The 57,671-nt window shown below is 64.5% G+C and carries 46 protein-coding genes and 6 pseudogenes (2 of these 52 running past the window's edge); 33 read left to right on the top strand and 19 right to left on the bottom strand.

What is annotated here, in order from left to right:
• A protein-coding gene (pgi, locus tag QM806_RS13630; RefSeq protein WP_005561312.1) for a glucose-6-phosphate isomerase crosses the window boundary here: on the bottom strand, positions 1-353 show its start. The gene continues 1,294 nt to the left of window position 1, outside the view; 353 of the gene's 1,647 nt are visible here — the first part of the coding sequence; its start codon is at positions 351-353; its stop codon lies beyond the left edge, outside the window.
• A gap of 4 nt (positions 354-357) precedes the next feature.
• Positions 358-1,635, bottom strand: coding sequence for a transaldolase (tal, locus tag QM806_RS13625; RefSeq protein ID WP_005561310.1), 1,278 nt, complete (start codon positions 1,633-1,635; stop codon positions 358-360).
• Between the two features lie 283 nt (positions 1,636-1,918).
• Between tal and QM806_RS13620 the strand changes: the two genes are divergently transcribed.
• The 8 genes and pseudogenes from QM806_RS13620 (at position 1,919) to QM806_RS13585 (ending at position 13,468) form a co-directional block, all read left to right on the top strand.
• Positions 1,919-3,385 (top strand): aldehyde dehydrogenase family protein, encoded by a 1,467-nt coding sequence (locus QM806_RS13620; RefSeq protein ID WP_122975577.1) that lies wholly within the window; start codon positions 1,919-1,921, stop codon positions 3,383-3,385.
• 82 nt (positions 3,386-3,467) lie between these two features.
• Complete coding sequence (locus tag QM806_RS13615) at positions 3,468-4,898, top strand: aldehyde dehydrogenase family protein (RefSeq protein WP_005561305.1); 1,431 nt, start codon at positions 3,468-3,470, stop codon at positions 4,896-4,898.
• Between the two features lie 55 nt (positions 4,899-4,953).
• A complete protein-coding gene (gene gnd / locus QM806_RS13610; protein WP_257237456.1) occupies positions 4,954-5,904 on the top strand; it encodes a phosphogluconate dehydrogenase (NAD(+)-dependent, decarboxylating) in 951 nt (316 codons plus the stop codon).
• The gene (gene glpX, locus QM806_RS13605; protein ID WP_283291729.1) at positions 5,901-6,902 is read left to right on the top strand and encodes a class II fructose-bisphosphatase; all 1,002 of its coding nucleotides are present in this window, start codon (positions 5,901-5,903) and stop codon (positions 6,900-6,902) included. Before gnd ends, glpX begins: the two co-directional genes overlap by 4 nt.
• 39 nt (positions 6,903-6,941) lie before the next feature.
• Positions 6,942-7,955, top strand: a complete 1,014-nt coding sequence (gene fgd, locus QM806_RS13600) for a glucose-6-phosphate dehydrogenase (coenzyme-F420) (protein ID WP_005561299.1) — start codon at positions 6,942-6,944, stop codon at positions 7,953-7,955.
• A gap of 446 nt (positions 7,956-8,401) precedes the next feature.
• Positions 8,402-8,488 (top strand): annotated as a pseudogene (locus QM806_RS13595) (3-hydroxyacyl-CoA dehydrogenase family protein); the annotation flags it as partial.
• A gap of 100 nt (positions 8,489-8,588) precedes the next feature.
• A complete protein-coding gene (tkt, locus tag QM806_RS13590; RefSeq protein ID WP_283291727.1) occupies positions 8,589-10,754 on the top strand; it encodes a transketolase in 2,166 nt (721 codons plus the stop codon).
• A 341-nt stretch (positions 10,755-11,095) separates the two neighbouring features.
• Positions 11,096-13,468, top strand: a complete 2,373-nt coding sequence (locus tag QM806_RS13585) for a serine/threonine-protein kinase (RefSeq protein WP_283291725.1) — start codon at positions 11,096-11,098, stop codon at positions 13,466-13,468.
• Between the two features lie 26 nt (positions 13,469-13,494).
• Here QM806_RS13585 and QM806_RS13580 read toward each other — a convergent pair whose 3' ends face one another.
• Positions 13,495-14,121, bottom strand: coding sequence for a TetR/AcrR family transcriptional regulator (locus QM806_RS13580; protein ID WP_037206876.1), 627 nt, complete (start codon positions 14,119-14,121; stop codon positions 13,495-13,497).
• A gap of 139 nt (positions 14,122-14,260) precedes the next feature.
• On the opposite strand from QM806_RS13580, the gene QM806_RS13575 reads away from it, so the two are divergent.
• The gene (locus tag QM806_RS13575; protein WP_283291722.1) at positions 14,261-15,493 is read left to right on the top strand and encodes an oxygenase MpaB family protein; all 1,233 of its coding nucleotides are present in this window, start codon (positions 14,261-14,263) and stop codon (positions 15,491-15,493) included.
• On the opposite strand, the gene QM806_RS13570 is transcribed toward QM806_RS13575, so the two are convergent.
• The 3 genes from QM806_RS13570 to QM806_RS13560 all read right to left on the bottom strand — a co-directional run bounded on the left by QM806_RS13570 (position 15,478) and on the right by QM806_RS13560 (position 18,803).
• Positions 15,478-15,984 (bottom strand): mycothiol transferase, encoded by a 507-nt coding sequence (locus QM806_RS13570; protein WP_005564483.1) that lies wholly within the window; start codon positions 15,982-15,984, stop codon positions 15,478-15,480. The two genes, QM806_RS13575 and QM806_RS13570, sit on opposite strands and share 16 nt — an antisense overlap.
• Before the next feature lie 552 nt (positions 15,985-16,536).
• Positions 16,537-17,625, bottom strand: coding sequence for an acyl-CoA dehydrogenase family protein (locus tag QM806_RS13565; RefSeq protein WP_005264737.1), 1,089 nt, complete (start codon positions 17,623-17,625; stop codon positions 16,537-16,539).
• A complete protein-coding gene (locus tag QM806_RS13560; RefSeq protein ID WP_054248006.1) occupies positions 17,625-18,803 on the bottom strand; it encodes an acyl-CoA dehydrogenase family protein in 1,179 nt (392 codons plus the stop codon). Before QM806_RS13560 ends, QM806_RS13565 begins: the two co-directional genes overlap by 1 nt.
• A 240-nt stretch (positions 18,804-19,043) precedes the next feature.
• Here QM806_RS13560 and QM806_RS13555 point away from each other — a divergent pair, with 240 nt between their 5' ends.
• The 7 genes and pseudogenes from QM806_RS13555 to QM806_RS13530 all read left to right on the top strand — a co-directional run bounded on the left by QM806_RS13555 (position 19,044) and on the right by QM806_RS13530 (position 27,109).
• Positions 19,044-19,811, top strand: coding sequence for an IclR family transcriptional regulator (locus QM806_RS13555; protein WP_043788657.1), 768 nt, complete (start codon positions 19,044-19,046; stop codon positions 19,809-19,811).
• A gap of 610 nt (positions 19,812-20,421) precedes the next feature.
• Positions 20,422-20,966 (top strand): annotated as a pseudogene (locus QM806_RS41675) (IS1634 family transposase); the annotation flags it as partial.
• Between the two features lie 257 nt (positions 20,967-21,223).
• Positions 21,224-22,873 (top strand): flavin-containing monooxygenase, encoded by a 1,650-nt coding sequence (locus QM806_RS13550; protein WP_054248005.1) that lies wholly within the window; start codon positions 21,224-21,226, stop codon positions 22,871-22,873.
• Positions 22,870-23,166 carry a Dabb family protein gene (locus QM806_RS13545; RefSeq protein ID WP_054248004.1) on the top strand — a complete coding sequence of 99 codons (297 nt, stop codon included), beginning with the start codon at positions 22,870-22,872 and terminating at the stop codon, positions 23,164-23,166. The genes QM806_RS13550 and QM806_RS13545 overlap by 4 nt, the downstream gene beginning before the upstream one ends.
• A 34-nt stretch (positions 23,167-23,200) precedes the next feature.
• Positions 23,201-24,070, top strand: a complete 870-nt coding sequence (locus QM806_RS13540; protein WP_037207674.1) for an SMP-30/gluconolactonase/LRE family protein — start codon at positions 23,201-23,203, stop codon at positions 24,068-24,070.
• A gap of 222 nt (positions 24,071-24,292) precedes the next feature.
• Complete coding sequence (locus tag QM806_RS13535) at positions 24,293-25,741, top strand: aldehyde dehydrogenase (RefSeq protein WP_037207671.1); 1,449 nt, start codon at positions 24,293-24,295, stop codon at positions 25,739-25,741.
• 114 nt (positions 25,742-25,855) lie between these two features.
• A complete protein-coding gene (locus QM806_RS13530) occupies positions 25,856-27,109 on the top strand; it encodes a CaiB/BaiF CoA transferase family protein (protein ID WP_133985598.1) in 1,254 nt (417 codons plus the stop codon).
• Between the two features lie 136 nt (positions 27,110-27,245).
• Here QM806_RS13530 and QM806_RS41670 read toward each other — a convergent pair.
• Positions 27,246-27,362 (bottom strand): annotated as a pseudogene (locus tag QM806_RS41670) (integrase core domain-containing protein); the annotation flags it as partial.
• 230 nt (positions 27,363-27,592) lie between these two features.
• On the opposite strand from QM806_RS41670, the gene QM806_RS13525 reads away from it, so the two are divergent.
• On the top strand, positions 27,593-27,766 hold the full coding sequence (locus tag QM806_RS13525; protein WP_283291716.1) for a hypothetical protein: 174 nt from the start codon (positions 27,593-27,595) through the stop codon (positions 27,764-27,766).
• Between the two features lie 362 nt (positions 27,767-28,128).
• Positions 28,129-28,329, top strand: a complete 201-nt coding sequence (locus tag QM806_RS13520; RefSeq protein WP_005264727.1) for a tautomerase family protein — start codon at positions 28,129-28,131, stop codon at positions 28,327-28,329.
• A gap of 182 nt (positions 28,330-28,511) precedes the next feature.
• Here QM806_RS13520 and QM806_RS13515 read toward each other — a convergent pair whose 3' ends face one another.
• Positions 28,512-28,673: a Dabb family protein gene (locus tag QM806_RS13515; RefSeq protein ID WP_240482972.1), complete on the bottom strand. Its 162-nt coding sequence runs from the start codon at positions 28,671-28,673 to the stop codon at positions 28,512-28,514.
• 116 nt (positions 28,674-28,789) lie between these two features.
• On the opposite strand from QM806_RS13515, the gene QM806_RS13510 reads away from it, so the two are divergent.
• Positions 28,790-29,590 carry a crotonase/enoyl-CoA hydratase family protein gene (locus QM806_RS13510; protein ID WP_133986767.1) on the top strand — a complete coding sequence of 267 codons (801 nt, stop codon included), beginning with the start codon at positions 28,790-28,792 and terminating at the stop codon, positions 29,588-29,590.
• A gap of 604 nt (positions 29,591-30,194) precedes the next feature.
• On the opposite strand, the gene QM806_RS13505 is transcribed toward QM806_RS13510, so the two are convergent.
• Both QM806_RS13505 and QM806_RS13500 read right to left on the bottom strand, forming a co-directional pair.
• On the bottom strand, positions 30,195-30,380 hold the full coding sequence (locus QM806_RS13505; RefSeq protein WP_283291712.1) for a transposase: 186 nt from the start codon (positions 30,378-30,380) through the stop codon (positions 30,195-30,197).
• 54 nt (positions 30,381-30,434) lie between these two features.
• A complete protein-coding gene (locus tag QM806_RS13500; RefSeq protein WP_005564470.1) occupies positions 30,435-31,796 on the bottom strand; it encodes a cytochrome P450 in 1,362 nt (453 codons plus the stop codon).
• Positions 31,797-31,887: 91 nt separating this feature from the next.
• Between QM806_RS13500 and QM806_RS13495 the strand changes: the two genes are divergently transcribed.
• Complete coding sequence (locus QM806_RS13495; protein ID WP_043788646.1) at positions 31,888-32,508, top strand: TetR/AcrR family transcriptional regulator; 621 nt, start codon at positions 31,888-31,890, stop codon at positions 32,506-32,508.
• Positions 32,509-32,920: 412 nt separating this feature from the next.
• Here the strand turns inward: QM806_RS13495 and QM806_RS13490 are convergent, their stop codons facing one another.
• On the bottom strand, positions 32,921-34,165 hold the full coding sequence (locus QM806_RS13490) for a PucR family transcriptional regulator (RefSeq protein ID WP_283291709.1): 1,245 nt from the start codon (positions 34,163-34,165) through the stop codon (positions 32,921-32,923).
• Between the two features lie 133 nt (positions 34,166-34,298).
• Here QM806_RS13490 and QM806_RS13485 point away from each other — a divergent pair, with 133 nt between their 5' ends.
• The 3 genes and pseudogenes from QM806_RS13485 to QM806_RS13475 all read left to right on the top strand — a co-directional run.
• Positions 34,299-35,879 (top strand): aldehyde dehydrogenase family protein, encoded by a 1,581-nt coding sequence (locus tag QM806_RS13485; RefSeq protein WP_120660210.1) that lies wholly within the window; start codon positions 34,299-34,301, stop codon positions 35,877-35,879.
• The gene (locus QM806_RS13480; RefSeq protein ID WP_005264721.1) at positions 35,876-36,703 is read left to right on the top strand and encodes an SDR family oxidoreductase; all 828 of its coding nucleotides are present in this window, start codon (positions 35,876-35,878) and stop codon (positions 36,701-36,703) included. The genes QM806_RS13485 and QM806_RS13480 overlap by 4 nt, the downstream gene beginning before the upstream one ends.
• Before the next feature lie 952 nt (positions 36,704-37,655).
• Positions 37,656-38,084: pseudogene (locus QM806_RS13475) on the top strand (leucine zipper domain-containing protein); the annotation flags it as partial.
• A gap of 62 nt (positions 38,085-38,146) precedes the next feature.
• Here the strand turns inward: QM806_RS13475 and istB are convergent.
• Positions 38,147-38,989, bottom strand: coding sequence for an IS21-like element helper ATPase IstB (gene istB, locus QM806_RS13470; protein ID WP_283291705.1), 843 nt, complete (start codon positions 38,987-38,989; stop codon positions 38,147-38,149).
• A complete protein-coding gene (locus QM806_RS13465) occupies positions 38,986-40,365 on the bottom strand; it encodes a Mu transposase domain-containing protein (protein ID WP_283291703.1) in 1,380 nt (459 codons plus the stop codon). The genes istB and QM806_RS13465 overlap by 4 nt, the downstream gene beginning before the upstream one ends.
• A 139-nt stretch (positions 40,366-40,504) precedes the next feature.
• Here QM806_RS13465 and QM806_RS13460 point away from each other — a divergent pair.
• Positions 40,505-41,071, top strand: a pseudogene (locus tag QM806_RS13460) (integrase core domain-containing protein); the annotation flags it as partial.
• A 68-nt stretch (positions 41,072-41,139) separates the two neighbouring features.
• Here QM806_RS13460 and QM806_RS13455 read toward each other — a convergent pair.
• The 5 genes and pseudogenes from QM806_RS13455 to QM806_RS13435 all read right to left on the bottom strand — a co-directional run bounded on the left by QM806_RS13455 (position 41,140) and on the right by QM806_RS13435 (position 44,256).
• Entirely contained in the window at positions 41,140-41,445 is a 306-nt protein-coding gene (locus QM806_RS13455) for a hypothetical protein (RefSeq protein ID WP_005565974.1), read from the bottom strand.
• A 206-nt stretch (positions 41,446-41,651) separates the two neighbouring features.
• Positions 41,652-42,032: pseudogene (locus QM806_RS13450) on the bottom strand (catalase/peroxidase HPI); the annotation flags it as partial.
• A 9-nt stretch (positions 42,033-42,041) separates the two neighbouring features.
• Positions 42,042-42,314 carry an MFS transporter gene (locus QM806_RS13445; protein ID WP_005565970.1) on the bottom strand — a complete coding sequence of 91 codons (273 nt, stop codon included), beginning with the start codon at positions 42,312-42,314 and terminating at the stop codon, positions 42,042-42,044.
• 263 nt (positions 42,315-42,577) lie between these two features.
• Complete coding sequence (locus QM806_RS13440; protein ID WP_120661396.1) at positions 42,578-42,841, bottom strand: LysR family transcription regulator; 264 nt, start codon at positions 42,839-42,841, stop codon at positions 42,578-42,580.
• A gap of 164 nt (positions 42,842-43,005) precedes the next feature.
• Positions 43,006-44,256 (bottom strand): TetR/AcrR family transcriptional regulator, encoded by a 1,251-nt coding sequence (locus QM806_RS13435; protein WP_169695632.1) that lies wholly within the window; start codon positions 44,254-44,256, stop codon positions 43,006-43,008.
• 669 nt (positions 44,257-44,925) lie between these two features.
• On the opposite strand from QM806_RS13435, the gene QM806_RS13430 reads away from it, so the two are divergent.
• The 8 genes from QM806_RS13430 to QM806_RS13395 all read left to right on the top strand — a co-directional run bounded on the left by QM806_RS13430 (position 44,926) and on the right by QM806_RS13395 (position 54,608).
• A complete protein-coding gene (locus tag QM806_RS13430) occupies positions 44,926-45,699 on the top strand; it encodes an enoyl-CoA hydratase-related protein (protein WP_005264718.1) in 774 nt (257 codons plus the stop codon).
• A gap of 19 nt (positions 45,700-45,718) precedes the next feature.
• Positions 45,719-46,885 carry an acyl-CoA dehydrogenase family protein gene (locus tag QM806_RS13425; RefSeq protein ID WP_005264717.1) on the top strand — a complete coding sequence of 389 codons (1,167 nt, stop codon included), beginning with the start codon at positions 45,719-45,721 and terminating at the stop codon, positions 46,883-46,885.
• 2 nt (positions 46,886-46,887) lie between these two features.
• Positions 46,888-47,961: an acyl-CoA dehydrogenase family protein gene (locus QM806_RS13420; protein ID WP_231137737.1), complete on the top strand. Its 1,074-nt coding sequence runs from the start codon at positions 46,888-46,890 to the stop codon at positions 47,959-47,961.
• Entirely contained in the window at positions 47,958-49,574 is a 1,617-nt protein-coding gene (locus tag QM806_RS13415; RefSeq protein ID WP_005264715.1) for an AMP-binding protein, read from the top strand. Before QM806_RS13420 ends, QM806_RS13415 begins: the two co-directional genes overlap by 4 nt.
• 45 nt (positions 49,575-49,619) lie before the next feature.
• Positions 49,620-51,251: a flavin-containing monooxygenase gene (locus QM806_RS13410; protein WP_054248414.1), complete on the top strand. Its 1,632-nt coding sequence runs from the start codon at positions 49,620-49,622 to the stop codon at positions 51,249-51,251.
• A 328-nt stretch (positions 51,252-51,579) separates the two neighbouring features.
• Entirely contained in the window at positions 51,580-52,446 is an 867-nt protein-coding gene (locus QM806_RS13405) for an SMP-30/gluconolactonase/LRE family protein (protein WP_054248415.1), read from the top strand.
• 859 nt (positions 52,447-53,305) lie between these two features.
• Positions 53,306-53,644 (top strand): WhiB family transcriptional regulator, encoded by a 339-nt coding sequence (locus QM806_RS13400; RefSeq protein ID WP_054248272.1) that lies wholly within the window; start codon positions 53,306-53,308, stop codon positions 53,642-53,644.
• A gap of 139 nt (positions 53,645-53,783) precedes the next feature.
• Positions 53,784-54,608, top strand: coding sequence for a TspO-related membrane protein (locus QM806_RS13395; RefSeq protein WP_054248782.1), 825 nt, complete (start codon positions 53,784-53,786; stop codon positions 54,606-54,608).
• A gap of 474 nt (positions 54,609-55,082) precedes the next feature.
• On the opposite strand, the gene QM806_RS13390 is transcribed toward QM806_RS13395, so the two are convergent.
• On the bottom strand, positions 55,083-57,224 hold the full coding sequence (locus tag QM806_RS13390; protein ID WP_122975659.1) for an MMPL family transporter: 2,142 nt from the start codon (positions 57,222-57,224) through the stop codon (positions 55,083-55,085).
• 99 nt (positions 57,225-57,323) lie between these two features.
• On the opposite strand from QM806_RS13390, the gene QM806_RS13385 reads away from it, so the two are divergent.
• Positions 57,324-57,671, top strand: the 5' portion of a protein-coding gene (locus QM806_RS13385) for a MarR family winged helix-turn-helix transcriptional regulator (RefSeq protein WP_054248779.1). 87 nt of this gene lie beyond the right edge of the window; only the first 348 of its 435 coding nucleotides appear in the window; it begins with the start codon at positions 57,324-57,326; its stop codon lies off the right edge, out of view.

Genomic DNA, 57,671 nt, shown 5'->3' with positions numbered 1-57,671 from the left:
ACGTCACCTCCGTCGATCACCATTCGCTCACCGCGTGCGGCGCGCAATGCCACGTGTGCCACGGCGCGATCTTCGGTCGTATTGATTCGTTCCCCCGCGAACATCGCCTCGATCCGCCGGTCCACCCCGGCGGCGTAGGCGAGGTCGACCAACTCGCCGATCACCTCGGCGTCGACGAGGTTCTTCGAGTAATCCAATAGCAGTCCGTCGACACCGAGGGTGAACTCGGCAGCGCGACCGGGATTTTCAGTGAAGAGTCGGCGAAGCGATACTCCGTCGAGGCGTGCTCGGTGTTTCGCGAGCGCGGCCCACTGCGGCCGCTGATCGACCGGGGTTTGAAGGAATTCCATCATCGCCTCACACTTCTCGAGTCTGGACCGCCGTGACAGGGAACGACGGTGGCATCTGTACTGGGATACGGGACCGGTCGATCTGCGCGCGGGCGTCGTCGAGAAGCAGCGCGACGGTCGAGGTGAGTTCGTTCCAGGCGACCTCGAACTTCCGCAGTCCCTCCGCTTCGAGCCCACGGACGACGTCGTCGTAATCGACTCCGGCGAGCGTGAGCTTGTCGAGCACCGTGCGCGAGGTGTCGTATGTACCGGAAATACTGTCGCCGTCCACGACGCCGTGATCGGCCACGGCGCGTAGCGTCTCCTCTGGCATCGTGTTCACCGTTCGGGCGGCGATCAACTCGGTGACGTACCGGGTGTCGAAGTACGCGGGGTCCTTCACACCGGTCGATGCCCACAGGAGGCGCTGCGGGTGGGCGCCGTCGGCCTCGAGCGCGCGCCATCGAGGACTCAGCAGCATCGTCTCGAACTTCTCGTAGGCGAGCCTGGCGTTTGCTATCGCTGCCGCCCCGCGCAAGTAGTCGCGAGGGTCCTCGCCGAGGCGCCGGTCTACTTCCGTGTCTACTCGGGAGATGAAAAATGATGCCACCGACTGGATTCCGGCCAGGTCGTGGCCGTTCGCGCGGGCCTGCTCGAGACCGGCGAGGAACGCGTCCTGGACGCCTTCGTAACGTTCGAGAGAGAAGATCAGCGTCACGTTGACGCCGATGCCGGCCGCGAGCGTCTGTGTGATGGCGGGAAGGCACTCGGCCGTCGCCGGAATCTTGATCAGGACGTTGCGGCGGCCGATCGAGCGAAAAAGGTCGCGGGCCTCTGCGACGGTGCCCGGCACGTTGCGCGACAGGTAGGGGTCCACCTCGATCGAGACATATCCGTCGGCACCTCCGGATCGTTCGTACGTCTCCTGCAGAATCTCGCAGGCCCAGCGAACGTCGGTGGTGGTCAACGCTCGTACGGCCTCGGCGGCATCCGCCCCCGCGATCGCCAGCTCGCGGAGCTGCTCACCGTAGGCGGCCTCACCCGACCGCAGGGCGTTCTCGAAGATCGACGGGTTGGTGGTCACGCCGCACACGGACCAGTTCCGCACGAGTGCGTCCAGGCTCCCCGACGCCAGGCGGTGACGAGACAAATCGTCGAGCCACACTGCAACGCCGGCGGCGGACAGCCGCTGGAGAGGGCCGGACGCGGCCGGGGATTCCGCGGAGTTGCGCTCCTCCCACGCTGGCCCTTCGTCGGTGTCGAGGTACTCGTGGGGGCGAACAGTGCGCCCTCGATCGTTTCTCATTCGAAGTCTCCTTGACCGTTCCGGCATGGGCACATATTGTCATGTAAACGTTTCTACCCCGGAGGTAATCTCATCACATGCCGAATGCCCCTGACAACCTCATGGCCCACGATTCCCCGAGCCCCTCGGCCGGCCTGATCGCCGCGATGACGCTCCGACTCGGACACCCCGGCGGGATTCCCGGACGCGACACGCCTACTCCGACGTCATCGCGCTCCATCGCCGCAGGTGAAAGAACCGAAATCCCACGTTCGACTCCTTCCATGCCCCAGGTCAGGTGACCATGTCCAACACCTCTGTGTCTGCAACGCTCCTCGACGACGCCGCGACGCTCTTCATCGATGGCGAGTGGTGCACCTCGGAACAGACATTTAAACGATTCGAGCCATACGGGACAGATCGCCTGTCGGGCACCTTCGCGTCGGCGACTCCCGCTCACGTCCGCCGCGCCTACGACGCGGCCGAGAAGGCACAGCCGGGATGGGCGGCCACACCTGCCGTCCAACGCGCCAATGTCCTGCGCCGAGCAGCCGACCTGCTCGAGGCCAGGGTCGAGACGGCCGCTCGCCGGCTCACCGCCGACATGGGCAAGGCCATCCGCGACGCCCGCGGCGAGGTGCTGCGCAGCGCTGCGATCCTGCGCTACTACGCCGGCGATCTGCTGCAGCCCTCGGGCGAGACCTACCCGAGCGCAGACCCCGAGACCGTACTGCTCACCGTCGAGCAACCCCTCGGGATCGTCTGCGCCATCACGCCGTGGAACTTTCCGTTCGCGATTCCGACGTGGAAAATCGCTCCCGCAGTCGCATTCGGCAACTCCGTGGTGTGGAAGCCGGCGGAAGTGGCCTCAGGCAGCGCGGTGTTGCTCACCGAGATTTTCGCCGAGGCGGGTCTGCCGACGGGTGTGCTCAATCTGATCACCGGCAAGGGCCGTTCCCTGTCCGGTTCGTTGACCGGGGACCACCGCTTGGCGGCGTTGACCTTCACCGGATCCAACGGTGTCGGTGTCCGCCTCCGTGAGGCGGTCGCAGACCGCAACGTCAAGGTGCAACTCGAACTCGGCGGCAAGAACCCCGCCATCGTGCTGGCGGACGCCGAACTCGAGGACGCGGCCGTGCAGGTCGTTCGCGGAGCCATGCTGGCCGCCGGACAGCGGTGCACGGCCACCAGTCGCGTGTATGTTCAGCGCCCGGTGGCCACGGAATTCCGCGAACTGCTGCTCGCCCAGGTCAACCGACTCGTGGTGGGCAACCCGTACGACGAGGCCACCGACATCGGGCCGATGTCCTCACCGGAGCAACGCGACACCGTGGTCGAGTATCTTCGGCTCGCACACGAGGAAGGTGCGGACATCCTTGTCGGCGGCAAGGCAGACGGTGAGGGTTGCTTCCTCGAACCGACGGTGCTGACCGGTGTGGCCCCGTCCAGCCGACTCGTGCGGGAGGAGATCTTCGGCCCGGTGCTCGTCCTGACCGAGGTCGAGGATTTCGACGAAGCGCTGGCCGCGGCGAACGACACCGTGTTCGGCCTGTCGGCCTCGCTGTTCACATCGAACATCTCCAAAGCCATGCAGTTCGTGCGCCGGATCAATTCCGGCCTGGTGCATGTCAATCGGGAGACGGCGAGTGTGGAGCCGCACGTCCCGTTCGGCGGAGTCAAGGCCTCGAGCAGCATGAATCGTGAGCAGGGAAAGGCTGCCCGCACATTTTTCACCACCACCAAAACGGTCTATCTCAGATCGCCGAACTGACGGGGGCGATCGCACATTTTCGAGATCAATCGCTTGGCCCCAGCACTTTTCAGCACCACCAACACTTCGACGGAGGAAAATGATGGACCACACTCAGAAGTTCTACATCGGCGGCACCTGGGTAGACCCGATCGGCTCGAAGACGCTCGAGGTGATCAACCCGGCGACGGAGAAGCCGATCGCCACCATCGCGATGGGCAACGAGCAGGACGTTGACCTCGCAGTCACCGCCGCACGCACGGCGTTCGACAGCTTCGCGTCGACCACCCCGGCCGAGCGTATCGCCCTGCTGGAGAAGATCATCGAGGTGTACAAGCGGCGTATGAAGGACCTCGCGGGCGCCGTCACCAGCGAGATGGGAGCGCCCACCGGCCTCGCGGAGGCCGCTCAGGCACCGGCAGGTCTCGGGCACTTCATGGCGACGCTCGACGCCCTCGAGAACTTCACGTTCGAGGAAAAGATCGACACCACGACCGTGGTGCGCGAGCCGGTCGGCGTCTGCGCCTTCATCACCCCATGGAACTGGCCGCTCAACCAGATCGTCGCCAAGGTGGCACCCGCCCTCGCAGCCGGATGCACGATGGTGCTCAAACCGTCGGAGATCGCGCCCCTCAACGCAATCATCTTCGCCGAGATCCTGGACGAAGCCGGTGTTCCCGCAGGCGTCTTCAACCTCGTCAACGGTGATGGCCTGACCGTGGGAACGGCACTGTCCGCGCACCCCGAAGTCGACATGGTCTCGTTCACCGGGTCGACGCGGGCCGGCGTCGAGGTCGCCAAGAACGCGGCCCCGACGGTCAAGCGCGTCGCCCAGGAACTCGGCGGCAAGTCGGCCAACATCGTGCTCGACGACGCCGACTTCGAAGACGTCATCACTCGCGACGTCACCGGCATGGTGGTGAACTCGGGCCAGTCCTGCAACGCCGGATCCCGCATCCTCATCCCCGCGGATCGCATGGACGAGGCTGTGGAGATCGCGAAGAAGGCCGCGGCCACCATCGTCGTCGGAGCTCCGGATGCGGAGGGCACGACCGTCGGTCCCGTGGTGTCGCAGGCACAGTTCGACAAGATCCAGGGACTCATCCAGAAGGGCATCGACGAGGGCGGCACGCTCGTCGTCGGTGGCACCGGCCGCCCGGACGGGCTGCAGGAGGGTTACTTCGTCAAGCCCACCGTCTTCGCCGACGTCACCAATGACATGACGATCGCGCAGGAGGAGATCTTCGGGCCTGTGATGATGTTCATCGGCTACGAAGACGAGGACGACGCGGTGCGCATCGCCAACGACACGCAATACGGGCTCGCCGGCATGGTGTCTTCCGGAAACCCCGAACGTGCTCGGAAGGTCGCTCGGCGGATGCGGACCGGAATGGTGCACCTCAACGGTGCCCCGCTGGCCGCCAATGCGCCGTTCGGTGGATACAAGCAGTCCGGCAACGGTCGTGAATTCGGCAAGTTCGGTTTGGAGGACTTCCTCGAGGTGAAGGCCATCTTCGGGGACAACCAGAACTGACACACCCACGGGGGGTCGAGCACGCGTGCCCACGGGGCTCGGCCTCCCCCACCGGTTGTGCTCTGTCGATTCGGAAAGGCTCCACGCTATGCAGATCGGGCTTATCGGGCTGGGAAAGATGGGCTTCAACATGCGCGAACGGCTCCGCCGTTCGGGCACCGAAGTTCTCGGTTACGACCCGCACGTCAACAGCTCCGACGTCTCGTCCATCGACGCGCTCGTCGAGGCACTTCCCCCACCGCGCATCGTCTGGGTGATGGTTCCGGCGGGTGCGCCGACGCAGGAGACGATCACGCACCTGTCACAGGCGCTTTCTCCGGGCGACCTCGTCATCGAAGGAGGCAACTCCCGCTTCAGCGAGGACATCCACCACGCGAAGGCGCTCGACGCGCGAGGGATCGGGTACATCGACTGCGGTGTGTCCGGCGGAATCTGGGGTCTCGAGAACGGCTACGCGTTGATGGTGGGCGGATCCGAGGAACACGTCGACAGGGCGATGCCGCTCTTCGACGCCCTCCGCCCCGAAGGCCCGCGCAGCGAAGGCTTCGTACACGCGGGACCCATTGGAGCAGGCCATTATTCAAAAATGGTGCACAACGGGATCGAGTACGGCCTCATGCAGGCGTACGCTGAGGGCTTCGAGCTGCTCGAGGCCACGAAACTCGTCGAGAACGTCCCGGCAGTGATCGAGGCCTGGAGCCGCGGCACCGTGGTGCGATCGTGGCTCCTCGACCTCCTCGTGCGCGCCCTCAAAGACGATCCCGAGCTGTCTGGGATCTCCGGCTGGACCCAAGACTCCGGAGAAGGCCGGTGGACCGTCGAAGAGGCAATCCGCAATGCCGTTCCGGTACCGGTCATCTCGGCTGCGCTTTTCGCCCGGTTCGCCAGCAGGCAAGAGACCTCACCGTCGATGAAAGCGGTCTCCGCCCTGCGGAATCAGTTCGGTGGACACTCCACGAGCAGGGCAGACGCTGCACTCGATCAGGTGAAGGCAGCGGCCCGATGACAGTGAGCCGCCGGGAGAAGCCGGACCGCAATCTCGCCCTCGAACTGGTCCGCGTAACGGAAGCAGCCGCGATGGCCGCTGGACGCTGGGTGGGACGGGGCGACAAGATCGGCGGCGACGGCGCCGCAGTCGACGCAATCCGGCAGCTCATCAACTCCGTGACCATGCGCGGAGTCGTCGTGATCGGCGAGGGCGAGAAAGACAACGCCCCCATGCTCTACAACGGCGAGTGCGTCGGCACCGGTGACGGTCCCGAGTGCGATGTCGCGGTCGACCCGGTGGACGGAACTACGATGATGTCCAAGGGAATGTCCAATGCCATCGCCGTGCTCGCGGTATCCGAGCGCGGAACGATGTTCGATCCGTCTGCGGTGTTCTACATGGAGAAGATCGCAGTCGGTCCCGATGCCGCCGACGTCATCGACATCACCGCGCCGGTCCACGAGAACATCCGACGTGTGGCACGAGCGAAGAAGTCGTCGGTCTCGGACGTGACAGTGGCCGTACTCGACCGACTCCGCCACGGCGACCTCATCAATACCGTGCGAGACGCCGGAGCCAGGGTCCAACTGCTGGCGGACGGAGACGTCGCCGGTGCCATCGCAGCCGCGGATCCACGTTCGGCACCGGACATGCTGCTGGGGATCGGCGGCACCCCCGAGGGCGTGATCGCAGCCGCGGCACTGCGATGCATGGGAGGCGCGATCCAGGGCCGGCTCGCCCCCACCAACGATGCCGAACGCCGGCGAGCGATCGATGCGGGCCACGACTTCGACAGGGTGCTTCATACAGAGGATCTCGTTTCCGGAGACAACGTGTTCTTCTGCGCGACGGGTGTCACCGACGGTGACCTGCTCCGCGGGGTGCGATACGCCGCCGGCGGAGCCACCACCCAGTCGATCGTCATGCGATCCAAGTCCGGCACGGTCCGGATGATCGACGGACGACACAGTCTGAACAAACTCCGTGAGTACTCCGCGGTGGACTTCCACGGCTGACGACCCACTTCGTACACACACAGAAAAGCAGGAACGCACATGACCGCAGAACTCAAGCTCGGGTACAAGGCGTCGGCGGAACAGTTCGGCCCACGTGAACTGGTCGAACTCTCAGTGCTCGCCGAAAGTCATGGACTCGACAGCGCCATGGTGAGCGACCACTTCCAGCCGTGGCGGCACAAGGGTGGCCACGCCCCGTTCTCCCTGGCGTGGATGACGGCCGTCGGTGAGCGGACCACGAGGATCCAGCTCGGCACTTCGGTTCTGACACCGACATTCCGGTACAACCCCGCAGTCATCGCTCAGGCATTCGCCACGATGGGACTGCTCTACCCCGGACGGGTGATGCTCGGGGTCGGCACCGGTGAGGCGCTCAACGAGATCGCGACCGGGTTCGAAGGCGATTGGCCCGATTTCAAGGAACGCTTTGCCCGCCTACGCGAATCCGTGCAGCTCATGCGCGAACTGTGGAAGGGCGGCCGGGTCGACTTCGAAGGTCAGTACTACCGCACCACCGGGGCCTCGATCTATGACGTTCCCGTAGAGGGCATTCCGGTGTACATCGCGGCAGGCGGTCCGGTCGTCGCCCGCTACGCCGGTCGCGCGGGTGACGGATTCATCTGTACCTCCGGTAAAGGCATGGAGCTCTACAACGACAAGTTGATGCCAGCCGTCGCCGAGGGCGCACAGAAGGCCGAACGGAAGCTCGAGGACATCGATCGTCTGATCGAGATCAAGATTTCCTATGACACCGATCCCGCACAGGCACTGGAGAACACCCGATTCTGGGCGCCGCTGTCCCTGACACCCGAGCAGAAACATGACATCACCGACCCGATCGAGATGGAGGCCGCCGCGGATGCGCTCCCCATCGAGCAGGTCGCGAAGCGGTGGATCGTGGGCGCCGACCCGGACGAAGTGGTCGAGGCGATCAAGCCCTACATCGACGCAGGGCTGAACCACCTGGTCTTCCACGCTCCCGGTCACGATCAGAAGCGCTTCCTCGAGTTGTTCGAGCGTGACCTGGCACCCCGGCTTCGCCGGCTCGGCTAGCTCACCCCAGCCCGTCACCGCACCGTCCAGCCAGACACCGCGGTGACCGTCACCGCACACGTCCAGCCATAGACAGTGCGATGACCGTCTGCGGCGCACCAGGTGTTCGGCCCTACGGAGTGGCTGGAAATTCCCACCACTCACCCGGGCCGTTCGTCGCCATCGCCTGGTGCGCCGCTGTACGACTTTTCACCGGGCACCCAACTTCTCTGCCCGAGAGCCGATCCAGTCGCTCGACCAGCCTGAAGACCAAGGAGATCACGTGAAGAGAGTGGGCGTCATCGGCGGCGGAATAATGGGGAAGGGATGTCGGAAGTAGTTGCACGAGCAGGTGTTTCAGCGACCATTCTCGAGCGCGACATCACCTCGGCCAATGCCGCAACGGACCGTACCCAGTCGTCCCTCGCCCGTGCCGTCAAGTCGGGACGACTCGACAGCAATGCCAGCACAGCCCGCCGCCGTTGTTACAGCGCATGGTCGATGCCGGTCGTCTGAGTAAGAAGACCGGCCAGGGTTTCTACTCCTACACATAGTCCAGACCACCCGTCGAGAAATGGACGGCCAGAATCAGTCCCGGCACCGGCAGCGATCGAGTGCCCATATTTCCCACCCCGCAACAGGAGACTTCTGCCCGTGTCGATCACAGACGACATCCACGTCCTCACGCAACCGGTTCACCCCGCCGACTGGACCGAATTGGACACCAAGGCCGTCGACACCATCCGGGTGCTCGCCGCGGACGCGGTGCAGAAGGTCGGTAACGGCCACCCCGGCACGGCCATGAGCCTGGCCCCCCTCGCCTACACCCTCTTCCAGCGTGTCATGCGCCACGACCCCACCGACGCCGACTGGATCGGCCGCGACCGGTTCGTGCTGTCCTGCGGGCACTCCAGCCTCACCCTCTACATCCAGCTGTACCTCGCCGGCTACGGTCTCGAACTCGACGACCTGCAGGCGCTGCGCACCTGGGGCTCGAAGACCCCCGGCCACCCCGAACACGGCCACACCCGCGGTGTCGAGATCACCACCGGGCCGCTCGGTCAGGGCCTCGCCTCCGCCGTGGGCATGGCCATGGCCGCCCGCCGCGAACGCGGCCTCTTCGACCCCGAGCCCGCCCTCGGCGACAGCCCGTTCGACCACCACATCTACGTCATCGCCTCCGACGGCGACATCGAGGAAGGCGTCACCTCCGAGGCCTCCTCCATCGCCGGCGTCCAGCAGCTCGGCAACCTCACCCTGATCTACGACGACAACAAGATCTCCATCGAGGACGACACCGCCATCGCGCTGTCCGAGGACACCGCCGCCCGCTACGAGGCGTACGGCTGGCACGTGCAGATCGTCGAGGGCGGCGAGAACGTCGTCGCCATCGAAGAGGCCCTGAACAAGGCCCGCGAGGTCACCGACAAGCCGTCGCTGATCCTGCTCCGCACCATCATCGGCTACCCCGCACCGACCAAGATGAACACGGGCGCGGCGCACGGCGCCGCCCTCGGTGCCGACGAGGTCGCGGCCGTGAAGAAGGCGCTCGGCTTCGATCCGGACAAGACGTTCGAGGTCGCCGACGAGGTCATCGCCCACACCCGCAAGGTCGTCGAGCGCGGCGCCCAGGCACACAAGCACTGGCAGGCCCAGTACGCCGAGTGGACCCACCGCGCCCCCGAGGGCAAGAAGCTCCTCGACCGCCTGATCGGCCGCGACCTTCCCGCCGGCTGGGCCGACGTGCTCCCCACCTGGGAGCCCGATCCCAAGGGCATCGCGACCCGCAAGGCGTCCGCCGCCGTACTGAACGCCGTCGGACCGGTGCTCCCCGAACTGTGGGGCGGCTCCGCCGACCTCGCCGAGAGCAACAACACCACCATCAAGGGCGCCGACTCCTTCGGTCCCGAAGCCATCTCCACCCGGATGTGGACGGCCCAGCCCTACGGCCGCACCCTGCACTTCGGGGTCCGCGAACACGCCATGGGCTCGATCCTCAACGGCATCGCGCTACACGGACCGACCCGCCCCTACGGCGGCACCTTCCTCGTCTTCAGCGACTACATGCGTCCCGCCGTGCGGCTCGCCGCGATCATGAAGACCCCGGTCACCTACGTGTGGACGCACGACTCCATCGGACTCGGCGAGGACGGGCCCACCCACCAACCGATCGAGCACCTCGCCGCGCTGCGCGCGATCCCCGGCCTGTACGTCGTGCGACCCGGCGACGCCAACGAGACCGCCCACGCCTGGCGCGCCGTCCTCGAGAAGGGCGCCGACGAGGCCACCCGCGCGCCCGCCGGCCTCGCCCTGACCCGCCAGGACCTACCCGTCCTCGAGGGCACCAGCTACGACGGCGTCTCCCGCGGCGGCTACATCCTCGCCGACGCCTCCACCGGCGCACCGGAGGTCGTGCTCATCGGCACCGGATCCGAGCTGCAGCTCGCCGTCGCCGCCCGCGAGACCCTCGAGGCCGACGGCATCCCCACCCGGGTCGTGTCCATGCCCTGCGTCGAATGGTTCGACGCCCAGGACCAGGCCTACCGCGACGGCGTCCTCCCCCCGACGGTCAAGGCACGGGTCTCCGTCGAAGCCGGCATCTCCATGCCCTGGTACCGCTTCGTCGGCGACGCAGGCGAAATCGTCTCCATCGAGCACTTCGGCGCCTCCGCCGACTACAAGACCCTGTTCCGCGAGTTCGGCTTCACCGCCGAAGCCGTCACCGCCGCCGCACAGCGCTCACTCGCACACGCCAAGCGCTCTCTGCACGCTCCGCCTCCGCTGACGAGCAGTCCTACCGCAGCGACCAGAGCGAACTGACTACGCACACAGTGCCTGACCCCACACGCAAACCTCTCAGTTCTGGTCCGTTGGTCGTGAATGTGACTTGGTGGAGCGGGGCTCCATCGAGATGCTCGGGGCGGAATCAGAGGTGATGAAGGGCCCTCGAGCGTGATTACCTGCCCGTTCAGTTCGTGGTGGTACCAAGGACCACATCATTGCTCGCCATGGGTGAACACCCTCGCACTGGTTCCGGACCCGCCGGGAACCCGTGAAGGCCGGCCCGCTGTTCCGTACCCAGCACGCACCGTCAGGAATACCCTGGCAAGTACATCCCCTTTGCACCTCCCGGAATCTGCACCGCCCGGAATCGGACCGCCATGAACGATCGCCCGCCGAGTGATTCGACGGTCGCGTCTGGGCCGCCCACCGAACTGGGTCAGGACACTCAGCTGCCGTCGACGACGACGTCGGGCGCCGAATCGGTGTTCGTCGTGGAAAGCGGGGTCGAGCGCCTGGTCGCGGATTGGGAGTCTTCCGGTTCGCCGGCCGAGCTCACCGAATATCTCCCCGACACGGCTGCGATCAGGCGGGCCGCGCTGATCGAGCTGATCAAGGTCGACCTCGAGTACCGGTGGCTGCGGTCGGGGAGCCCGAAGCGCATCGCCGACTACTGCCTCGAATTCCCGGAGCTGCTCGCGGAACCACTGCCACCGGAACTCGTCTACCTGGAGTACCGGGTCCGCCGTCAGAGTGGCGCCGACGTCGATCCCGCCGAGTACGTCGCCGAGTATCCGCAGCAGGCGGCCCGGTTCGAGACCCTCCTCGAACACGACCGCCGCATGGACCGGCGGACCATCACCGCGGAACTCGGTCCGGGCGACGACCTCGACGTCGGTGAGCGCCTCGACGATTTCGACCTGATGATGGAACTCGGTCATGGCGCGTTCGCGCGGGTGTTCCTCGCCCGGCAGCGTTCGATGCAGCGGTGGGTGGCGTTGAAGATCTCCCGCAACATCGGCAACGAGCCGCAGACACTCGCGCAGCTCGACCACCCGTACATCGTCCGCGTCTACGACCAGCGGGTGCTGGAGGACCGCCGGCTGCGGGTGCTGTTCATGGAATATGTGCCCGGCGGCACGCTCCTCGACGTGGTGCGGCTGGTCCGCAAGACCCCGCCCGAGCAGCGATCCGGACAGCTGCTGCTCGATTCGGTCGACCGGATCCTCGAGGAGAGAGGCGAGATCCGGCCCGAGTATTCGAGTGTTCGAGACGAGATCGCCGCACTGTCGTGGCCGGAGACGGTCGCGTGGATCGGGTTGCGGCTCGCCGACGCACTCGACTACGCCCGGGCGCACGGCGTCCTGCACCGCGACATCAAACCGGCGAACGTACTGCTGGGACTCGAAGGCATCCCCAAACTGGCCGACTTCAACGTCAGTTCGAGCGACAGCGTCGAGAATCGCGGCGCCGGAGGATTCATCGGCGGCTCCGTCGCGTACATGTCGCCCGAACAGCTCGAGGTCATCGACCCGGGCACCCACCGAACCGCGTCCGACCTCGACACCCGCAGCGACATCTTCGCGTTGGGCGTCATGCTGTGGGAAATGCTGACCGGGGCCCGGCCCTTCCCGGACGACGACGGGACCACGTCCCCGCCGACGCCTCAGGCTCTTCTCGAGTCCCGACGCCGGGGCGTGGACCCGGAACGATCCGCGCTCCCCGAGGACTGTCCCGCCGCGCTGCGGCGCATCCTGGTGAAATCGCTCGCACCCGACCGGGACGACCGGTGGTCGAGTGGCCGGAAGCTGACACGGCAGTTCGCGCTGTGCCTCGACCCGCACGCCCGCGATCTCGTCGACCCGGCACCGGGAAGCCTGCGGTCCACGATGTGGCGGTGGGCGCTTCCGATCGTGATCGCCGCCGTCGGCATCCCGAACCTGCTGGCAGCCGGATACAACTACTACTACAACAAGGTGCTGATCATCGCGACGCTGCCCGTCGAGGCGCAGCAGGATCTCGAGTTCGTGCACCTGGTGATCGGCGGGATCGCATTCCCGCTGGGCGCAGTGCTCATCGTCTACTGGTGTCGACTCGCGCTCACGGTGCCGCGAGGACTCCGAAACGGCAGAACCTACAGTTCCGAGGTGCTGGAGAAGGCGCGAGCCACGACGCTCGGACTCGGCCATCGCGCGGTCGTGGTCAGCTTCGGGTTGTGGGTCGTCGCCGGCGTCGCCTACCCGGTCGCCCTGGAGATCACCGCCGGCGGGATTTCGTTGGGCGCATACACGCAACTCCTCGCGTCCCTCGCCGTGTGCGGGGCGGTCGCGCTCGCCTACCCCTTCTTCATCCTGACGTTCTACGCGGTGCGGTGCCTCTACCCGATCCTGCTGTCGCACGGCGAGTTGCGCGGAAGCGACGGCCGCAACATCCGGGCCCTCGGCCGAGGCATGCCGCGGTACCTCGCCGTCGCGGCGGCCGTCCCGTTGATCGGGGTCGCCGGACTCAGCTTCGTCGGTGGAACCACGGGCGACGCCGTGAACGCGACGGTGCGCGCGCTGTGTCTGGGCGGCATCTTCGCCTTCATCGCCGTGTACCAGTTGTTCCGGCGGATCGAGAGCGATCTGCGCGCGCTCGAAAGGGTCGTGTGGCTGGAGGTGCCGGGTCGCCGACCGGGCGGCGGCGGTAGGAGCGCAAAAAGAAGGCCCCTGACGCTGCCGGGTCGGGGTCCGACAGCGCCATGGGCTCACTAGGTATGTCTCCCGAAGCCCCCTCCGCGTTACACCCCGCGTGTCGCACGCCCGGCGAGGCCGCCCATCGTCATGTCGTAGAGGACGGTGGCCAGCTCGTTTCGCCGGTCGCGGAGGTCACGGCGGAGGTATTCGAGGCTCACCTCCCGGTAACTGACGGTGAGCACCAGCAGCAGCGCGTCGAGGTCGACCCCCGGACCGATCGCGGACGGATTCAACGTCACATACGTACGCAACAGGTCGCGGCACCGTTCCTCGATGCGGACCGAACGGTGAGCGGTGAGGGCCACGTGCGGCGCGTCGTTGAGCAGCGAACCGAGGATGTCGCGATACCTGTCCAGGACTGCGAGAAGCTGGGACTGCAGGGCCGCGTCCTTCAGGAACGTGCCCTTCGCGACGGCGTGCTCGAGCTGCGTCCCGAACGTAGCCGTGGTTTCCTCCATGATCTTGTCGATCAGGACCTCGATGATCTCGTCCTTGTTCGCGAAATACTGGTACACCGACCCCTTCGAGATGCCGGCGGCCTCCGCGATGGCGTTCGTGCTGCAGCCGGTGTACCCCTTGGCCCGCAAAACCTGACCAGTTGCCGACAAGATGCGCGCGACCGTCTCCTGCGACCGCTGCTGAGAGGGGTCTTTTCGCTGGCCAGTGCCCATTCGCTGAACCCTCCCGATCTGCCCCACAATGCGACTTGTACCCGTCCGATTAGGTGAGGTGAACTGTAACTCACAGCCCCTCGAGCGGGGGCCGAGGCACAAAGCCCCCCTTCTCGACTACCGAATCGAGTGCACCGCAATGACAGAAACCCAGTCCCGGGAGTCGGCGCCCGGCTTCTCCGACTTCACGCCGCCGCGGCGGTTCGACATGGACTCGGAGTGGGGTCGCCGCTCGATGCGGACGCTGTCGCGATTCGTGCACGGCGACCCGACGCCCACCCCGGCGGAGCGGGAACTTCACGCCCGGGCGGTGGTCCGTCAGGACGAGATCGGTGCCGCACTGGCGCGGGCCGTCCTCGTCGACAAGACCGTGACGATGGCCCAGTTCTCCCAGGCACTCTCCGACGGCATCGGCAGCGTGCCCGACGCGGCGCCGCCGCTGGTCGCCTTCTTCGACGCAGTGGACCGTCGGCCGTCGTGGGTCGACGACCGGCGCCTCGAGCACGGGGCCGCCGTCTGCCTGCGCAGCGGAATGACCGGACTCGACCTGCTCGCGACCGGTTCGCTGATGAACGGCTACCGCAGCGCCGCCACCTCCCGCCAACTCGTGGCCACCGGCAGGCTGGTCGGGGACGGCGCCGGTCAGCGCGTGGCCGAGACCGTGCGGTGGTGGTACGAGTGCGTCCTGCCCGGCGGCATGGATCGCGACCGCCGGGGCTGGCAGTTGTCCGTCCACGTGCGGTTGATGCACGCGTTCGTCAATCTGACCCTGCTGCAGGACGAGAGCTGGGACGTGTCCGACTGGGGCATGCCGATCAACCAGTCGGATCAGGCCGGGACGCTCGCCCTCTTCTCGACGACGTTCCTCGTCGGACTCCGGTCGCTGGGGGTGTGGGTCTCCGCTCACGAGGGCCGCGACGTCATGCACCTGTGGCGGTACATCGGCTGGCTGATGGGCATCGACGAGCACTGGCTGGTCGACGACGAGAACACCGGACGCCGCAACATGTGCCAGATCGGGATGTTCGCTCCCGGCCCCGACGAGAACTCGAGGGTGCTGGCCGACTCACTGCAGAAGGCGTGGGCCACGTTCCACTACCCGCACGCAGAGTCCCTGCGACGGCGGCTCAACCGCCAGCGCCTGCTCAGCATCCAGCGGATGTTCTCCGGCAAGCGCGGCATGCGAGAACTCGGATTGCCGGTCGTGCCCGCCTGGTTCGCTCCGCTGGCGCTGGTGGGGAACGGGACGCTGCACGGTGCGGCCCGAGTGAGTCCGGCCGTCCGCGAACGCGTCGGCCGACGCTCCCGGCGGCGAGTGGAGGCGTGGCTCGCCGCCAACGAGACGTCGTCGCGGGTTCAGCGGCGCTCGTAGATGCCGCGGACGTACGCCGCCTGCCCGGCATGCTGCAGATCGTCGGAGACGACGCTGATCAACCGGACACCGAGAGTGACTGGCGGATCCCAGTTCTCGTCGACGATCCGGTCGAGGTCGTCCGGCCCGATCGACTGGACGTAGTCGACGGTGCGGTCGTGCACGGCATCGTGATATCCCCGCAGGAGGTCGGCGCCGGTCCGCACCTTCGCCACCTCGTCCGCGGAGTGCCCATAACCGATGTCGGCAACCGGGAACGGGAGGTCGAGGCGCTCCACCCACCCGCCGGACGTCCACACCTGCGCGGTGCCCGCGACACCGGCGACGTGGTCGTCCTGCACTCGCGTCAGATGCCAGATCAGCCAGGCGATGGTGTTCGCCTTCGCGTCCACCCGAAACGTGAGGGCGTCGGCGGGGAGATCGGCCAGCGTGGAATGCACGGTCTCCTGAATGCGATCGAAGGCGTCGGTCAACAGCGCGCTATGGTCCACGATCTTCCTTTCGTCGTGTTCACATCACGTTCCACTATGACCCCCCTCGGGCTCACAGGACCGGCACGACATGTCCCCAGTACCCCGGGCGGCCGCTGACCACCACGGCCGGGCTTCGCCGGTGACGATCCGAACCGCCGAGCGTCACGGCTTCCGGAGAACGCGAGATCGCCCCCGCGAGCGGGAGGTACCCCCAGGATTGTGGGCTGGCGACGGCGGCGAGGGATATGGAACGAGCACGGGTTCCTTTCCGGAGTTTCGTGCTGCTGCCTGAGGTTTTCCCACTGATCGGCGTGTCGTTGATCTTCGACGTGTAAGCCCGCTGTCGCCGTGTCCGCGGGGGTCGATGTGCAGATCCCGAAAGCAACCCCGGCACCGGGTGTGGTGACGTGGTGGCGGCGATCGATGTCGCGGCTGCCGCGGTGGTGGATCGGTTCGGTGTGGGCGGGTTGGGCGGAGGTGTGAGGGTGTCGGCTGTGGTCGGCTTCTGTGTTCGGCCTCGAGTAGGGAGCTGAAGGCTCGGCTGCGGAGGAGATCGTGGCGGTTCCGTTTTCATGACACGGACCTTGCGATCACGGCGTCGAGGTACCGGCTCGCGGCGCCCTCGACGCGGGCGCCCTCGGCGACCATCGGCCACGCGCCGTCCATGCCGCCGACAATGGCCGCGCGGGAGAGGAACCCCTCCCAGAACGCCGGTGACCCGAACTCGCCGCGCCACTGCAGGGCGGGAAGGGTGACCCGGTGCAGGGTGTGCTCGTGGGTGGTCCCGATCGCGCCGTGCACCTGGTGGACGTTGCGCACCGCCACGGCCAGGGCCTGCGAAACGACGCTGCGCGCGACCGCAACGCGGAACTGGGACAGCTCGCCGTCGAGGTCGTCGGTGAGGGCGTCGGCGAGCGCGGTGTCCACGGCAGCGCGGGCCAGCACGGACTCGGCGGCGATGTCGACGACGAGGTTCTGCACGGACTGGAACTTCGCCAGGGCGCGACCGAACTGGCTGCGGGCGGTGGTGTGCTCAATCGCCGAGGCGAGCATGCCGTCCATCGCGCCGACGCACTGCAATGCACGGGCGAGCGCGCCGCGCAGGACGTACGCCTCGACGGCCGCGGTGGATACGGGTGACCAGGAGATGCCCTCACCGACGGTGACAGAGCCGGTCGGCACTGCCGAGATGCCCTCAATGGTAGTGATCGTCAACCGGTCGGTTGGCACGTCCGCGAGCTCGTGGGTATCGCCGGCGGGGCGCACGCACACGACGGTGGCGGTGGCACCGGCCCACGGGACACCGTGCGCGGTCCCCGAGGAATCGAGCAGCGCGACGGTGGCGGTGGAGTCGGACGAGTCGTCGATCCCGGCGGCGCGCCGGAGCGGCCCGGCCAGCAGGTCAGTCTCGGCGTACGGGACGGCCACACCGGCGGCAGCCGCGGTGCGCAGGAGCGCGGCGGCTTCGGCCCAGCCGGCTCCGCTGCCCCCGGCGTCCTCGGGCGCGGTGAGCCGGGCGACGCCGACCTCCCGCAGTGTCGACCACACGGCGTCGGCGTCGGGCCGGACGTCGGGGCCGGAGAAACCGGAGACGACGTCGGAGAGCATCGCCTGCAGGTCCTCGTCGACGGAGAGGTCGACGGTCGTGGCGGTGGTCATCAGCGCATCCCCAGTCCCCGCGCGATGACGCCGCGCAGAATCTCGTTGGTGCCGCCGCGGAGCGTGAAGCCCGGGCGCTGGTGGAGGCCCGCGCGCAGCAGGCCGTGGATCTCGGCGACCGCGGCGGTGCCGTTCGTGCCGGCGAAACCGGGTGCCAGCTCGTCGCCGAGCCGGGTGGAGACGGTGTCGACGATGTCACCCTCGGTGGCGGTGCCGAGCAGCTTGACGAGGGCTGCCGGGGTGTCGGCGGGTTCACCGCGCTGCAACGCGCCGGCGATGTTCTGGCTGAGGTTGTGCAGTCCGGCCATCCGGGCCACGGTCCGGCCGAGGTCGCTGCGCTCGGGCAGGGCTCCGGTGGAGATCGCACCGATCTCCGCGGCGAACAGGCGGAACGAGGAGAGGAACCGTTCAGGGCCGCTGCGCTCGAAGGCGAGCTCGGAGTTGACCTGTTCCCAACCGTTACCGAGGGTGCCGAAGACCATTGAGTCCGCCACGAAAACGTCCTCGAGGACGACCTCGTTGAAGTGGTGGTCCCCCGAGAGGGAGACGATCGGCCGGATGGTGACGCCCTCGCTGCGCAGGTCGACGATGAACTGACTCAGACCCGCGTGACGGTGCGAGGGGTCGAGCGGTTCGGTGCGGCACAGCGCGATGAAGGCCTCCGCGTGCTGGGCCCCGGAGGTCCACACCTTGGTCCCGGTGATCCGCCAGCCGCCGTCGACCTGAACGCCCTTGGTGCGGACACTGGCCAGGTCGGAGCCGGAGTCCGGTTCGGACATGCCGATGCCGAAGCAGCACTCGCCGGCGGCGATGCGGGGCAGGTACTCGTGCTTCTGCTCCTCGGTACCGTAGCGAAGCAGGGACGGGGCGATCTGTCGGTCGGCGACCCACTGCGCGGCGACGGGGGCGCCCACGGAGAGCAGTTCCTCGGTGACGACGAAGCGCTCGAGGTGGGTTCGGCCGCGGCCACCGAACTCCGTGGGGATCGTCATCCCGACCCAGCCGCGTTCGGCGAGGCGTCGGGTGAAGTCCTCGTCCCAGCGGGTGAGCCAGGTGTCGATCCAGGGTATGAGCCGCCCGGCGTCGACCTCCTCGGCGAGAAACGCGCGTACCTCGGCACGCAGGGCGTTCATCTCATCGGTCGCCACCGTGGTAGGTGGCGCGAGAGTCGAACTCATGGGACCTCCTGATGAGTCCTGCCCGGGCGGCGCCCGGGCGATCGGGGTCGACTGTGCCGCTGTTCGGGGAGTGCGCACAGTCAAATCAAGGGTCAGTCCAGACCGCGGGGTCGCCCTGCCGCGGAGGATGCCCCGCATCACTTGGAAAGTGTCCCAGAAACGCCAGAGATACACAATAGCGAAGCAGACTACGTATATACGCTATCTCTTGAGCTCGGATGCCATTGCTACGCTTTCGCAATGACGGAAACTTCTCCGGCCGCCGGAGCCGTACCTTTCGAGCAGGTTCCCGAGCGTCCCCGCCATCGCATGATCGACCGGGTCGCGGCAATCCTCGAGCTCGTCGCCCGCTCCGGTGCCGGTCTCACCCTCACGGCCGTGGCAAAGGCTCTCAACGCCCCAGTGAGTTCGGTGCATGGGCTGCTCAACGGTCTCGTCGCCGTCGGCTACCTCGACGAGCGCGACCGTATCTACACCCTCGGTACAGCGCCCTACCTGCTCAACGTCATCGCGGGACGCCCCCCGGTCACGTCGATAAGTCACGAACAGCTCCAGCAAGTGCACGCCGAGGCCGGACTGACCATCGCGCTGTCCACCTCGGTGGGCGACGACCTGTTCTACGTTGACCACGTCTCCTCTGAACCGGAGTACGCGTACCTGGCGGAGAACCGCCTGCGGCGCTCCCTGCTGCGCACGTCCGCGGGGTGGCTGCTACTGGCCGACCGCGAGCAGCGCGACATCTGGGCCTACCTCAACTCCCGCCCGGTGGCCGACGCCGACTACATCGAGCAGTTCCTCTACGCCCTCGAGGCACTACGGGCCACCGGCGTGTGTGCAGCCCCGGGCGTGGCTGTCGAACGCGGTGACGGCGTGTCGGTGGCTCTCCGGGAACGCGGCCGAACCATCGCCACACTCGGTGTGGTCGGCGTTCGCGAGACGATCATAGAGCGGCGCGACGAGCTCGCTAAGATCTGTCTCCGGCACGCCGAGGAGTGGGGCTTTCGCTGACCGCTAGGCGCGCGACTCCGTGCGAATGCCGAGTGCACGAACGTTCTCACACACGTAGGACGAACGCGATCTCTCGTGTCGACGCCCCTGATACTTGCCGGCGCGTTTGCCCGGTGGACCTCGGTGTGATGCGCGAGCGCCCACAGAGCGGCCGACAGCTCGAGAGCAGTGACTCCAACGGCTGGTGCTGGGGCTCCCCCAACAGGAGAGCTTCGTGCCACTGAGGTCGTTCCCGGTGCGGCGAAGAACGCGCGGGGCGAGGCGACCCGCAGGTTAGTCGAGCACATCGGGTTCGCTCATACCGAGGGCGATCTCACGACGTTGATGGCGGTGACCAGGGGCAGGATCGACGCTGATCAGACGCGTCTCGAGCTGGAGCCGGAGTCGCAGGCCCGCGCGGCGGGGATGCGGTGGTGCGCTCGCGCTCCAGCGAGGTCCTGTGGGCCGACCTGGCCGGGACGTACTAGGCGCTGGGGTTCGATGAGATCGGCGATGAGACATTCAAAGTCGCTAGTGTGCGCCCGGACTGATCGAGCCGAACAGCAAACTCGACACGACCGGGCGCTCGAAGACATCGGCGTCCAGGCACCCCCCGAAACACGATCAACGCCAACCTGCGGGGCTGTCGTTCATCGTCGCCTCCCGAACCTCCAAGGCCACCAGGGAACTCGAGGATCACTTCGGCCGCCGCGGTAACACTATCGCCGAAGGTGACACCGCGGAGCTGACCCGCTCGATGGGCCAGGGCCCTGACCGGCGCGACCGCAGGGTGGTGTGGCACTAAAAGTGGCAGCGCGCCAACGCGACCGGCGCACCACTAACGCGCAGATCGACCGCACCCAGTGCGTAGGCGACCGGGCAGAACCACTACGAAGGTAACGATCCGTCAAGGTCACCGGACAGAGCGTCATCCTGGATGAGGCATCAATCGAGCGGGCCCGCCAGTCCGCCGGCCACAAGGGCAAGGTCACCGACATCGAGCCGACCGCGATGGTCGGAAAGGCGGTCGTGGCCGCCTATCACACCCTGCGGAAAGTCGAGCAGTTCTTCCGCCTCGCCAAGTCCGAACTGAAGGCCTGACCGGTCTTCCACCGCACCCGCGAGTCGATCGAGGCGTACCCGACCATCGTGCTCGCCGCTCCAGCCATCGCCCGCCCGCGCCGCGCGGCCAACGCAGCAAAACACTACTGAAGCGTCCGTGTTTTACGTAGTTATGAATTATTCTCTTTAGTTGCGGACTTGAAGGCTGAAGCCTATGGTGTACACCACATCCCAAGCGAGACTTGGTCGCAGTCACACAGGTTCCAGGTCTCGCTCCCCTCCAGCTCGTTCGGTCCTCTAATCACCTCCGATCAGAGGGCTACAGCGAGCGGCAACCCTGCCCCATCTCAGCGTTCGAAAGGTCCAAATCGATGACCGCAATCCACGCTCCAAAGAACGACCTGGCACAGTCTGCAGAAACACCTACCTATGACGTCATCGTTGTCGGTGGTGGTTTCGGTGGCATCTATCAGCTACGCCATCTTCGGGACCGGGGATTCTCTGTGATCCTCCTTGAAGCCAGTGGCGGTTTCGGCGGGGCATGGAGCCTTAATCGCTATCCGGGAGCAAGGGTGGACAGCCACGCACCGGTATATCAGTTCACTGACGAATACCTCTGGAAGGATTGGGACTTCTCGCAGATGTACCCCGATCATGAGGAAATGCGTAGCTATTTCAATTATGTTGATTCCAAACTGGACCTGAGCAAGGACAGTCGATTCAACACTAAGGTCGTGGGCGCGACGTTCGACGAAGAGCAGCGGATGTGGAACCTCGAAACACAGGACGGAGCCACTTTCCGGGCAAGGTTTGTGGTGTTCGCTACAGGGTCGACCACGGAACCCTACACACCATCCATCCCAGATATGGATGCGTACCGAGGAGAACTGGTTCATACCGCCCGATGGCGTTCCGATCTGGACATGACGGGAAAGCGCGTCGCGATTATCGGAACCGGCGCAAGCGCTGTTCAGGTAGTGCAGGAAGCAGGCCCAGTAGTCGAAAACCTCACGGTTTTCCAGCGCACTCCGAATATTTCGTTGCCTATGCAACAGAAGTACTTGGATGATGAGGAACAAGCCGCCCTGAAGAACAAAATGCCCGATGTTGCCGCGAAATGTCGCGAAACCCACGCAGCGATCGACTACGACTTTGACCCCCGGAGCGGTGTCGAAACCCCAGAGGACGAGCGCAATGCTGTCTTTGAGCGCCTTTGGGATCAGGGCGGATTCGCATTCTGGCTGGGAAATTTCTCGGACTATCTATTCAATGACGAAACAAATGCGCTGACATATGAGTTCTGGAAGAACAAGATCAAGCCCCAGATCAAAGACCCAGTCAAAGCAGAGCTGCTGGTCCCAGAAATCGCCCCTCATCCCTTCGGAGCCAAGCGGCCGGCCCTCCATCAAAACTATTATGAGGTGATGAATCAGACGAACGTCTCTCTTGTCTCCACCAAAGAGACCCCGATCGTCGGATTCACCGAAACTGGGATTCGCACAGCCGACGGAGTCGAGCACGGCGAGTTCGACATTATCGTTCTCGCTACAGGCTTCAACAACAACACCGGCGCACTAACCTCGATCGACGTTCAGAACGCGAATGGCGTCACTTTACGTGACAAATGGAGCCAGGGCGTAGACGCGTACCTCGGAGCAGTCACAGCCGGGTTCCCGAACGCCATTTTCGTCTACGGCCCCCAGAGTCCTGCTGCATTTGCGAACGGGTCCACGAACGCCGAGCTTCAGGGCGAGGTCATGGTCGACTTTTTCGAATTTCTTCGGTCAAACGGACTCACCCGTTTCGAATCGACAGTTGAAGCGGACAAAGCTTGGACCGCGCACATCAACGAGACCGACGACACGGCGCTATTCAATCGGGCGAAGTCTTGGTATAACGGGGGCAACATTCCAGGCAAGAAAATGCAGATGCTGCAGTATCTAAACGGCGTGCCGACATACTTGCAGTTCTGGCAGAAGGAAAAGGAGTCCGGATATACCGATGGGCTGACCGTGTCATGACTTTTCATCACTTGGTCGCTATATCATGGACCCAGTCGATCGATGACTCGAATATATCGGCTTTCGCAATTGCGCTTGATCAGCTGTCCGCCGAATGTACAGAACTGCTACATGCCTACGCTCATGGAAGAGACATCAGTTCGCGCGACGTGAGCAGCGACTACGGGATTTCCGCTGCGTTTCATGATCCAACAGGCTACGCCGAGTACGACGTGCATCCTGCTCATATTCGCGCAAAGGAGCTGCTCTCCAAGTTCGCGGCGAAATACACCGTAGTGCAATTTGAGGCGTGACTAGCGCCTAGGTCTACCACCGAAAGGGCAGGCAATGAAGAACCATTCACTGCAGACAATATCCAGTGGGCATGGCTACCTCGAAGCACCACGCTGGCACGATGGTCGACTATGGGCCAGCGACTTTTTTGGCAAGCACGTCCTTCATTTCGAAGAGGACGGCAGCCACACTGCATTCGCGACGCTCGAAGAGTCACCGTCTGGGCTCGGTTTCCTACAGGATGGATCGGTCTTAGTGGTCCTCTTGGATCCGACGAAGAAGAAGGTTGTGCGAATCGCGTCCGACGGATCCGTCAGCGAGTACGCCGATATCGCGCATATCGCCCGCGGAATGGCAAACGACATGCTGGTATCGCCGTCCGGACATGCCTACATTGGTAACTTTGGCTTTGACCTCGGGGCTGAGGATCCGAAGGCAACAACTTTGGCCCACGTAACACCCGAGGGCAACGTAAGCAGAGTTGAAGGCGATGCGACATTCCCGAACGGAGCTGCTCTTAGTGCGGACGGTCGAACTTTGCTCCTCGCGGAGACTTTCGGTCACCGGATTGATGCTTTTGACGTAAACGCCGATGGTTCTTTGACTAATTTCCGAGTGTGGGCACAACTCGACGAGAGCATGCACCCTGACGGGATTGCACTGGACACCGAAGGTGGCGTCTGGTTCGGCAATGGCCTGACCAACGGTCCGGAGAGCGGCTTCTATCGCGTTGAGGAGAGCGGCGAGATCACCGATTCCGTTCTGGTGCCTGACGCCTGGGCTGTTGCGTGCACGTTCGGCGGATCAGACCTGGATGTGCTGTACATGTTTTGCAATGCGACCACTCTCGAGCAGTTCGGTGAAGGTAAGTCACAAGGCACCGTCCGCACCGCGCAGGTGAATCGACGTGGCGTCGCACAGTAGGCCGGCCTGATATCCCTAGATGTGGGCCGTCCGTACGGAGTTCGATCGGGCCCGAGACGGTCCGATCGGTACGGTGCCGAGCAGTCATCTAGTCATTCGCTTCAACTGTAGACGCTCCAGCGCTTTGCCCTTCGTTTGGCTGCGGCAGCGTATTGACCGTAATCGTCTTTCGCAAGCAACCTTGGAAGACAAGGTATATGACCACGTTAGAGAGGTTACATTATGCCCCCAGCCGGTGGCGCCGACCGCAGACAGTTTTATATTAACGGTCAGTGGCGAGAGGCTGTCGACCCAGAATTATTTACTATTGCAGAAGCAGCAACCGAGCGGCCGCTGGGCGTTGCCGCAATGGGTGGTCCTTCGGAGATTGGCGAAGCTGTTTTGGCCGCGCGGGCAGCACTCGACAACGGCCCCTGGGGGCGTTCCACCCCGCACGAACGGGCCGAGACTATGCGGCGGTTCGCCGATAGCCTCGAGCGCCGAGGAGAATCCACCGCGCGCTTGGTCAGTCAGCAGAATGGCATGATTTGGCCTTTATCGATTATCAGTAACGCTGCGGCCCCGGTAGCGATACTGCGTTCAATGGCTGAGCTCGCCGAGGCACGGACTTTTGAGACTCGCCGCCCCAGCAAGAAGGGGCACACCATTGTGCGGCAAGAGCCAGTCGGTGTTGTTGGTGCAATCGTTGCGTGGAACTATCCTCAGTTGCTGGCTATGGCCAAGATCGCTCCTGCTCTCGCCGCTGGGTGCACTGTCGTTTTGAAACCAGCCCCCGAAACTGCGCTTGACGCCTACGTGCTCGGGGAAGCAGCGGAAGATGCAGGTCTGCCGCCCGGAGTCCTCAACATTGTTGCTGGTGGCGTTCGCGCGGGCGAGGCCCTTGTGGCCCATCCGGGTGTGGACAAGATTGCATTTACCGGGTCAACGGCTGCAGGGCAGGCGATAGGCGAGGCGGCAGGCCGGTCCCTTAAGAGGGTATCGCTCGAGCTCGGTGGCAAGTCGGCGGCCGTTGTGCTCCCTGATGCGGACCTGGATGTCTTCGCTAGGAGCCTGGACGACGCTGTGTTCAAGAACGGGGGGCAGACATGCACCACAAACTCCCGTATCTTGGTTCCCCATGGTCGTTCCCAGGAAGTTCTAGATGTCCTGGCTGCCTATGTGGATGATCTGGCGATGGGGGACCCGCTTGACGACGCGGTCACTTTGGGCCCGATGGTGAGCGATCAACACCGAGAGCGAGTTAGAAACTATATCCGGCTTGGGGAGTCTGAGGGATTCCAGCTTGTCCGTGGCGGCGCCGAGCCGCCTGATGGCCTAACGCGAGGGTGGTTTGTTTCGCCTACTATTTTTGGAGGCGTGGACAATAACAGTCGACTGGCGCAGGAGGAGATATTCGGTCCTGTCATCTCCGTTATCCCGTACGAGTCCGAGGATGAGGCCGTTCGTATCGCAAATGACACCGTCTTCGGTTTGGGCGGGGTCGTCTTTACTGAGGATCACGAGCATGGCCTAGATATCGCGTCACGTATCAGGTCTGGCACAATGGGGATCAATTATTTTTCGATGGACATGGGCTCCCCCTTCGGTGGCGTGAAGCACAGCGGAATTGGGCGAGAATTCGGCCCTGAGGCGCTGGATTACTATCTTGAATACAGGTCCATCTATGTCTAGTCGCCTCGGAGCCTTCCGACCCCACTCCCTGTTCAATTGGATGCCTAGAGGCGTCATGATTTACCTTCCCCCTCGGCCGGCCCGACCCTTCAATACCCACCAGAATGAGCAGCCATGACCAACTCGACAGTCAACGCCCTTTCGGCCGACGCCTGGGACGCCTCTTCCAATTCAGCCGCGCTGCCTCCGCGGACTGGCGCGCTCACAGACATTCGCGTCGTCGACCTGTCGCGGGTGCTCGCCGGACCACTGTGCGGGCAGATGCTCGCTGACCACGGTGCGGACGTAACGAAAGTAGAGCCACCAGCCGGCGACGAAACCCGCGGTTGGGGCCCGCCGTTCGTCAGAGAAGACCACAGCACGTACTTCGACGGGCTCAACCGCAACAAGCGCAACATCAGCGTCGACCTACGAATCGAGGAAGGACAGCAACTCCTGCGCCGAATGCTCGCCGAGGCCGACGTCGTGATCGAGAATTTCAAGGCCGGGACGCTCGAGAGGTGGGGCCTGGGCGACGAAGTACTCGCCGCGGAGTTCCCGCGCCTCGTACACTGCCGGATCACCGGGTACGGTACCGACGGGCCGCTTGGTGGCGCGCCCGGGTACGACGCAGTGCTTCAGGCACTGTCCGGGCTGATGAGTATCAACGGCGAAGCTGACGGCGAGGCGATGCGGATCGGGATCCCGCTGGTGGATATCATCACCGGCCTCAATGCGATGAACGGCATCCTCATGGCGCTGCACGTGCGGCGCGAGACCGGGCGCGGGCAGCTTGTCGACCTCGCGCTGCTCGACAGCGCGGTGTCGATCCTGCACCCACACGCCGGCAAATGGTTCGCTACCGGCGTCGCGCCGGAACGCACCGGCGTCGCCCATCCCACCATCTGTCCTTACGAGACGTTCATCTGCAGTGACGGACCGTTCTTCATTGGTGCCGGCAACGACCGGCAGTTCCGGTCGCTCGCCAACGCGTTAGACGCGCCCGGGCTCGCCGAGGACCCACGGTTCACGACGAATACCGATCGTATGGCGAACGCAGTACAGCTGCGCAAGGTCCTCGGCGGACTCATCGGCGGTTGGCAGCGCGAGGCCCTGGCCGCCGCACTTCGACTGGCCGGTGTTCCCTCGGGGGCCGTGAACAACGTCGGGGAGGCACTCAACCTTCCGCAGGTGCGGCACCGAAAGATGGTGATCGAATGCGACGGGTACCGAGGCATCGGCGTACCAGTAAAGCTGTCCGAGTCCCCCGGTTCGGTGCGATTCGGCCCTCGCCACCGCGGCGCCGACACCGACGCTGTTCTCGCCGAGCTCGGATTTTCCGAGAACGAGGTTGCGTGTCTACGCGGCTCCGGGGTATTGCCGGAGTAGCGGGGCCGATTACTCGACGAGGGGAGCACCGCTGGCACCGTTCCCCAATGCGGGCCCTCACCGGCGAGCTCGCAAGGTCGGTGGGCTTCACTGACATGATCGCCGCCCGAACGGTCCTAGCGTCCTTGAAGTCTCCGATCACGACCCTCGCTTCGAGCTGACTCGTCCAGTGATTGCGGTTGAGGCATTCCTTCCGCAGTCGGTTGTATAAGGATTCGATGAGTCCGTTGTTCCACGGTGTCCCTGGCGAGATCTAACAGATACCGATCCGATCCCGGCAGAACTGTTGCAGCACAGTGGATACGAACTCCGGTCCGTTGTCCATCCGCAACACCAGCGGCGGTCCACCCCACAGCGCGAACGCCTTGTCCAACTCGATCCAAGCGAGCCATCGCACCGGCCTGGAAGTAAGCGATCATTGAAACCTTCGTCGCCCCGCACTGCCCATTCGTGGTCCCCGTCGAAGACACCGAGCAGCACCGCATGCGCGGGAGGCTCGAAGTAGCGGTCGGAGGCCGGTTCCAGCAGCACATGCTTCTCCTTGAGACGAACCTGCCCGAGCCCGTTGACTCGCAGAAGTCGCGCCGTCGGCCACCCCTCCCGCAGCGCCTCGGCGTCGTCGCGCAGTGCGGCGGGGCGGTCGAGGCCACCACGTGAAGCCGCGGCCAGTCGCGATCGAGTTCGATCATAGATTCACGCCCAATCTCGTAATGGTGTTTCACAATTGCTCAGACAACTCATGTTCGTACCGCGCGCTTTCGCCCATCAACTCTGAAGGCCCCGGAGAAGATGGTCTTATCCACAATGAAGAATGGCTATGTGACACTTACTTGACTGCAAGCTAAAGTGACACGACCCACCAACCCTGTATCATCATATTCGTTGCACCCCAACCTTTTTAATCGATACTCAAGGCTGTTACCCTTGGCCGTGGCACGGTTCCCGCCGATCAACTGATCTCGATTAGCGAAGTGGTTTGTCGAGTGCCTTTCCCAACAAAAACCCTCAAGGAGCACGCTATGCCGCTGTTGCATGTGACCCAGACCCCCGGCCAATCCGCCGAAGCGAAGCGCGAGCTATTGAAAAAGCTGACCGCTGCATACGTGGACGCGACAGGAGCGAAACCGGCAAGTGTCTGGGTGACGATCGAAGAAGTGTCGAAGGACGATTGGGCCATCGGCGGTGAGACTCTGACCGAACGAGCCTCGAAGCCGGCCTGACCGACGTTCGGCGAGCGACTCCGACTTCTCGTTCGGCCACCTCGGTCGCGCGAGAGGCCGGAACCCACCCTCCGTTCTCACTGAACGTCGGCGCCCCCGATCAACTGGACGTGGTGCCCTCCGCTCACCTGCTGAGCGTAGGGCACCACGCCGACTCGGCGGACTGCCACTGCGGCCTGGATCTAGGAGGAGAATTCGACCTGAACCGATGAGTAGGTCTCAGCCATCGCCGAGACGAACTCCTCGGCAAACCTCACGTGGTCGGGATGTGTCAGGTACGCGCGAAACTCGTCGATGCCATCAAATGTTGCGGAAACGGCGTAGTCGGCGTTGCCGTCCTTGATTCCGAGATCTCGGCCGTGCCGATACTGAACAATCTGCGGACGGCAGCCGAAGTCGGGACCAACAACTATAAGTCAGTCATCGTGACTGATTGACCCTCACACAAGGAGCAACTTTCATGGATGATCCCGTTCTCGTCCAGCGCGACGGTGTTATCGAGACCTGGACAATCAATCTGCCCGAAGAACGCAACCCGATCTCCGGTGAGGACGTGATCGACGCGCTCGTAGCGTGCGTGGCCGCTGTCAATGCCAGCCATGAGACCAGAGCAGTCATCGTGACGGGCGCCGGTTCCGCGTTCTCGGCCGGCGGTAACGTGAAGGACATGGCGGAAGGCCGCGGGCTCTTCGGAGGCAAGCCTCACCAGCAGCGCGAGGGCTATCGGAAGGGAATTCAACGTATACCTCGGGCGATGTACAACTGCGACGTCCCCCTGATTGCGGCGGTGAACGGCCCCGCAGTGGGCGCCGGCTGCGATCTCGCGCTCATGTGTGACATGCGGATCGCCTCCGACACAGCCTTCTTCGCAGAAAGCTTCGTCAAGCTGGGCATTATTCCCGGGGACGGTGGAGCGTGGTTGCTGCCACGCGCGATCGGCGCGGCCCGCGCTGCCGAGATGACGTTGACCGGGGACCGCGTCGACGCGGCGACTGCACTGGAATGGGGGCTGGTCTCCCGGGTCGTCGCCCCGGAGCAGCTGCTCGACGAGGCGCGCGGGCTGGCGGAGCGCGTAGCGGTCAATCCGCCGAACTCGGTGCGGATGGCAAAGAAGCTTTTGCGTGAATCCCAGCATCTGAGTCTCGATAGTTTGCTCGAGTTGTCCGCTGCCATGCAACCGCTGTCCCATCACACCGCCGACCACCGGGAGGCCGTCAGCGCGTTCTTGGAGAAGCGTCCGGGTTCCTTCATAGGTGAGTAGCACCTGCATCGCTCGAGGCTGGGTCGGTATCACCGGAGAATGACCGCCCAGCCGCCCGCGAGCTCAGTATGAGAACCACAAACGAGCAGGATCTATCGAGGTTGCCAGGCCGGCTCCCGTCTCCCAGAGCACCTCGTGTTTGAGTAGCGGTCCCGACTTGATGGGCGAGAAGTTGGCGGCGGCCGGGTCGCCGAAGGCCCGCCACACCCAGGCGCGGCACACCGTCATCGGCAGGTGCCGCCCGGGAACGGCAGCGGCCCAGACGTTCCGGACACCGCGCCGGCAACTGATCGGACATCGGGCCGAGGGCATGGGGATCGGCGCTGGCGGTCCTACTCCCCGATGAGGTGGTCCCGCTCTCTGTGTCAAAGCCGAACCTGTGGCTCCGGTTGTAGGGTGGAATTTGGTGGGTCAGGGAAGTGACTGGTCCGGTGTGCGGGGTGTCAGCCTGCCGCGCAGGGCGATAGAGCCGCCCCCAAGTGTCCTCCCGGGTCTGCCGCCAACTCTGTCGCCGAGTCGCGGAGAAGCTGCCGACAGGCGACGTCCGAGAGCCGCCTCTTCCAGCAGCGCAACGCTTCCCTGTGACTCTTTCCGGCGGCGCGTTTCAGTTGGGCAATAACGCGCGGCCGGGTGTGTCTCGACCGATCTGCGTAATAGCCATGGTGTGCAGGGCGCAGTTCGGTTGCCGGTCTCCGGCGCGGGAAAGACGGTGGCGCACGACGTCGCCGGAGAACGCCTCGATCGGGGGGGTGCCGGTGTAGCCGGCGAACGTGGCGGCGTGCCCACACAAGGGCTCGGACTCCCAGCTAAAGCTAAAGGGTCCGCCAGACCACCCCAGTTTGCCTCAAGAAGTAGCGAGCAAACGCAGATCGACAGGTTGTCCGTCTGAGGGGAACGGCAAGGACGTGAAGTTGAGTGGGGCGACGTAGTCGGCGTCGACGTGCCAGTCGAAGCGCAGGAGGAGGTGATGCATGATTGCTTTGATCTCGGCGCCGGCGAAGTGCATTCCGAGGCATTTGTGCACGCCACCACCGAAGGGCTCCCAGGCATATCGGTGCACCTTGTCTTCACGTCGATGCTCCGCGAAGCGTTCGGGATCGAAACGCTCGGGTTCGGGCCAGTACTGCGACATGTGGTGGGTGAAATGTGGCACTACCGCCGCGTAGGTTCCCGCAGGCACGAAGTGCCCTTGCACCTGGGTGTCGTGAACCGCTCGGCGCGCCATGACCGGCACCGGAGAGACGATCCGGAGGCATTCCTTCATGACCAGATCGAGGCTGTCCAGTCCGTCGAGATCGGCATAACTCGGCGCCGGGGTCCCCAACGCGAGCGACTCCGCCCGGCATCTGTCCTGCCACTGCGGGTGTTGACCCAGGTACTGCATCATCGTGGAGATGGTGATCGTGGAGGTGTCGTGCGCGGCCATCAGGAGGAAGATCATGTGATCGACCACCTCTTCGTCGCTGAAGCGTTGTCCTGCTTCGGATTCGATGTGACAGAGCACGGAGAACAGGTCGTCCGTTTCGTGTGATCGACGCGCCGGTAGGTATTGCCGGAAGAAGTCTTCCAGGACTCGGCGTCCGTCTAGTCCTCGCTTCCACCTGGTCCCCGGGACCGGATAGCGGACCACTGAGGTTGCCGCCTGCACGCAATCGACGAAAGCCTTTTTCACCGAGGAAATCTCGCTCTCGGTAGACCCTTCCGCGCCACCCATGAAAATGTCGGTGGCGAGATCGAGAGTGAGCGTCTTGAGCGCCGTGTAGGCGCGGAATCCGTCGGCGGGAGTCCAGGCGTCGAGCGCCGAATCGATCGCCGGGTTGAGAACGTCGACGGTATTCTCGAGGCGCGATCGGGTGAAGGCTTGCTGCATGATTCGACGGTGTCGTAGATGTTCTTCCGAATCGAGAAGCATGAGGCCACCGTGAAAGAAGGGGCCGATCAGCACCGACCAGCCGTCACCGTTGACGAATGCCCGATCTTTGTTCTGCAGCACTTCCTGGCATGCGTCGGGTCCGAGGACTGCGACCCAACGCCGACCGACCATCGAGAACCAGGAGACCTCGCCGTAACGGTCCCAGTTCTTTTGCATCAATGCGAGTGGATCTCGGATGTATTCGAGTACGTGCCCGACGCCGGGCAGCCCCGATCGCCCCGAGACCGGTTGCAACTGCGACTGTGCGGGTGGAACGGCCAGGATCTTGGACATGACGAACCTCAACTCCCGTCTCATCTGACAGCGCGTCCTGTCAGATGAGCGTAGTCTGCGACATCGAGATCACGTCTGTCAATATCGATCCATGACTCCCCCTACGCCCCGTCGATACGCTGGCCTGAGCGGCGACCAACGTGCAGCACTGCGCCGCGAGAGTCTGCTCGAGGCGGGATTGGACGTGTTTGCAGCCACAGGCAAGGGCGGCGCCACCATGACCGCCATCTGCGCGCACGCCAAGTTGACGGAGCGATACTTCTACGAAAGTTTCACCAGCAGAGACGAACTCCTACAGAAGATCCTGGACGGCATCGCCGACGAGGTCCGTCAGGCCGGACTGGATGCGCTTCGAGCGAGCACCGGGACGATCGAACAACGCGTACGAAATGCCATCGCGTCGTTCGTCACCATCCTCACCGAAGATCCACGCAAGGGACGTGTTGCGATGATCGAATCCGCCGCGTCCGAACCTCTGCGCACCCACCGACGCGCAGCACTGCGGGGCTTCGCTCAGATGGTGGCGGACGAAGCCACGCGCATGTACGGAGACCGAGCGTGGCCACCACATCAAGGTGAAATCAACGGACTGCTGTTTGTGGGCGGCTTGGCCGAGCTGGTCACCGCATGGTTGAACGACGAGATCTCCATCACGCCCGGCGAGATCGTCGATGCGGCAACATATCAATTCACCTCCACCGCACACCGATGAGGGGCGCGGCGCTTGGGCTCGTAATGTTGGCGACGGGACACGGGCGCGTTGTTCGAGATCGTCGATATGAAAGGCTCACGATCGGGTGGGTAGCCTAGGCCTTGGCGACAAGTTACCAGCACGACTCGGCAATCAGATCCGGATCGAAGAAGATTCCCGACTGGACTACGCCACCGATGGGTGACGGTACCCACATTGATGCCATGGGGGGCGGTTCGTCGGCCAGAGCGAACGACAGATTGCGCAATCCGGCTTTACCTATCGAGGCAGACGCCCTCGATGCACAGGAAGGTCAAGGTCCTGACGCTGCGACGAACTGCTGTACACGGGGCTACCCAACACTTGCACTATGCGGCATCGATCAGTGTGCAGGGCCAGCGCTTGGGGCGCACTCGCCGACGGAGGTGCCTTTTCACTCCTTCAGAACGACCGGACCGTAGGTGTCGGCGTATTCGAGCGCGAGTTCCAGCTTCAGCCTGTTCGGTCCGACGGGGCGGCCGAGCAACTCCTCGGCGCGCTGGATGCGGTAACGCACGGTGTTCTTATGCACGCCGAGCGCCCGAGCGGCCGCGTCCGGACTGCGGTTCACGGTCAGATAGCCGCGCAGCGTGCGGCGCAGCATTGCGGAGGCTGCATCGGTACCGCCTAGGCCGCGCAGTTCACGGGAAACCAGCGCCCTCGCCGCGTCGGGATGGCCGTCGAGCAGGTGGACAATTTCGACGTCCGCATAGCAAATGAGGCGAGTCTCGGCCGGTCGAGATTCCGAGATATATTGAGCAGCAATAGCTTCGGTGTGACTCTGCCGAAATCCCCGAATTCCCTTGCCCGGGTTACCAATCGCGATCCGGATCCCGTCCGGGATATCCGGACCGATGTCCAATGCGGTGAGATCCGGCTCGACTTCCGCCGCCAGCCATGCCCAGAGCCCTCGCGATCCGGACGGCACAGTAAGCATTTGCCGAGCCCCGATCGTGGCCGCAACCGCACGGGCGGCGGAGTCCAGAACGCCGATCCCGTCCTCGGCCTGATTCGACTGTGTGTCCTCGAGCCACAGCACAAGTGCGGTGTTATGCCCGAGCAAGGGGTAATTCAAACGATTCGAGGCTGCCACGGTATCGGCGATCTCGCCTCGGATGATCGCCTGCACCGTTTCTGCCTGCCGGGCGAACGCGCCGCTCAATCCCCGCTCTCGTTCCTCGCTGTAGGTATCCGCGAGTACCTCCAATGAGACGTTGAGCCAGTGATTCGCCCGCTCCAGTAGCCGAATCAGGACTTTCGGTTCCAATACCGGGTCGGCGATGCGCTCACTTGCTGTTTCCGCGGCGAATCTCAGCAGAGCTTTCTGGCCGACTCGGTAGATCTGCATCAATACCCTCAGATGCAGGCCCCGTCGGGCGATTGTGCGCGCGAGACCATGTGCCGCGGGTGGGAGGTCCACCTCTGCGGAGTCTCCGGTGAGCCAGACCAGCAGTGCGCGCCCTTGGTCACGGGTGCTGGCATCGAGGTCCCGTCGCAACTCTCGGTCCGCGGAAACCTCGGGAACCTCGGCCACTATCACGGCGTCGAACCTCGCGACGAGACCATCCAGGGTGCCGGGCACCAGCGCCTCCGCAGCGAACTCCCGGAGCCAGGCAAGCACCATGTCGTCAGCGGACACGTCGATACCTCCCTCTAATTGGACCCAGAGCACAAATGACGAGGGTCCAATTGGCTGATTTCGCTAAGAAACGTGCGGATTGGTTGTGCAATTCTAATAGGAAGTGTCGTGCATCATAGGAGGCGGGGTTCACATGAGATCCGGAAGCAAGGCGCACACGAGGTGCGACGACATCGACGTGCACTGCCCCGCCGACGGCCGCCTCGTCGCGCGTGTACCGGACGAGAGTTCCGAGGCAGTGACCGATACCGTCCGTCGACTGCGCGCCCACCAACCCGAGTGGGAAGCGCTGGGGCCGAATGGAAGGGCCACGTGGCTGCGGAAGCTGCGGGACTGGCTTCTCGACAATGAGCGCCACCTCATCGACGTGCTGCGGTCCGAGACCGGGAAGCCACGCGCCGAAGCAGCCATCGAGCCTGCGCTCGCGTGCGACCTGATCAACTACTTCGCGGACAACGCCGGCAAGTTTCTCGCCGACGAGCGGGTGAAACCGCATGGGCCGCTGTCGATGACAAAGCGACTGATCAAGACCGTCCGCCCCTACCCGGTGGTCGGTGTGATCACCCCGTGGAACTTCCCGCTCGCGATGCCGGCGATGGACATCATACCGGCGCTGCTCGCTGGTGCGGCGGTGCTGCTCAAGCCGTCTGAGGTAACGCCGTTGTCAGCCGTCGAACTAGCTCGGGGATGGTCGGAAATCGGTGCACCCCTGGTCTTCTCGGTACTCACCGGCCGCGGCGACACAGGTGCAGCGGTAGTGGATTCGGTGGACTTCGTGCAGTTCACCGGCTCCACCCCGACCGGTCGAGCGATCGCCGTGCGGGCCGCAGAGCGGCTGGTGCCATGCAGTCTCGAACTCGGCGGCAAAGATCCGGCCATCGTGCTGGCGGATGCGGACCTGGACCGCGCGGCAGCCGGAATCGCTTGGGGCGGAATGTTCAACGCCGGACAGGTGTGCGTGTCGATCGAACGCGTTTACGTCGAGGCGCCCGTGTACGACGAATTCGTCGCGCGACTGGTGGCACTCGTCGGCTCGCTCCGACAGGGTGACGACGGCGACGGGTACCGGATCGATGTCGGTGCGATGGCTACACAGGCCCAGCGTGACCTCGTTGCCCGACACGTCGCCGACGCTGTGGACGGCGGCGCCACGGCGCTGACCGGCGGCAAGGCCGGGAGCGCTGGCACCTTCTTCGAGCCGACGGTCCTCGTCGACGTGAACCATTCGATGGCCTGTATCCGGGAGGAGACGTTCGGGCCCACGATCCCGGTGGTGAAGGTCGCCGACGCCGACGAAGCCGCGCGCCTGGCCAACGATTCCGAGTACGGCCTGTCCGCGACGGTGTGGTGCGGAGATCGGGCCCGCGGCGAGGCGATCGCGCGCCGGCTCGAAGCCGGCGCGGTGAACATCAACGACGCCTTCTCCAACCTGTTCGCGCTGGGGTTACCGCACGGGGGATGGAAGCAGTCTGGTCTCGGCGCGCGATTCGGTGGTGAATATGGAGTTCGGAAGTACACCCGGCAGCAGGCGATCACGGTGCCGCGCGGACCCGCAATGAAGCGGGAGTTGCTCTGGTATCCGTACGCACCCGGCCGCGGTCGTTTCGTCGGCCGGGTGCTGCGCGCCCTCGTCGCGCGCGACCCGCGCCGCCGCCTGTCCGTGACAAGCCGCTCGAATCCCTGTAACGACGACAGAAGGACAGAAGGAAAATGACACAATCTCTGCACGGTCGCGTCATCGCGATCACCGGCGGTGCCCGCGGAATCGGGTTCGCGACCGCCACGGCCCTGACCAGGCTCGGCGCGAAGGTGGCGATCGGGGACATCGACGAGGTCAAGCTGAAGGAGTCCGCGACCGAACTCGGCCTGGTCAGCTACCGGAAGCTCGACGTGACGGACCCCGAATCGTTCGGGGCCTTCCTCGACGACGTGGAAGCAACGCTCGGACCTATCGACGTGCTCGTAAACAACGCCGGCATCATGCCCGCCGGCCGAATCGCGGACGAGCCCGATGCGGTCACCCGCCGGATCCTCGATATCAATGTCCTCGGGGTGATCACCGGTTCCAAACTGGCTGTTCGGCGAATGCTGCCGCGCGGCCGTGGGCACGTGGTCAACATCGCCTCACTCGCAGGCGAAATCTACACACCAGGGCTGGCCACCTACTGCGCCAGCAAATATGCCGTCGTCGGCTTCACGGACGCGGCCCGGGTGGAGCACCGCGGAACGGGAATCGAGTTTTCCGCGGTGCTCCCGTCTTTCGTCAACACCGAGCTGACTGCCGGCACCAAGGGGCTCCCTGGACTCGAGAACGCCGAGCCGGAGGACATTGCGCGTGCCATCGTGGCATTGATCGAATGCCCCAAACCGAAGGTGCGGGTGACCAAGCTCGTCGGTGCCCTCGCCGCGAGTCAGAAGTTCTTCCCTCGTCGGATCAGCGAAGCGCTCACCCGTGCGCTCCACACGGACAGAGTGTTTCTGGAAGACGTCGACATCACTGCCAGGCAGGCCTACGAAGAGCGGGCTCGTCACAGCTGAGCAGAGTTTCGGATGCAGGTCATGCAGGTCTCGAAGCCCCGGCCATGGGACGGCTATCGGGTGTTGAGTGTCTCATCCTTCGTCGTCGACGGCCGGGCAGCCTGGGAAGCCTTGCAGTAGCTCCGAAGCAGTTAGGAGATGCACACCACGGAGGCGGCGATGAACGCTGTCTTGGAGGGATAGTTGGCGAAGAAGAGGACGACCGGTCCGGAGCCGCCCGGGCGATCGCCCTCGACACCATCGCCGACCGATCTTCGACACCAATCCGTCTCCGTGCGTCAACAGCTTCGGCACCGGACGCTCACACCGAGACGTGTCATTTTTCCTGGTCAGCGCACTCTCCGAGAGCACGGTTTTTGCCGTCCATCCACCCGATCGCATGACCACACGGAGCGCTGAGATCTTTGGGGAGGCCGGCCTCCTTCCGGATCGACAGCAAACCGGCGGCGTAGCGCTGCGTCGTCGGCGCGCAGCGCCTCCCGGACGGGGTTCAGATGTGCTCGCTCAGTGCCCAGGACGGTGTCGTTTGGGGTGGCGACGGTGACGGGGTCGCCGTGGGTCGCAGTAGAGCGCAAGGTCACGTTCACGTCTGTGAGATGCGAACAAACGGCGAGAATGTTCCCGTGCGATCCGTTCGACTCGTGGCGACGCCGCGACTCTCCGGCGCCTCCAGCGCGCTTCCCTGCCGTTCGCGCAGAGTTGCGTGACCTACATAACAAGGGGCCGAAGCGGACTTCGCAAATCTGCCGAGCGGACGCTGACTGGGCGGTGAGCGACACAAGACCCTCGCGGGTTCCGTGTGCCGGCGAGGGGCTTGCAGAACCAGTGTGGTCCTGGCGAACTAGTTGTACTGACCACGGACGTTGGTGACGGCGTGCCGAGGTGACACAGAGTAGACCTCCGAGTGAAGTGCGAGCTGTCTAGGAACGCATCACTCACTCAGGAGGTCTTCGTGGTCCACCGTAATGCCCCGTTGTCCGAAACGGGTCGTCTGCGCCTTGCTCAATGTGTCATTGATGATGGGTGGCCGCTGCGGCGGGCTGCTGAACGGTTCCAGGTCGCGGTCACCACCGCAGCACGCTGGAGCTCTCGTTACCGCGCCGAGGGGCCGGCCGGGATGGCCGATCGCAGCTCACGGCCACATCGCAGCCCGAACCAGACCCCGACGCGCACCGAGCGGCGCATCATCAAAGTCCGCGTCATCCGCCGCTGGGGTCCGACCCGGATCGCGTATCTGCTGGGTTTGAATGTATCGACAGTGCACAAGGTCCTGAGCCGCTACGGGTTGGCTCGACTGCGGTGGCTCGACCGCCCGACCGGACGGGTGATCCGTCGCATGCACTCACCGCACTGCGGCGATCTCGTTCATGTCGATGTCAAGTGACGACGCTCGGCGAAAGTGCTCAGACTTGCTCGGTGAAAGTGCCCACCTGTGAGCGGTGATTACTGTAGCGGTTGGCGGGGTGTGGTGGTGGCTTTGCGGAGGTTTTCGGAGCGGGCGTGATGATCCCGAAGGCGGTAGGAGTCCCCGTCTAGATTGAGCACTACGGACCGGTGCAGGAGCCGGTCGAGCATGGCCGCGGCGACGGTGGTGTCACCGAGGACCTGACCCCACTCGCCGACACTGCGGTTTGTCGTCATGATGATCGAGGTCTTCAAATACCGTTGCGTGACAACCTGAAACAGCGCCGACGCCGCCTCGCCGGGCAACGGGAGATAGCCCAGTTCGTCGACGACCAGCAGGGTGGGGCCGGCGAAGAACCGCATCGTCGTCGCCCACCGGCCCTCGATCGCGGCCCGGTGGCAGCGGGCGGCGAGGTCGGCGGCGGTGGTGAAGTAGGTGCGGTATCCGGCGTGCACCGCGGCCCGCGCGAGCCCCACCGACAGGTGCGTCTTTCCGACCCCCGGCGGGCCGATAAGCAGGATATTGGTGGCGGTTTCGAGGTAGCGGCAGGTCCCGAGCTCGGCGATCAGCTTCCGGTCGAGGTTCGGGGCGGCGTCGTGGTCGAAGTCCTCGAGCGACGCTGGTGTCGGCAGGCACGCAAACCGCAATCGTCCGGCGAGTCGGCGGGCCTCGGTAGCGTCGACCTCGATCGAGAGCAACTCCTCCAGGGTGGCGGTCATCGACAGGTTGGTTTGTTGCGCGCGGTCGAGGACCGCGGGCAGGGCTTCGGCGGCGTCGTGGAGTTTGAGTACCGCCAGATGGCCGCGCAGGCGTTGGTAGAGGCTGGCCGCCTCGGCGGTGTTCGGCGCCGGCACCGCATCGGGGATCGGGGTGGTGGTCATGCGAGGGTGTTCCTTCCGTGGGCGGCCCGCTCGTAGGTGGACAGGTCGATGACCGTCGAGGCCGTTGCAGCCGAGGGTTCGACCGCACTCGATGTTGTGGTGGTGGTGGTTCCGGTGGTGGTGCGGCGCAACACGTCCGCGGCCTCGATCGCGGCGGGTCCGGGTGGGATCCGTTCTTTCCGGCGGTGCGGGCGACCGGCGGACCCGGCGGCGGCCATGGCCACTTGCTCGAGCGCGTAGACATGGCCGTGGTCGCGGACGATCACCCCGGCGCCGTCCGGGGCCAGGCGGTGGCGGGCGATGGTGATCTGCGCGGTGGTGACGATGTCGATCACCTCCGATCCGAGGACTTGGGTGACGGTGACCTGCGCCGACGCCAGCTCCGGGGGCACCGAGTACCGGTTGCCGCGGTAGGACACCAGCGCCTGCCGCGATGCGGTCCGGGGTTCGGTGAGGATCGCCGGATACGGCGTGGCCGGCAGCGCGGTCAACGGTTCGGCGGCCGCCACCGTTGCCACCGACGCCTTGCCGTTGGCGGTGGCCCGTAGCCGGGTATCGCCCCGCAGCCGGCAGAACTCGTCCACGCGTTGTTGGGCCTGTTCGACGGTGACGTCGTCGGGAAGGGTGCGCCACCAGCGTTGGGCGGCAGTATGATTGGCCTTCTCGACCACACCTTTGCGGTTCCCGGCTTTGGGTGGGCAGATCGCCACCGAGACGCCGTAGTGCTTCGCGACGCCGGCGAAGCTCGCGGTCACCCGTCCCGAGTCGGGATGGCAGACGGTGGCCATTCGATCGAACCGCCACACCCTCGTCACGCCGCCGAGCCGGCGGCTGACCCGGTCGAGGCCGTCGACCAGGTGCGGTTGGGTCATCGCCGGTGCCAGGATCCCGCGCCAGCGCCCCGAATGCGCCAGGGAGCCGACCAGCAGGTGCGCCATCCCGCCCCAGCCCCAGGAGGCGGGTGGATTCGGCAGATCGACCCAGTCCCACTGAGTTTCCTCGCCGGGCGGATGGTCGATCATCGCGTTCGCCCGGTCGGTGGCGTTCGCGCAGGCCTCGCACACCGGGCGGAGTTTGCGGTCGCGGATCTGCCGGGTCAGCGTCGGATACGACAACCGGTAGCCGAGATCCTCGAGCTCGTCGCACAGGGTGCGGGCCCACAGGTGCGGGTCCTCCCGCAGCCGGCAGGTGACGTACTCGACGAACGGCTCGAAGGGGTCCTCACGTGCGGGTTTGCGGGTACCGGGGGTGGTGACACCGTTGATGTAGTTGCGGATGGTGCGGCGGTTGCGGCCGGTATGGCGGGCGATCGCCGAGATCGTCCAGCCCTGTTTGTGCAGTGCGTGTACTTCCACGTCTTCCTCCCATGTCAGCATGAGATTGCGGGTCTCCCTCGAATCGCTGGTGTGTGGTCAGAGACCACCAGCATCGAGGGAGACCCGCCCTCATCGGCGGAGCCACACGGGTGAGCACTTTCGGTAAGCAGAACTGAGCATTTTCAGCGAGCGCCGTCACAAGAAACTGGGCAAGATCCCCGCGGCGGCGGGGATGGCGGAAGGTCGGTCGCTCGGCAGGCAGCCGCAATGCCCGAGCCGACAAAAGCAGCGGCGAGCTCGACAAGTACTACCGTCCGGTCCGCGGCTACCACTTCCTGCACACCGTGATCGACGCACACTCACGGTTGGCCTACTCCGAACTGTTGGGGCGACGAACGCAAAGCCACCGCCGCCGCGTTCTGGCTACGCGCCAACGCATGGTTCACCGAGCACGGCATCACTGTTGAAAAAGGTGTTGACCGACAACGGTTCCTGCTACCGATCACACGCGTTCCGAGACGCACTAGGCGAGATCAAGCATCGCCGAACCCGCCCCTACCGACCCCAAACCAACGGCAAAGTCGAACGCTTCCACCGCACCCTGGCCGACGAATGGGCCTACGCCCGCCTCTACACCAGCGACCTCGAACGCTGTGACGAGTTCCCGCGGTGGCTGCACACCTACAATCACCACCGCGGCCACACCGCACTCGGCGGCCAACCACCCGCCACCCGCATACCCAACCTCTCAGGTCAGTACATCTAGTCGGCACCATGACCATGGTCGTGTCGTGGACGGATCAGCATCATGAGTGGGCGACCGATTCCGCCCGATCAATCTCCCCTGTGCCTGCCGGGCCTTTCTTCTGCTGTCCCCGGCTTTGGAGCGGAGCGGTCCGTGCTGGGATCGATGGTCAGGTCCGTGGTGTCGGCGAAGATTAGTCGACCATCGTCGAGGGCGATTGCCCATCGGTGTGCCGGCGCCCATTCGTGCCCGCGGCCCCCCGGCTCGGTCAGTGCCGCATAGTCCTCGACGACCTCGCCGGTAACGTCGGCCTCGGCGTTTCTGCGGACAAGCACCCGAGTGCCGATAGCCAGAGTGGGGCCGATCACCAGGCGGTTGCCGTTGTTCGTGGCCATTCTTTCGCACCTTCTGCTCGACGGACCCGGGCGATGGCTACCGCGGAGTCGGTCACAACTCTGATCCTTTGCTCCCACAGCCTATCTTGTGACCTCGAAGTAGTCTGTGGGAGATCGGGAGAGCGGGCATCCCGCGAGCCGATCCTCGCGGGATGCCCGCCGTCTACGGGGCGATCCAGATTGCCGGTCACCCAGCTGGGTCTGCGTCAGGCGATTTCGAATCGGTCGAGGTTCATCACCTTGTCCCAGGCGGAGACGAAGTCTCGCACGAACTTCTGCTGTGCGTCGTCGGAGGCGTACACCTCTGCGAGAGCGCGCAGTTCGGAGTTCGACCCGAACCCGAGGTCGACGCGGGTTCCGGTCCACTTCACCTCACCGGTGACGCGGTCGCGGCCCTCGTAGATCTGCGAGTCCGTGGACCTCGGCGCCCATGTCGTTCCCAGGTCGATCAGGTTCGTGAAGAAGTCGTTGGTCAGCGTTCCCGGCTTCGAGGTGAAGACACCCTCCTCCGACCTGGTGTTGTAGTTCGCGCCCAGCACCCGCAGGCCGCCGACGAGGACCGTCAACTCGGGAGCGGTCAAGGTCAGCGGGTTCGCCTACGATCCCCCCGAAAGTGCGAGCAGAGCAACGACCAGCATCCGCTTCTTGCCGACCTTGTCGCCGATGCGGCCGACGATTGGTGTGCACACCGAGGCGGATAGCAGATATGCAGTGAGAACCCACGTCACTGTGGCCTGGTCGGTGTGTAGCTCTGATTTGATCTCGCTCAGTACGGGCAATACGAAGGATTGCAAGAGCGCGAACACAAGAACTGACACGGACAGGACCACGAATGTGATGCGGTGACGGGGACTGCTGTCGGCGGTCACGACGCTCCTAAGTACGGCGACAAGTTTTCACCGTACGCCGCCACAGCCTTCTGGCCCAGTACCTTTCGGTTCCGTTGCTGCAATGATCGTCACAGGATCGTTCCATTTCGAGCCGGAGCCAGCCACACCCCGCCGCTCCACCCGTTGGTTCAACTTTTTCGGCAACCAGAAACAGTCGCTAGTCTCGGAACTCACCTCACGGCAATGTGCTCACAGAATATTGCTGGCGTCGGCTGAATCGTGCCCTCAGCACGCCCATACCTTCAGCTCGAGGGTTCTGGCTTCAGGGGCACGCCGCTCGAGAGGATCGCTGAGGTCAGCGCGGCCGCCGGCTGCTCCGGCGCACGAGGATTGGGCAGTAATACCAGGTCGAGAGCAGGCAGCGCCGGAAGCCCGGTCGAGGCGGGCAACTCCACAATGTCCGAGGACAGCAGTGACCGCGCGAACACCGCGATGCCGAGCCCGGCCCGAACCGCTGTGAGAACGCCGTTGACGCCTCGCGCCACACAAGTGATCCGACTGCGCATGCCTGCCGCCTCGAGCGCCTGCAGCTCGCCAACGGCCTGAGTCGTTTTCGGGGCCTTGGTGGAGCGGACTGTCGGGCACCGGTGCACTCGATGGCAAGTTCGCGAAGCACGCTTCCACGCGACGGTTGCGACTCCTGCGAATGACGGTCTTTAGCCAACCATGGTTATTCGTCACGCCGCCGACCCGATCGTGCCGATGGCATCGGGGTATTTAGAAGAGCATTCATCGAGCACGCAACAAGCTCGTCGGGGAGCTCGGCGTGTCGTGAAAGGTGCGGAATACGGACAAGATCGTTGAGTGCTGTGCGAACCGCATTCACCAGCGCGAGTGCGTCTGCCTCCGTGACTTCTGAACGTGAGGTTCGTAGCCATTTGACCCATTCGGCGAGGTCGTCCTGGCGGATTCGCCGATCACGCTCGGCAGCACTAGCGGGGAGGTTGAGGGCTTCGGTAACTGAAACCGCGAGCAGATCCGTGGCTTCGGTTGCGATACGAACATAACCTCTCACGAGGCCTTCGATGACCTGTTCATCGGAGGCGCTGTGATGCATGGCCCTGGAGCTCTCCAGGGCCATCCATTCCTGTACTCGGATGATCAAGGCGGAAAGGATGTCGGCCTTGCTGTCGAAGTACCTGTAGACGGCAGGGCCTGCGATGCCGAACTCGTCGAGGCTGACTCCACCGAAACCGCGCTCCCGGAACGCGCGCGCCGCTGCTGCGATGATCTGTTCGCGACGTGATGTACCTGGTCGTTCATTTGCGACTGGAGCCTCCGCCGCTGGCGCATCGCGGGACTCGGGTGACGCTGACGCGCATTCGGGGGTATTGATGGCTGCCAACGCAGCAGACACCAGCAGTGGGGACAGGCGACGCTGTGACAGTGACCGGTCGTAGTGCCCTGGGCTGGTGATGATGCTCACCGCCATCCACGCGCGTACGTCGGCACCGAATCTGCTCTTGGAGGGATCGGCTTTTTCAATGGCCCTTCGCACCGCGCCTCCGATGCGACGAGTACCCTCGCGCACTCGCTCGAAGTCATCGGCGGTGAGGTGCCGTGCTTCTCGCTGCCATAGGGGGCCGAGTCGAAGGCTCTCCAGTGATGCCTCGACCATCCGCGTCAATAACTCCTCTAAGCTGCAGACGCCGGTTTCGGAGCGCTCGGCGGATTGGGCTGCCATGAGCAGTCGGTCCTGGTCTTCGAGGACCACCTGCGACAGTAGATCCTGCTTGTTGGCGAAGTGCCGGTAGATCGCCCGTGCGGTGACGTCGGTTGCCTCAGCGATGTCTTCCATCCGCACGGCGTGAAACCCGTATTTCGTGAACAGTTCACTGGCGTTGTGGAGTATCTGCGCACGCCGGTCACGGGGTCGCCGGCGCGTGGCAGTGGACGCCTTCACAGTTTGCGATGCGGTCACGACGCCCCTTTCCTCCTCGAGGCCCATATGGGATGGACACGATGTCCGGACTGGCGGCGCAGCCGTTTAATACAGCCTTCTGACGATATACCGGCGGCGGACGGTCCCCCGGAGTATCCCGCACTGCCGCCGTTCGAGGGCCGATCGGACACAACGCCTCCTCCCACGCGGGGCGGCGCAGGCGCACTGCGCCCGAGCGTAGGTGAAGTCTCCACTACGGCCACAGTCCGAACAGTACACACAATTTGCGATAAGAGTCATGGACAATTTCCGTTACATGATGCTACCTGCTTGATTCGATGAAAGATACGTTCACCTGACATTTTCGGCTCAACACTCAGCGAAGCGCCCCTCGCGCACTGCCGCGGTTCACTCGCGGATCGGCAGCTCTTCTTGCTTGATCTTTGGGGCCTCAACAGGTCATATGCTTCCGAATGAACGAAAGATCAACCATGCATCCTCTGAGCTCTCCGGCTCTGAGCAGTTTCACATTTTCAGATACGAGCTATTGACATATCTACGGAGTGGGGCCTACTAATGTGAGCAGCAGCACACCAGTTTGGTGAAGCGAACCACTAGGGATCAAGGACATGCCGCCTCACGGAGGCGACCATCCGCACCCGGCCGGTCACAGCTTCTGCTTACGCCCGTTCGAACAAAGGAACTTCGATGAAGGATCTGCAATTTCTGCAATGGAAGACCGATCAGAAGGTAGGCACGGTCTGGCTTACCCGCCCGCCGGTCAACGCGGTCACCCGGGAGATGTACGCAGAGATCAAGTGGTTCTTCACCCACACGGAGGAGTACCTCCCCGAGGCTCGGGCGATCGTCTTGACCGGCGCCGGCAAGCACTTCTGCGGCGGCAACGATCTCACCGAATTCCAGACGATGACGCCGGAAAACGCCGGTGAGCGCATGCTTGCGGTCCGTGAAGCGTTCTGGTCGATCTACGATTGCCCGTTGCCGGTGATCGCAGCTGTCCACGGAGTGGCCGTGGGCACCGGATTGGCCCTGGCAGCGTCGTGTGATCTGGTCGTGGCAGCCAAGGGCGCCACATTCACGCTTCCCGAGGTCAACGTCGGTGTGATGGGCGGCGCCAAACATGCCTCACGCCTGGTACCGCAGCAGTTGGTCCGCTATCTGCACCTCACCGGCGAACCGCTGTCTGCCGAGGAACTCGCGCAGCAGGGCGGCGTCTTGAAAGTCGTCGATCCCGATCAGCTACTCGACGTAGCCTACGACGTGGCGGCCAAGATGGTCCGGCACTCCCCGGTCACGTTGCGGTTCGCCAAGCGCAGCCTCAATGCGATCGAATACCAGGACCTCAAGGGCGGCTACGAGTTCGAGCAGGGTCTTTCCGGCGAGTTGTCCGCTTACTCAGACGCCAAAGAGGCCGTAGCAGCATTCTTCGAGCATCGCGCACCGGCCTACACGGGAGCATGAGATGAATGCTGTTTCACCTGTGCCGGTCGAGCAGATCACCGAGATCGCCGATCTGCGGCGCGAGGCTCGGAGGTGGCTTGCCGAAACAGAGATCCCCACCGTGCCGTTGGAGCTGGAGGAACGGTTCAACGTCCTTCGTCGATGGCAGCGCACACTATTCGATGCCGGATGGATGGGGCTGGGATGGTCACGTGAAGCCGGCGGACGTGGCCTCACCGCGCGGCACCAGCAAGTCTTCTCCGAGGAGCTGGCGCGCGCTCATGCACCCGCCCCGATCGGATTGATCGGCCTCGATGTGGTCGGCCCCTCGATCCACCGGTACGGTTCGCCCGAGCAGCGCTCCCGTTTTCTGCCGCCGCTGCTCGCCGGCGAAGACATCTGGTGTCAGGGGTTCTCCGAACCCTCTGCCGGCTCCGACCTCGCATCACTGCGGACCCGCGCTCTTCGCCACGGGGACAAGTACGTCGTCAACGGACAGAAGGTCTGGACCAGTTGGGGCAATCAGGCCAGTTGGTGCGCACTGCTGTGCCGCACCGACCCCGACGCCGAACCCAAGCACGCCGGCATCTCCTACCTCATCGTCGACATGAGTTCCCCCGGAATTACCGTCCGTCCACTCGTCCAGATGACAGGCGATGCCGAATTCTGCGAGGTCTTCTTCGACAACGTCGAAGTCCCGGTCGGCAACCTGGTCGGCAAGGAAAACGACGGCTGGCGAATTGCCCTCGACACCCTGTCTCAGGAACGTGGCTACTATGCAATGCGCCGACAGGTGGAGATCGGCTGGGGTGTCGAGAAGACGATCGACGGACTACGAGGCACCTCCCCGGAATCGACGACCAATCGTCGGATCAGCACCGCCATCGGAGAGTCACACGTGGCGCTGCGGGTGTTGGATGCTCAGATCCGCCGAACTGTGCAACGCCTGATCGACGAAGAGGGACCACATCCGCTCGACTCGATCGACAAGCTCGTCCTCAACGACGCAGAGCAGGTAGTCGGTCGCGCCCTCGCCGATCTCCTCGGACCGTTCCGCCTCGACACCGAATCACAACCTCTCGGGCTGAACGCCGCGCAGTTGATTCACGATCACTACTTCTCGCGTGCCGCATCGATCTACGGCGGTACATCACAGATCCAACGCAACATCGTTGCCGAGCGGCTGCTCGGCCTACCCAGGAGCTGATGATGAGTCTCACCGCACCTGACGTGGACCTCGTCACCCCGATCCGCGAATTCTTTGACCGCCGTGTCACATCCGACTACCGTCATGCCCTGCTCAGCGGCGGCGGCTGGGACCCGGATCTGATGGCCGAACTCGACGACCTCGGCTGGTTCGAGCTGACCCGCCCCGAAAACCGCGGTGGTCTAGGAATCGACCTGACCGCGGTCGCCGGTCTGATCGCCTTGGTCGGTGATCGGCTCGTACCCGGCCCCCTGGTCGAGCAACTGATCCTGCCGGCGTACCTCGACATTCCCGAAGGTTCGCTCGTCGCCTTCGCCGACCCTGCCGTCACCCTCGACTGGGCATCCTCGATCGGTTCCGTGCACATGGAATCGGGGCAGATCCAGGGAACGATCGAACTCGTACGCTTCGGCGCCGAGGCCGACTCGCTGGTACTGGCAGTCGACGGCCCGGACGGACCGGCGCTGCTGCTCCTACCGGGCAGTGACCCGGCGCTGGCGCTCACGCCGATCACCAGTTCTGATCCCACATCGCATTACGTGCGCCTGGAGATCGCATCGCGAACTGTCACCGACGCCGAGATCCTCGCCACCGGAATCGAAGCGGCCACACTCCTACGACAGATCCGGGCATGGTTCCGGCTTCTCACCGCGTGCGAAATCAGTGGTATCGCCCGCCGTATGCTCGAGAAAACTGTCGAGTACGTCGCGCAGCGCCAGCAATTCGGCAAGCCCGTCGGATCCTTCCAAGCCGTGAAACACATTGCGGCGTCGATGGCACAGGCGGCCATCTCGATGGAGGCGCTCTGCGAGGCAACGGTTTCCGATATAGCCTCTGCTGAGGTTGATTTCGATATCGAGATGGCAACGTGGACGGCCAAGGCCTATGCCGCCGGCGCCGGACGACAGGTGGTCGAGGACGCCTTGCAGTTGCATGGCGGGATCGGCTTCACCACCGAATACGACCTACACTGGTACTACCGCCGCGTCCTCGCCCTGCGGACCTGGTATGGGGACGAGCACGAACTCCACGCACTCATCGGTTCGCGGCGCCTGACCGACGGAGTCGACCGATGATCACCGCAACTCACACCGATTCCGCGCGCCGCGACCGCTACCTCACCAGCGGCGAGTGGAGCCACAGCACGATCGATTCTGCTTTGACCGAGTATGCACACCATCACCCCGATCGGCTGGCTGTGGTCGATGGCGATCGTCAGGTCAGTTATGCCGAACTCGACGCCATGATCCGCCGGTTGGCCGGCGCGCTACTCGAGCGTGGGATCCGGCCGGGCGACTCGGTGGTCTGGCAGTTGCCGAACTGGCTTGAAGCGATCGTCGTACATCACGGTGCGCTGCGGATCGGCGCCGTCTCCACCCCGATCATCCCGATCTATCGACATCGCGAAGTGCAGTTCATTCTGAAGCAATCGCGAGCGCGTATCGCGTTTGTGCCCGGCATGTTCCGCACCTTCGACCACCGCGGGATGTTCGACGAGCTGGCGCCCACGCTTCCCGACCTCGAGCATGTGATCACCGTTCGCGGTTCCGACAACGAGTTCGACCACCTCCTCTCGGGCGCAACTCCACTCGACAATCCCGTCGAGCACGCCAGCACCGATGTCGCATTGCTTCTGTACACATCCGGAACCACCTCCGATCCGAAGGGTGCTCTACACACCCACGAAAGCCTGGATTACGAGAACCGGAGCATCATCGAACTCTTCGATCTGACCGGCGAGGACATCGTGTACATGCCCTCACCGGTCGGTCACATCACCGGCATTCTGTACGGACTGCAGTTGCCGTTCATGCTCGGCAGCCATGTCGTGTTCCAAGATATCTGGGACCCCGGCGCCGGCCTGGAGTTGCTGCAACGCCGACGCTGCACGTTCGTCATCGGTGCCACACCCTTCTTGCACGGACTGGTACACCACCCGGATCGCGCCGAGTACGACATCGCCCTGCGGGTTTTTGGTTGCGGTGGCGCCGACGTACCCCCCGAACTGATCCGGCAGGCCGAGGAGCAGCTGGGCTGCACCGCGACCCGCATCTACGGATCGACCGAATTCCCGACTCTGTCCGGCGGAAACGCGAGCGATCCGCTGGACAAGCGCGCCACCACAGACGGGCGTCCTATCGGGTCCGCAGAAGCGAGGACTGTCGATGAGCACGACACTCCGGTCCCCCCGGGCGCGGTCGGCGACCTGCAGGTTCGCGGCCCTGACCTGTTCACCGGATACCTCGATTCGAGACTCAATGCGGATGCCTTCGCCTCGGATGGCTGGTTTCGGACCGGTGATCTGGCGGTGATCGACGAGGACGGGTACATCCAGATCACCGGTCGGCGTAAGGACATCATCGTCCGGGGCGGGGAGAACATTTCCGCCAAGGAGATCGAAGACCTGCTCTTCGAATATCCCGGTATTGCCGACATCGCGGTGGTCGGCATGCCCGACCCGATCATGGTCGAACGCATCTGCGCCTATGTGGTACCGAGCGACCAGGCGCATCCACCTGCGCTGGACGAGCTCACGTCGTTCCTGCGCGAACATCGGATGGCTACCCAGAAGCTGCCCGAGCGGCTCGAAGTCGTCGAACAACTACCGCGGACGGCGACAGGCAAGATCCAAAAGTTCGTCCTGCGTGACCGAATCCGAGTCGCTCTGACCTCCGACAACGCTGTCTGATCGCACTCCCCCATCTCCCTCGTACCCCTTCCGGAAGGAAATCCCTTGAACACCACACTCCTCGAGGAGCTCGACGTCCTCGTCATCGGCGGCGGCTTCTCCGGCGTCTACCAGCTCGACCGGCTGCGCACCCTCGGCTACAACGTCAAGATCTACGAGGCCGGCACCGGACTCGGCGGCGTCTGGCATTGGAATTCCTATCCAGGTGCACGCGTCGATACCTGGGCGCCGGTCTACCAGTTCTCGCGTGAAGAGCTCTGGCGCGACTGGAACTGGAGCGAGATGTACCCCGGTCGTGACGAGCTGGTTCGCTACTTCGAATACGTCGACGAGAAGCTCGACCTGAGCAAAGACGTCCGCTACGAGACCCGCGTCCTGGCAGGCCGATTCGACGAAGAAACCCATACGTGGACATTGGTTTCCCGCAACGAGCGCACCGGTGAGGAATTCACCACCCAGGCGCGGTTCGTGATCATGTGTCTCGGTGCCGGCTCCAAGCCCCTCTTCCCCAACATCCCTGGCCTCGAAAAGTTCGCGGGCGACTGCTTCCACACAGCACGCTGGCCACTGGAGGGCTACGACCTTGCGGGCAAGCGGGTCGCCGTCATCGGCACCGGAGCCAGCGGCATCCAGGTAATCCAGGAGGCCTCGAAGGTCGCAGATCATCTGACGGTGTTCCAGCGCACCCCCAACACCGCGCTTCCGATGAATCAGCGGGCGCTTGGTGAGGCGGACAATGCCGAGATGAAGAAGACCTACCCGGAGCGATTCGCCAATCGCAAGAACACCTGGGCCGGTTTCGATTATGACTTCCTCAAAGAGAACATCCAGGATCTGACCGAGGAACGTCGCAACGAAATACTCGAGGAACTCTGGACCAACGGTGGACTGCAGCCCTGGCTGGGTGGCTTCCTGAATGTCCTGTTCGACAAGGACGACAACGACATCCTGTACGCGTTCTGGCGGGACAAGACACGTCAACGTATCACCAGGCCGGAGCTGGTGGAACTGCTTGCACCGACCGAGCCGATCCATCCATGGGGCGTCAAGCGTGTCTCCCTGGAGCAGAACTACTTCGAGAGCCTGTGCCGTGACAATGTCGAGCTCGTCGATAGCTCTGCCAATCCGATCCGGGAGGTCGCCAGTGACGCCATCGTCACCGCGGACGGTACCCGACACGAAGTCGATGTCATCGTGCTGGCCACCGGCTTCGACTCGGTCACCGGAGGCTTGACTGCCATCGATATTCGCGGCACCAGAAATGAGACCTTCGAGGAGGTGTTCCGCGGCGGCAGCCGGACAGCACTAGGCAAGGCGACAGTAGGCTTCCCGAATCTCCTGTACGTCTACGGACCCCAGAGCCCGAACGCATTCTGCAATGGTCCGACATGCGCCGAACTTGAAGGCGAACATCTGATCCAGATCGTCGAGCACATGCGGAACAACGGCTACACCCGTATCGAGGCCAAGCCGGAAGCCCAGCAATATTGGGGTGCGCATATCGCAGAGCTGACCTCGGCCACCCTGTTCCCGCTGGCCAAGTCTTGGTACATGGGCGCCAACGTGCCCGGCAAAACCGTCGAAATGCTCATGTATCCCGGCGGTCTTTCGGTATACCTCGAGATCCTCGAGAAGGCTGCTGCCGGTGGATATCAGGAGCAGTTCGAACTCGTCTGATCTCACCTGACCAGCCACCCCGATCGGAACCCGAGGGTAGACATGCTCATACATGTCGTGACATTCACCTTCAAGCCGTCCATCTCGACCAGTGAAATCGACGAATTCCAAAAGGATTTCAAATTTTTCGTCGACCAATACCGTACGCGCGCAATGTCCGACACGGTATCGACCTCGAACGCGACCGAACAACGCCAGCTATGCACTGGTTGCCCATTTCCAGGACGAAGCCGTGCCCCAGTGTGAATCCTGGCTCGGGACCCAATTCCTGACAGCCGAGTGACAATCACCCAGTACCTCAACCCGCACGGACTAAGGAGTTCACGCGATGGCTACCTACCAACCCACAGTATTCTCGACCGGGCATCAGTTTCTCGAGGCACCTCGCTGGCATGACGGAAAATTCTGGGCCAGCGACTTCTTCAGCGAACAGGTGCTCACCTTCGCCGAGGACGGCACCGCAACGCCGATAACCAAAGTGCCCGGCCGACCGTCCGGACTCGGTTTCCTACCCGACGGGACCCCCCTTGTCGTCTCGCAGAACGAGCGGTCGGTGTATCGCATCACCGCCGGCGGCAAGCTCGAGCAGTATGCCGACTTCAGCGCACTGGCTGGAGGGATCGGCAACGACCTGTATGTGTCACCGGCGGGCGACGCTTATGCCGGCAATTTCGGATTCGCGCTCGGTGAAGAGGATCCGAAGCCGACTCACCTCGTCCACATCCGGGCCGGCGGCAGCGTCTCGCAGGTTCCTGGAGATCTGATCTTCCCCAACGGCTGCGCACGTACCCCCCATGGCACCCTGCTGGTCGCGGAAACCTTCCCGCACCGCATCAGCGCGTTCGACATGGCGGAAGATGGCGGTCTGACCAACCACCGAGTATGGGCGCAGCTCGACGAATCGTTTCATCCCGATGGCATCGCCCTGGATAGTGACGGCGGCCTCTGGTTCGGGAACGCGTTGACCCTCGGCGCCGACAGTGGCTTCTATCGGGTCGTCGAAGGCGGCCAGATCACCGATAAGGTCGAGGTCACCGACACGTGGGCAGTGGCGTGCGCATTCGGCGGAGAGAACCTCGACACCCTCTACCTCTGCTGCAACACAACAACGCTCGAAGAGTTTCACGAGGGACGCTCGACCGCTCATGTTGCCGTCGCGCAGGTCGGGCGTACCGGAGTTCCGGCGTCCATCTGAACGTGAGGAGACAGGCGTGAACACCACGATCGTCACAGAAGGCCGCGGCGGGATCGGGCTTGCGACAGCGCGTACCCTTCAGAAGATTGTCCGAAGCGCCAGGTCGTCCTGGTGGACCTCGACGCTGGCGAGGCCCCCGGCCTACACCGATCGAGTCCTCGCGGCGGCCGGGTTCATCGCGGGCGATCTTTTCGACCGTCGATGCCGCTCACGCCGACCCGCCCGAAGCCCTCTCGTCGGGTATCCACCGACGCCGTCGCCCGATGTCTGCCCTCGAACACCGCCGGAGAAGCGCCGGATTACCGTCCGGCCAGTCAGGCAACATCTCGATCCCGGACGTGGCGGATCAGGCGCCCACGCCGGTCGCCGACGACGCTCGCGAACGAGACGGCGGATGTGATGACAGTTACTTTCGAGCGATACGCTTCGGTATCGTTCGCCATGTCGCTACCATCAATTGCACACCGTTTACAACCTCGTTAGAGGTGACCGAGTGTGGATCATCCGGGTTCGTCCCGGTCCCACCGATGTCGAGCCCAGGCATCAAATGCACCGACACGCCCTGCGGACGTGGTGCCGCACCGATCATAGTCCCGGACCCAGGTCTGTCGCTGCCGCTACCCGACTGCCGCCTCCCGGGCATCAGAAGTGACACCGCGATGTGTCGAGGGGTCATGTCGCACAACACCTTCGGATGAAATGAACGACGCGTGGTTGTTTCCCGGGAGGCCACGCCAACCCACACCGATCCGCCTGGCATACCGCGGCAACAAACCCACGTCCGCCAGCCACACCCGCGCGACCGCCCTTGCCGACAGATTTGGCCCTCCGCTCCACTCCGAAAGCGACCCATCCCGCTGTGCCTGATCATTTCCGCCACTCCCCCGACCGGGACTGGCAGCACCGCGCGTCCTGCCGCGGCACCGACACCAACCTGTTCTTCTCCCCCGACGGTGAACGCGGCCACGACCGCGCCCGACGTGAGCGCGCCGCCAAACAGATCTGCCAGGACTGCCCCGTACTCGCTCAGTGCCGAGCCCACGCTCTCACCGCCACCGAGGCATACGGCATCTGGGGTGGCATGTCCGAAAACGAGCGCACCCGCCACACCCGACGCACCCGCGTCCCAGCCCGCCACCGCGACGCCACACACGCTCCGGCACCACACCACCACCGCTCTCCCTGCTCGTGCACGTGACGAACACGTGCGCGGTGACATCGATCCCCCCGTCACGGCTCCGCCTCCGGAACCTGTGAACGTCTCTCTGCGAACCGGCAGACGGCACTCCTGAAGTCCCTATCCTCGACAAGGGACGTTCTCCCGCAAAGGAGTGACCATGAGCGGATCGATCGAATCATCTCCGCACGACGGTGCCCGTGTGCTCGTCGTGATCCTCTCCGCGGTGGTGGCGGTCGTGGGTTCGATCATCGGCTCAGGGGCGCTGGTGGGAACCCCGATCTCCCAGGTCGCCGACGGCGCCCTCGCCACCGACGCCACCGCAGTGGCCCCCGGCGGGCCCGCCTTCTCCATCTGGACCCTGATCTACCTCGGGTTCCTCGCGCTCGCGATCTGGCAGGCACTGCCCGCGCACCGCACCGATCCTCGGCAACGCCGCGCCGGGTGGTGGCTCGCCGCGGCGATGATCCTGAACGCGGCATGGATAGCCTGCGTGCAGTTCGAACAACTGTCGCTCAGCGTCCTGACCATTCTCGCGTTACTCGCAATGCTGGTCGTCGTGTTCGACATCCTGACCAACACGAAGCCGTCCAGTCGTGTCGAGGCGATCGTGGTCGACGCCACCGCGTTCGTGTACCTCGGCTGGGTGTGTGTCGCGGTGGTCGCCAACATCGCCGCCGCGCTGGCCGCCGCCGAGATCGATCCGTTCGCTCTCGGGGCCGATACCTGGGCCGTGCTCGTCCTCACCGTAGTCGCCGTGGTCGCCGTGGTCCTTGCCGTCGCCGGTCACGGACGCTTCACCGTCACAGCAGCCATCGTCTGGGGGCTCGTATGGATCGCCGTCGCGCGGACCACCGGCGACGGTTCCACCTCACAGCCCGCCGCCATCGCCGCGCTGGCGGCCGCCACGCTGGCCATCGTCGCCACCGCGATCGCCCGGCTACCCCGCGCACGTTCCGGCGAGCCCACCGTCACGAACCCGTAATCGTGTAGTGCTTGGCAGGTCGACCACGAGCGATCCGTAGTGGCCGACAGGATTCCCCGATCACACCCGTCCTGACCGCCCCACAACTGCGCCCGCATCTTCTCCTCGAAACACTGGTCTACGGACGCCGAACACGGAACGTCCCCGACGAGAACGAAGTCGTCCTGTGCGGAGGTCAACCAACCAGGGGACGGTAACTCTCGAGCTCGAGAAGCGACGGCACGCATCCCGCTTCCGCCACGGCCGTCACCTCATCGAGGTAGGCCAGGACGGGCCGGATCGGCGGTCGAGGTCGTGCCCGGGTCGCAGAACTGGACCTCCAGACGATCACCGGCCGTGGTCGCCTCCCTGCTGACTGCACCGACATTCGAGTTGTACCGCGCAGTCCCGCTGTGCCGTTAATCGAGCCAGGCTCGGCTGCGCGACCATGAGCGAACAGGCAGACATCACGCTTGCGGCATCCGCCGAGCGCGCTCACATACGACTCGAATCCAATTCCGGCTCCGCAGAGACGTTCTCGTCCGGTTCCGGTGCCGACGCGAGCTTGCTCGGCCACCAGATCTTCTGCCCGATGTCGACGGTGAGGGCGGGCACCAGGAGTGACCGCACGAGGAGTGCGTCGAGGAGCACGCCGAACGCCACGATGAAGGCGATCTGCGCGAGGAAGATCAGCGGAATGACGGCGAGTGCCGAGAAGGTCGCCGCCAGAACCACTCCCGCCGACGTGATCACTCCGCCGGTGACGGTCAGGCCGCGCAACGCGCCGCGCCGGGTTCCGATGCGCCGGGCCTCTTCCCGGACCCGGGTCATGAGGAAGATGTTGTAATCGATTCCGAGGGCGACGAGGAACACGAACGCGAACAGCGGGACCACGGGATCGGCACCCGGGAATCCGAAGATGTGCTCGAAGACCAGGGACGAGACGCCCAGCGTCGCAGCGAAGGACAGCACCACCGTTCCCATCAGCAGCAGCGGCGCGAGTAGCGAACGCAGCAGCAGGCACAGGATCGCGAACACCACGAGGATCACGACGGGGATGATCAGCGTGCGGTCACGCGTCGACGTGGTCTTGGTGTCGAGGTCCGTGGCGGTGGTGCCGCCGACCAGGGCGTCGGCGCCGTCGATCGGGTGGACGGCCTCACGCAGGCGGACGATGGTGTCCTCGGCCGCGAGGGAATCGGCCGGATCGGTCAGGGTGGCTTCGATCGCCACCCGGCCGTCCACCACCAGCGGGTCCTGCGTGCCGGGGGCGGACAGCACGGTGATGTCGCCGACTCCCTCGACCCGGGCAGCGTCGGCTACCGCATCGCGGGAGCCCTCGTTCGCGATGATCACCGCCGGCGAACCGGAGCCGGCGTCGAAGTGGTCGCCGAGAATCTGCTGGCCCGCAACGGAATCGACGTCGAGGAGGAACGTCTCCGACTCGGCGACACCACTCGCTTCGAACTGGGGCATCAGGAGCGCGAAGAGCACCAGCACCAGGCTCGACGCCACCCAGAACCGGCGTGGGTGCGCACCGATCCGTGCCGCGAGCGCGGCCCAGAACTTGTGGTCTGCGGCTTCGTCCTTCTCTGCGTGCCGTGCGTCGAACGCGGGCCGGCTCGGCCAGTACACCGTCCGGCCGAGGAGTACGAGCACCGCGGGGAGGTATGTCATGGACGCGACGAACGACGCCGCGATGCCGATGGCCGCCACGGGCCCGAGTCCGCGGTTGGAGTTGAGATCGGACAGCAGCAGGCAGAGCACGCCGGCGATGACGGTGCCCGCGGAGGCGGCGACGGGTTCCAGCGTCGCCCGCCACGCGGTCCGCATGGCGCGGTACTTGTCCTGCTCGATCCGCAGTTCCTCGCGGTAGCGGGACACGAGCAGCAGGGCGTAGTCGGTCGCGGCACCGAAGACCAGGATGAACAGGATTCCCTGACTCTGGCCGTTCAGCGCGATCACACCGGCGTCGGCGAGCAGGTACACGAGGAGGCTCGACAGTCCCAGCGCGAAGACGGCGGAGGTGATCACCGCGAACGGAAGGATCGGACTGCGGTAGACGACGATGAGGATGAGGATCACGACGACACCCGCCACCAGGAGCAGCAGTCCGTCGATTCCCGCGAACGCCGAGGACAGATCCGCTACCTGACCGGCGGGTCCGGTGACGAGGACGGTGAGACCGTCCGGTGCGGCATCGAGCGCGTCCCGGAGTTCCGTGACACTGTCGCCGACCTCGCCGGCGCTGTCGACGGGCACGAACAGCTGCAGTGCCCGGCCGTCGGCGGACGGGATCGGCGGTGACACCTCGTCACCGAATCCCTCCGAACCGGCGAAGGAGTTCGCGGTGCCGGCGAGGAACTCGGTGTCGGCCGCGGTGATCCCCGACGTCCGTTCGGCGACGACGATCGCCGGCACGAACTGCGTGTCGGTGAAACCCTTCTGCAGCGCCGAGACCTCCGTGGCCTCGGCCGACGCGGGCAGGAACGACGTGCTGTCGTTCTGCTGGACCGAGGAGAGTTTGCCGGCGAACGGACCACCGAAACCGCCGACGGCCAGCCAGACGATCACCAGCAGGGCTGGCAGAATCCACCGCAGGCGACGAACCGGGCGCGGGCGGGCAGTTGTGGTCACGTGCTCTCCAATGCTGGACGGTTCGACGTCCGGATGTCCGGATTGCGATGTTCCTATTTTGTTCAGCCTGCTGAGCAAATTGCAAATGGAGGCGAAGAAATGACGAGCGACAGCATGGACGAGTGGCCTACCGGACGGCTGTTGTCCACGGCTGCGCGGCTGGTCGAGCACTCGTGGGAGGACATTCTCCGGTCACAGAACATGACCCACGCCGGCCTCATCTGCCTGCACACGATCGCCGACCGGCCTGCCTCGCAGCGGGACATCGCGAAGGTCTCGCGGGTGACGGACCAGACCATCAGCCGCACCATCGACCGCCTCGAACGCGCCGGGTACGTCACCCGGGAAACCGATCCACTCGACGAGCGGCGCAAGCGGGTCGCGATCACCGAGCCGGGCCGCGCGATCTACCGCCGCCTGCTCACCCTGGAGAAGGAGGATGCGGCC

The sequence above is a fragment of the Rhodococcus sp. IEGM 1351 genome, from assembly GCF_030056875.1.
Taxonomy (GTDB): domain Bacteria; phylum Actinomycetota; class Actinomycetes; order Mycobacteriales; family Mycobacteriaceae; genus Rhodococcus_F; species Rhodococcus_F opacus.
The sequence above is the reverse complement of the archived record's forward strand: the minus strand, read 5'-3'. Positions and strand labels throughout refer to the sequence as shown.

Excerpts from the sequence above, each read along its gene's own strand:
- tal (WP_005561310.1), bottom strand. The coding sequence starts at position 1,635 with ATGAGAAACGATCGAGGGCGCACTGTTCGCCCCCACGAGTACCTCGAC.
- QM806_RS13495 (WP_043788646.1), top strand. The coding sequence starts at position 31,888 with ATGACTCCCCCTACGCCCCGTCGATACGCTGGCCTGAGCGGCGACCAA.
- QM806_RS13440 (WP_120661396.1), bottom strand. The coding sequence starts at position 42,841 with ATGCGCAGTCGGATCACTTGTGTGGCGCGAGGCGTCAACGGCGTTCTC.
- QM806_RS13395 (WP_054248782.1), top strand. The coding sequence starts at position 53,784 with ATGAGCGGATCGATCGAATCATCTCCGCACGACGGTGCCCGTGTGCTC.
- QM806_RS13540 (WP_037207674.1), top strand. The coding sequence starts at position 23,201 with ATGAAGAACCATTCACTGCAGACAATATCCAGTGGGCATGGCTACCTC.
- QM806_RS13430 (WP_005264718.1), top strand. The coding sequence starts at position 44,926 with ATGAAGGATCTGCAATTTCTGCAATGGAAGACCGATCAGAAGGTAGGC.
- QM806_RS13405 (WP_054248415.1), top strand. The coding sequence starts at position 51,580 with ATGGCTACCTACCAACCCACAGTATTCTCGACCGGGCATCAGTTTCTC.
- glpX (WP_283291729.1), top strand. The coding sequence starts at position 5,901 with ATGACAGTGAGCCGCCGGGAGAAGCCGGACCGCAATCTCGCCCTCGAA.
- QM806_RS13535 (WP_037207671.1), top strand. The coding sequence starts at position 24,293 with ATGCCCCCAGCCGGTGGCGCCGACCGCAGACAGTTTTATATTAACGGT.
- QM806_RS13485 (WP_120660210.1), top strand. The coding sequence starts at position 34,299 with ATGAGATCCGGAAGCAAGGCGCACACGAGGTGCGACGACATCGACGTG.
- QM806_RS13545 (WP_054248004.1), top strand. The coding sequence starts at position 22,870 with ATGACTTTTCATCACTTGGTCGCTATATCATGGACCCAGTCGATCGAT.
- QM806_RS13585 (WP_283291725.1), top strand. The coding sequence starts at position 11,096 with ATGAACGATCGCCCGCCGAGTGATTCGACGGTCGCGTCTGGGCCGCCC.
- istB (WP_283291705.1), bottom strand. The coding sequence starts at position 38,989 with ATGACCACCACCCCGATCCCCGATGCGGTGCCGGCGCCGAACACCGCC.
- QM806_RS13420 (WP_231137737.1), top strand. The coding sequence starts at position 46,888 with ATGAGTCTCACCGCACCTGACGTGGACCTCGTCACCCCGATCCGCGAA.
- QM806_RS13455 (WP_005565974.1), bottom strand. The coding sequence starts at position 41,445 with ATGGCCACGAACAACGGCAACCGCCTGGTGATCGGCCCCACTCTGGCT.
- QM806_RS13480 (WP_005264721.1), top strand. The coding sequence starts at position 35,876 with ATGACACAATCTCTGCACGGTCGCGTCATCGCGATCACCGGCGGTGCC.
- QM806_RS13580 (WP_037206876.1), bottom strand. The coding sequence starts at position 14,121 with ATGGGCACTGGCCAGCGAAAAGACCCCTCTCAGCAGCGGTCGCAGGAG.
- QM806_RS13560 (WP_054248006.1), bottom strand. The coding sequence starts at position 18,803 with ATGAGTTCGACTCTCGCGCCACCTACCACGGTGGCGACCGATGAGATG.
- fgd (WP_005561299.1), top strand. The coding sequence starts at position 6,942 with ATGACCGCAGAACTCAAGCTCGGGTACAAGGCGTCGGCGGAACAGTTC.
- QM806_RS13525 (WP_283291716.1), top strand. The coding sequence starts at position 27,593 with ATGCGCGGGAGGCTCGAAGTAGCGGTCGGAGGCCGGTTCCAGCAGCAC.
- QM806_RS13520 (WP_005264727.1), top strand. The coding sequence starts at position 28,129 with ATGCCGCTGTTGCATGTGACCCAGACCCCCGGCCAATCCGCCGAAGCG.
- QM806_RS13550 (WP_054248005.1), top strand. The coding sequence starts at position 21,224 with ATGACCGCAATCCACGCTCCAAAGAACGACCTGGCACAGTCTGCAGAA.
- QM806_RS13510 (WP_133986767.1), top strand. The coding sequence starts at position 28,790 with ATGGATGATCCCGTTCTCGTCCAGCGCGACGGTGTTATCGAGACCTGG.
- QM806_RS13565 (WP_005264737.1), bottom strand. The coding sequence starts at position 17,625 with ATGACCACCGCCACGACCGTCGACCTCTCCGTCGACGAGGACCTGCAG.
- QM806_RS13465 (WP_283291703.1), bottom strand. The coding sequence starts at position 40,365 with ATGCTGACATGGGAGGAAGACGTGGAAGTACACGCACTGCACAAACAG.
- QM806_RS13415 (WP_005264715.1), top strand. The coding sequence starts at position 47,958 with ATGATCACCGCAACTCACACCGATTCCGCGCGCCGCGACCGCTACCTC.
- QM806_RS13530 (WP_133985598.1), top strand. The coding sequence starts at position 25,856 with ATGACCAACTCGACAGTCAACGCCCTTTCGGCCGACGCCTGGGACGCC.
- QM806_RS13555 (WP_043788657.1), top strand. The coding sequence starts at position 19,044 with ATGACGGAAACTTCTCCGGCCGCCGGAGCCGTACCTTTCGAGCAGGTT.
- QM806_RS13575 (WP_283291722.1), top strand. The coding sequence starts at position 14,261 with ATGACAGAAACCCAGTCCCGGGAGTCGGCGCCCGGCTTCTCCGACTTC.
- QM806_RS13500 (WP_005564470.1), bottom strand. The coding sequence starts at position 31,796 with ATGTCCAAGATCCTGGCCGTTCCACCCGCACAGTCGCAGTTGCAACCG.
- QM806_RS13615 (WP_005561305.1), top strand. The coding sequence starts at position 3,468 with ATGGACCACACTCAGAAGTTCTACATCGGCGGCACCTGGGTAGACCCG.
- QM806_RS13620 (WP_122975577.1), top strand. The coding sequence starts at position 1,919 with ATGTCCAACACCTCTGTGTCTGCAACGCTCCTCGACGACGCCGCGACG.